Genomic DNA, 57671 nt, shown 5'->3' on the forward strand with positions numbered 1-57671 from the left:
CAACTATCGGCAGGGTAACGTCGGCGCGTATCTGAATGTGGCCGTATCGCGCGCCATGGGTAAAGGCATCGAGACCGGACAGTTCAACTTCGGTGACGACGAACTCGCCTACATCGCCAATCACTGGGTGCATCTGGATCACGACCAGCAAGTCACGGCGTCCGCAGGCGTGTCGTACCAATGGGGCAAGACGCTCTTCTCGACCGACGCCCTCTTCGGCTCGGGCCTACGCAGCGGCTTCGTGAACAGCGAGCATTTGCCGGCCTACTTCCAGGTCAACCTCGGCATCGGTCAGCAAATCAACGTGCCGGGGCTTGGGCGCTTCGATGCGAAGCTGTCCATCATCAACCTGTTCGACCGCGTGTACGAATTGCGTGACGGTACCGGCATCGGCGTCGGGGCGCCGCAATTCGGTCCGCGACGCACGTTCTATCTCGCGATGTCCAAGCCGTTCTGATGCCGCATGCACCGCCGTCCGGGGCTCAGGGCTCGGGTAGCGGTGCATGTTGACATCGTCCGACGCCGTCAGGTCTTGCCTTCGGCAGCCTGACGGCGGAACGCCGTGGTCGTTTGGCCCGCGTAACCCCAGTTATCGGTATCGACTTCCTCGATCACGATATGCGTGAGATGCGGCGGCTTGTTCAGCACGCGCTCCAGCGTCTCGGTCACTTCCCGAATGACTTGCGCCTTTTGCTCGACGGTGTTGCCTTCCCGCGTGATTCGGATACTGACGAATGGCATGACGGACTCCTGTGAGGGTTTTGACATTCCTGTCGACGCGGCCAGTCCGACGAGTGCAGACACCGGTCGCGCCAAATACATCAACGACCGGCGGCGTAGCCACCGTCCACCGGCAGAATCGTGCCGGTGACGTAGTCGTTGTCCACGAGATAGCGCACCGCCTGTGCCACGTCTTCCACCTCGGCGATGCGGCCCAGCGGGTGCATCTGGCCGAGCGCGTCGTGCGTCTCCGGGGCATGCATCGGCGTATTGACGACGCCCGGCGCGACGGCATTCACCGTCACGCCGAACGGCGCCAGTTCCAGCGCCAGCGCCTTCGTCGCCTGATTCATGCCGCCCTTGAGGACAGCGGCCAGCAGCGCCGGCACGCCCGAACTGGCCTGGATCGCGATCGATGCCGTCACGTTCACGATCCGGCCGCTGCGGCGCCCGGTCATATGACGCGCAGCCGCCTGCGAGAAGTACAGCGTACCCTTCAGGTTGGTCGCGATCTGCGTCTCGATCTCCTCGGGCGTGAAGTCCACGAACGGCTTGGCCGCGAAGATGCCCGCATTGTTGATCAGCACGTCCACGTGCCCATAGACTTCGATCGCCTTCTTGAAGGCTGTTTCGGCGGCGACCGGATCGGCGACATCGCCCGCGACCGGCAGGAACCGCTCGCCAGCGGCCAGCAACGCGGCCGTTTGCTCGAGACGTGCGCCGCTGCGCCCCGTCCCCACGACGTTGTACCCGTCGCGCAGGAACGCTTGCGCCAGACCCAGTCCGATACCGCTCGTGGCGCCCGTGATGATGACCGTACGATTCGACTTGCTCATGATGTATGTCCTTGATTTGATCGATGTATCGATGCACGAGTGCACGAACCACCGAGGTGCCCTGAGAGATTCAGGTGATTTCTCCCGCCGGGGCATCGGCGTATCCGTAAACCCCGCTGGTTGGACACCACTCTATTGATGATTCGAGACGCGAAAAACACATGCGATTACACTTGTCTTTTTACATCGTGTAATGAATCGGAGCGGACCAGCGCATGCAACGCCAATTCGACGACGTGCTGCTCGGCAGCATCGAACTCTTCTGTCTGGCGGCCGAAGCCGGCAGTTTTACGGCTGCGGCCAATCAGGCCGGGGTCACCCCGGCAGCCGTGAGCCGGTCGGTGGCGCGACTGGAGCAGCGCCTGGGTGTACGGCTGTTCGTACGTTCCACGCGCAGCATTCGCCTGACGGAAGGCGGCAGCGCCTATTTTGACGAATGCCGCACGGCGCTGAGCCTGCTGGCCGAGGCGGAGCGCCGGGTCTCCGGTGCGCAATCGCAGCCTTCGGGCACCTTGCGCATCAGCGTGCCGACGACCTACGGGCATTACCGTCTGCTGCCGCTTCTGCCTGCTTTCCGGGCGCAATATCCGCTCATCAAGCTGGAGATTCAGATCAGCAATCAGAATGTCGATCTGCATGAAGCCCGCTTCGACTTCGCCGTGCGCTTTCGTGCGCAACCCGAATCGCGCATGGTGGCCCGCCATCTTGAAGACGCCGCGCTGGTCGTCATCGCTCATCCCGACTATCTGAGGCAGGCGGGCACGCCCCGAACGCTGGACGATCTCAAGGACCACGAATGCATCGAGTTCGATCTCCCGAGTACCGGTCGACCGATCCAGTGGCTGTTCCGCGACGCCGGCGCCGACGTCGAATATCACGCGCACGGCAACTTCCGCTGTGCCGACGACGTGCTCGGCGGTGTGGCGCTCGCCAAGGCCGGTGGCGGCATCTTCCAGACGTACCGTTTCATCGTCGAGGAGGATTTGGCGGCGGGAAGGCTAGTAGAGGTCCTCTCTGCCTACTCGGGACGTTCCCGTCCGGTGAGCCTGATGTTCCCGCATGGCAAGACGCTGCCCTCGCGTGCCCGCGTTTTTATCGATTTTCTGATGACGGCGCTTGCACATTCATCCGCCTCGCGTAAGAGTGACGTACGCGCCGCAGCCATACCCGCCGCGCCACGACACGACTAGACTCGCAGTACCCGCTGGCAATCATCGACATGCGCAACGTGCCCGATGACCAGCGCCACGCGTCGCGACTGGCTGCCGCGTTCGTGATCCGCGAAATACAGAGGCTTTTGTGACTCCCCCGTCTTCATCCGTTTCCCCCAGCGCCGGTTACACCGAGCGGAATCATCGCTACTGGCAGCGTAATCTGGCGATCTGCGTCTTTGGCTCGTTCACGACGCTCGCCGGTCTGAGCATGCTGCTGCCGTTCCTGCCGCTGTACGTCAAACAACTCGGCGTCGCGCCGGAATCGGCCGTGATCCAATGGTCCGGCGTCGCGTTCAGTGCGACGTTTCTCGGCACCGCCGTCACCGCGCCGATCTGGGGACATCTCGCCGACCGCTTCGGACGTCGACCGATGCTCATTCGTGCGGCTGTCGGCATGGTGATCGTGACGTCGCTAATCGGCATTGCACACAACGTCTACCAACTCGTCGCCCTGCGATTGCTGACGGGCCTGATCGGCGGCTACGCTTCCGCGTCGACGGTCATGATCGGCACGCAGGCGCCGCGCGATCGCGCCGGATGGGCGCTGGGCGTGCTGTCCACCGGTGCGCTCGCCGGGAATCTGACCGGCCCGCTGATCGGCGGCCTGCTACCGCCATTGCTGGGCATTCGCGGCACGTTCTTCGCCTGCGCGGGCATGATCTCGGTCACCGCGCTGCTTACCATCTTCGGCGTACGCGAAGACTTCGACCGCACACGCGACAGCAAGCGTCGCACCGAAGCGACGACGCAAACGCGCATGCCGCGCGCGCGTGTGGGCATCATCGCTGCCATTCTCTTTACCGGGATGATGGTGTTGCTCGCGAATATGTCCATCGAGCCGATCATCACCGTCTACATCGGTCAATTGGGCGTCGACGGGGCGCATCTCACGCGCGTGGCCGGTGTGGTGATGGCGAGCTCGGCGCTCGGCAGCATGCTCACTGCGGCAAAGCTCGGTGCATTGGCCGACCGGATCGGCAGTTGGCGTGTGATCGTTGGCTGCCTGATCGCGACGGCGCTGGTGATGGTGCCGCAAGCGTTCGTGACCGAATGGTGGCAACTGGCGGCACTGCGGGTATTGATGGGGATGACGCTGGCAGGTCTGCTGCCCGCCATCGGCAAGCTGGCCCGTCATGCGGTCGACGAACGCAGCACCGGCAAGTTGCTCGGCTACCTTCAGTCGGCGCAGTTCGGCGGTCAGGTGATCGGCCCCATCCTCGGTGGCCAGATCGCGGTGCTCTTCGGACTGCCTGCGGTGTTCTTCATGACGGCCATCCTGTTGCTGCTTTGCAGCGTGCTCGCGAACCGGGCGCGCTCGGTCAGCGCCCGACTGGCGCAGCAACCCGCCTGACGACACTCATCGGCTCGGGCGGCTCGGGCGGCTCGGGTTACGCGCGGGGGCCATGGCGGCCAACGCGTCCTCCAGAAAGGCCATCAGCGCTTGCAGTCGTGCGGTCCGCCCGCGGCGCGTGGGCACCAGCAACGTGACGGGGGCGCTCTCGAAGTCCCAATCGGCGAGCACGCGCACAAGGCGTCCGGCAGCGACGGCTTCCCGGGTGTCCCACTCCGAGCGCAACACCAGCCCCAGTCCCTGCTCGGCCCATTCGCGCGCGACACTGCCGTCGTTGGTCGTGCAGGCAGGCACCACGCGCACGCTGTCACGGGTGGTTTGACGTCCGGGCGTCGCCGTCGACTTCGCTGACGACTTCACCGCCGCCTTCGCGGGTCGCCGGAATCGCCATAACGTCACGTCTTCGTCGTTCTCCCGAATGCATATGCACCGGTGCTGCAATAGCGCTTGCGGGTCCGGCGGCACCCCATGGCGTTGCAGATACGCCGGACTGGCACACAGCCATCGATCGTTAGGCGCCAGCGGCCGTGCGATCCAAGACGAGTCTCTGACGGTTCCCACGTGGATGACGGCGTCCGAATCATGCTTGTCGGGCCACGGCGTCTCGCGCAGGTCGAATTGCAAGGTCAGTTCCGGATGCAGCAGGCCGAAGCGCGCCAGCACCGGCGCCACATGATGCCGCCCGTAACCGAACGGCGCTGAAATCCGCAACGTCCCGGTCAATCGCTTGTCTTCATGACGGAACGATTCAGGAAGCGCTTCCAGTTGCGCGAGCAGCGCCGAGCCTTCACGGGCGAGCCGCTCTCCTTCGGCCGTCAGGCTCAGTTGGCGCGACGTGCGCGTGGCGAGCGCCAGCCCCAGCGTTGCTTCGAGCTTGCGCAAACGCGTCGAAAGCGCCGGTGGGGTCACGTTGAGCATGCGCGCCGCCGCACTGAGCGACGCCGACTGCGACAGCGCCTCGATCAGGCGCAGGTCTTCGAGCTGGATCATTAACCTGAGATTAATGTTGGATGTGCCGTCATTTAACCACGGCACACCCTATCCTTCCTACACTGCGTCATGTCACTGCACCCTATTCACCATCCCGCCTATGAAGACAGAGGCCGACATGTCCAACATATCCCCCAAGAACGACGCCAACTGGCCGCGCGCCGTGCTCTTCGATCTGCTGACCGCGTTACTCGACTCGTGGACGGTGTGGAATCGCGCCGCCGGTAGCGAGACCGCTGGCCGCACCTGGCGCGCCGAGTACCTGCGCCGCACTTACGGCTGTGGTGCCTACGTCAGTTATGAACAGCTCGTGCGCGAAGCGGCCGAACACGTCGGCCTGCCGCCGTCGGCTCCGCAAGCGCTGGAAGCCGAGTGGATCACGCTGCCCGCCTGGGACGGCGCGCGCGAGTTGCTTCAGGCGCTGCGTCCGCACTGCAAGCTGGCCGTCGTCACGAACTGTTCGAAGACGCTCGGCCATCAGGCGGCGTCGCTGCTCGCTACCGACGGTTTCGAGTGGGATGTCGTGGTGACGTCTGAAGAAGCCGGGTTCTACAAGCCGGATCCGCGCCCCTATCGCATGGCGCTCGACAAGCTGGGTGTCGATCCCAGTGACGCCGCGTTCGTCGCAGGCTCCGGTTACGACCTGTTCGGTACGTCGGCGGTCGGTCTGCGCACGTTCTGGCACAACCGTGTCGGCCTGTCTCGCCCCGATGGCGCGCCTGCACCGGACAGCGAAGCGCCGACGCTCGCACCGGCGCTCGACTGGCTGCGTCATTTTCACTCCCACGCGTAATACCCACGTCAGACTCCCTCACGAGCTCCAGCGACATGACCTCGACGCCTAATTTCACGCCTGCCACGCCTGTCCCGCTCGCCGCCTTGCAGGCGCTCGACACTCCCGCCGCCATCATCGATGTGCCGCGCATGCAGCACAACATCCAGCGCATGCAGTCGCGCATGGACACGCTGGGCGTGCGCTTCCGGCCTCACGTCAAGACCAGCAAGTGCGTGGAAGTGGCTCACGCGCAAATCGCCGCAGGCGCGGCGGGCATCACCGTATCCACGCTCAAGGAAGCTGCGCGCTTCTTCGACGACGGCGTGACGGACATCCTCTACGCGGTCGGCATGGTGGCCAGCAAACTGCCCGCTGCGCTGGCATTGCGGCGGCGCGGCTGCGACCTGAAGATCATCACCGACAGCGTAGCGTCGGCCCAGGCCATCGTCGCGTTCGGCGCAGAGTTCGGTGAGACGTTCGAAGTCTGGATCGAGATCGATACCGACGGGCACCGCTCGGGGATCCGCCCCGACGAAGACGCGCTGCTCGACGTTGCCCATGTTCTGCAAGACGGCGGCGCCACGCTCGGCGGCGTGATGACCCACGCAGGTTCCAGCTACGACTTCGACACGCCGGAAGCGCTCGCCGCCATCGCGGAACAGGAGCGTGCCGGTTGCGTGCTGGCAGCAACACGTTTGCGCGAGGCCGGGCTGCCGTGCCCGGTCGTGAGCGTCGGCTCGACGCCGACGGCACTCGCTGCCCGCCATCTCGAAGGTGTGACCGAAGTCCGTGCCGGGGTATATGTGTTCTTCGATCTCGTCATGCACAACGTGGGCGTTTGCACGACGGACGAACTGGCACTGAGCGTGCTGACCACGGTCATCGGGCATCAGGCCGACAAGGGCTGGGCCATCGTCGACGCCGGCTGGATGGCCATGAGTCGCGACCGTGGTACACAAAAGCAGAAGCGCGATTTCGGCTACGGTCAGGTGTGCCGCATCGACGGCAGCGTCGTGCCGGGCTATGTGCTGAGCGGCGCCAATCAGGAACATGGCATCCTCTCGCGCGAAGGCGAACCTGATCCCGATATCGTCGCGCGCTTTCCCATCGGCACGCTGTTGCGCATCCTGCCGAATCACGCGTGTGCGACGGGGGCGCAGTTCCCCGAGTACCACGCGATCGATCCGGCGCACGATCTCGCAACGTGGCCGCGGCTGCACGGCTGGTAAGCCAAAGCCTCAAAGGGCGGCATAGGCGAGCCGACAAACCGGCGTAGGCCTGTGGCGCGGATCGGCTATTTCTCCAACGGCCCCGAAGGCAGCCTCGTCAGCAGTCATGTAGCAGCAGCAACGCAACGGCTGGGCATCCTGCTCGCCTATCGTCCCGGCGTGATTGCCGCGCCGCTCGCCGCCCCGGTTGCCGAAGGCCTCAACGCCCGTGCGCTCGACCTCGGCTTCCTCGGCGATTCGGGCTTCCTGTTCCTCGCGGCGAAAGGGGCGCCGGTCAAACTGATCGCCGTCTCGCGTCAGAACCCGGACACGATTGCGCTGCTCGTGCCGAAGGATTCGCCGGTGAAGTCGATTCAGGACCTCAAGGGCAAGAAGGTTGCCTACTGGCCCGGCGCCTGGAGTCAGCAACTGACGCTGCGTGCACTGGAAAAAACGGGCTTGCCCACAGATTATGTGCAGTTCGTCAAGCTCATGCCGATCGATGCCGCCGTGGCGTTGCCCAATGGCGCCATCGACGCGTTCCCGGTCTGGGAGCCGTACATCTCGCAGCAGGTCGTGCACAACGGCGCGCGTCGGATCATCACGGCGCGCAATCTCATGCCCGGTCTGAGCAGCGTTGCCGCGTATGCGCCGTCGGTGGGCGCGAAACGTGAGGCCATCGCCGACTTCCTCGTGCGTCAGCAAAAGGCACGCGCCTGGGTGGAGAGCCACAAAGACGTCTACGCCGATCAGTGGGCGAAGAAGGCAGGCCTGGACCGTGACGTCGCACGTCACTGGATCGGTCAGGCGGGCATGACCATCGACGCCGTCGACAAGCAGGCCGTGGCCGACTATCAGGGCACGAGCGACTTCCTGACGCAGACCGGCGCGCTTCCGAACCGGTTCGACGTCAGCAAGATCGTCGACACGTCGTTCACGCAAGTGCTGGAAGCCAAGGGACAGCCGACGCGGCAAAGCGCGTCGCGTTGATCCGCAATGCCCTGGCAGCCGGACGGAAAAGCGCAGATTCGAATCATTCGTGAGTCGTTCTGGCGTCCTCCGTCCGGCCGTCGCATCAGCTTGCCGGTTTTGGCACCACGTTCAACGCCGAGCCGGCCCTGAACCAAGCCATTTGCACATCGCTGTAGCTGTGCCGCAGCGATATCGTCTCTTGAGTCCCGTCGGCGTGATGCAGCACGCACGGCACTTCCTTTCCGGGCGCCAACACCGCCAGACCGACGAGATCGATCCGGTCGTCAGCCCGCACGCGTTCATAGTCATCGGGATTCGTGAAGGTCAGCGCCAACAGCCCCTGCTTTTTCAGGTTGGTCTCATGGATGCGTGCGAAGCTCCGCGCAATGACCGCCATGCCCCCGAGCAAACGCGGTGACAGCGCCGCGTGCTCCCGACTGCTGCCCTCGCCGTAGTTGAAGTCTCCGACGACGACCCACGGCACGCCCGCTGCACGATACGCGCGAGCCGCTTGCGCCGGGGTCACGTCGTCCTCGCCATGAAGCCAGTCCGTGGTGCGTCCCGTCGCGCCGGTGAACGCGTTAGTGCCGCCCGAGAGCAGGTTGTCGCTGAAGCGCTCCAGATGCCCGCGCAGCTTCAGCCACGGCCCGGCCGGTGAGATGTGATCCGTCGTCGTTTTGCCACGCGTCTTGATCAATAGCGGCATGCCCTTCGGGTCGTTGCCATTCCATGCCGGCCACGGTCGCAACACCTGAATTCGTTCACTATTCGGATCGACGCTGACGCCCACCGCACGACCATCGTCAGGCGGTGCGATGTAGTGTGTCGCGCCACGCGTGAAGCCCTTCGGCGGCACTTCGGGCGCGACCGCAGGCGGCGCGAGCCGGAACGTTCCCCCGTCAGGTGCTGTGAGCATGTCGTGCTGCGGATCGAAAGAGAGACGTCCGGCAAGCGCCCACGCCGTCACGATCTCCGGGCTGGCAATCAGGTTCATCGTGTTGGGCGAGCCATCGTTGCGACGGGGGAAGTTCCGGTTGTAAGACGTCACGATGGTGTTCGGCACACCGGTGGCCGCCGCGTCGCGACGCCATTGTCCGATGCATGGCCCACAGGCATTGGCGAGCACGGTGCCGCCGATGGACGACAAGGCCGCAAGCTGACCATCGCGCTCGATCGTGGCGCGGACCTGCTCCGAGCCCGGCGTCACCATGAACGGCACCGACGCCTTCAGTCCGTAGGCCTGCGCCTGCCGGGCGATATCGGCAGCACGGCTCATGTCCTCGTACGACGAATTGGTACAACTGCCGATGAGCGCGGCCGAAATCGTGTCGGACCGGACGTCACCGTCATCGTCCGTGCGCGATTCGTCCATCGCCTTGAGTTGCGCGGCCAACTGCGCCACCGTGCGTGCGCGGTCCGGCGAGTGCGGGCCCACGACATGCGGGGCCAGCGTCGACAGATCGATGCGAATCACCCGGTCGTAATACGCTTCCGGGTCGGCCTCCACTTCGGGGTCCGGCGCCAGCAGACTCAGGTTCGCCTCGATCACAGGCACCAGATCGCCGCGACCGGTCGCACGCAGGTAGTCGAGCATGCGAGCGTCGGCCGGAAACATCGACGTCGTCGCGCCCAGCTCGGCGCCCATATTGGTGATGGTCGCCTTGCCCGTCGCGCTGATCGTCCGGGCGCCCGGGCCAATGTATTCGACGATGGCGTTGGTGCCGCCTGACACCGTCAACTCGCCGGCAACGCGCAGAATCACGTCCTTGGGCGCCGTCCAGCCACTGAGCGAGCCCGTCAGATAGACGGCGATGCGCTTCGGATAAAGCACTTCCCACGGCAACCCGGCCAAAGCCTCGACAGCATCGGCACCGCCCACACCAACCGCGCAGGCCCCAAGACCACCAGCGTTGGGCGTATGCGAGTCCGTCCCGATGAGTAGCGCGCCGGGATACGCGTAGTTCTCCAGCACGACCTGATGAATGATGCCGGCGCCCGGCTCCCAGAATCCGAGGCCATATTTCGCCGCCGCACTGCGCAGGAACGCGTAGACCTCGCGGTTCTCGTCGACAGAGGCCTGAAGATCCGCACGCCCTTCGACGCGCGCCTGAATCAGATGGTCGCAATGAATGCTCGCGGGAACCGCGACCCGATCGCGTCCTGTCTGCATGAACTGAAGCATGCCGGTCTGACCGAGGACATCCTGAAACATGACACGGTCGACGTCGAGCGCGAGATAGCTCGTGCCCGGCACCAGCGATTGCGTGTGCGGATCGCGCAGGTGCCCGAGCAGCACCGACTCGGAAAGGGTCAGCGGATGCCCAAGACGGCGACGCACGATGGCGAGCGTGTCGGCCATGGTCGCATAACGGCGCGCGAGCGCCTCGGGGGAGAGGAATTGAGACATCGATCACTCCTTGTTTAAGGCATTTGTGGGGTGGATGGGTGCGATCGCAGGACGCATTCTGGCGTCGGTCTCATTCCCGGTAAAATGAATTTATCTGTCCGATTACTCAATTTTTCTTATGAAAATCGACATTCTTGGCGTGCAGGCTTTCGTCGCCATCGCGGATCGCGGCGGCTTCCAGAGCGCCGCAGACGCGCTCGCGGTGACGCAGACGGCAATCACACAGCGCCTGCGCAAGCTCGAAGATTATCTGGGGGTCATGCTGTTCGAGCGCACGACACGGTCGGTCTCGCTCACGCAGATTGGACGCGACTTCCTGCCGCAGGCGCGGCGCTTGCTCGACGAGTTGTCCGACGCGCTCACCGAGATTCGCGAGAGCGGTCAGGCCGCGCGCGGCGACGTGTCGATCGCCTGCGTGCCCACGGCAGGCGTGCAGTTTCTGCCCAGCATCTTGCAGACGTATGCCCAGCAATTCCCGCATAACCGCGTGCGCGTGCTCGATCACTCGTCGTCAGCCGTGACGCACGCCGTGCTGCACCGCGAAGCCGAGTTCGGCATTCACATCGCCGGTTCGCGTCACGCGGATCTCATCGGGTTGCCTGTCGCACAGGATCAGTTCGTGCTGATCTGTCACGCATCGCATCCACTCGCCCGACGGCGGCGGGTGCCGTGGCGCAGCCTCGCGCCCTATCCGCTGATCTTCGCCGGACAGGTCAATGCCAACCGCGCATTACTCGATGGCGCATTGGGCGATGTCGATCTGCAACCGCACTTCGAAGTGCAGCGCAGTTCGACGGCCGTGGGGATGGTGGCCGAGGGCGTCGCTGCGGCGGTGGTGCCGCGCCTCGCACTGCAAAGGGGCGCGTATCCGGAGATCCGAGTCGTTGATCTGGTCGAGCCGGTCGTGGCGCGCACGTTGGTGCTCGTCACACGGCGCGGCGCGCAACTCTCGCCCGCCGCGCAAGCGCTCTACGATCTGATCGCGTCGCGGGCGACGAGCGTCGCCTGACGGGGAGACAGGCGCGACGTGCTTACTGCGGCGACGGCACGATGCCGTTCGTCGCCATCCACGTCAGGTTGCCGCCCATTCGCGGATCCTTGTACGGTCCGTCGGCGTGCATCGCATCGAAACGCCCGGGATCAGGGGAGCGCCGGCGGTAGAACTCGACCCAGCCGCTCGACGCCTTGGGCGTTGCCGTCTCCTGCACGACGCCCGCCTGCGCGTTGAACCACGCCGGATCGCGGTAGCCGTCTGCCACACGTGCCGCGAGACGTTCCAGCGCGCCCGGGCGATAGGCATACCAGTCGTCTCCGCGAAGACGCGCCAACTCGGCCATCAGCACCAGTGGCGCCGTGGCGTAGTCGTGGTAATGCAGCGCCCGGCGCTTGCGCGCCATCTCCATGTCACGTGCTCCATGCGACCGAGCATCGCCCCGCTGGCGGCCCATGCGTCGAGCCACGTCAGCGCGCAGCGGGCGGCGGTCTCATCGCCCTCTTTCGCGTAGACATCGGCCATCCTGGCAACATGCGCCGAAAAGTCGTTGAGCGGTTTCACCGCCGCAGCGTTCTGCGCCTTGAGCTTCGGGTCGATGACTGAACTGGCGGCGTCCGAGTAATACCCCATCGCGCGAATGTCCGGGCTGCCCGGCGGCGGTGCCGGACATTCGCCCTGCGCCGCGACAGCATCGGGGTGGATCATGGTGAGCAACGTGAGGGTGAGAAACGTCCGGGCGACGAAACTCGTGAGGAAAGTGAAACGAAATCGATGACGCAGGGTGGGCATGTCGCTCATTTATCCCTGGGATGCCTGACTCAGCATCCATTCGCGAAATTGTCGCAAGGCCGACCGCTGTTGCAGCCGCTCTCGCGGGTAACACAGGTAATGGCCGTGACGCGGCACATCGACGCCGGCCTCCACGGGGACCACGAGACGCCCGGCCTCCATCGCGTCGCGCGTGAGAAACGCCGGCACCATCCCCACGCCCATGCCCGCCTCGGCCGCCTGTAGCAATACCGAATACTGTTCGAAGCGCGGCCCGGGGCGCTGTGCATGCGGCGCCACGTCGTAACACGCCGCCCATGTGCCCCAGACTTCCTCGGCCTGGTTGTGCACCAGCCTCGGCGCGCGCGCAATGTCCTCCACGCTCGTCAACGGATACCGCGCGAGAAACGACGGCGCGCACACCGGCACGAAGCGACGACCGTCCAGATACTCGCTCACGACACCTTCCCAGGCGCCATCGCCATAGCGTACGGCGGCGTCCAGCGTGAACGGGAACGCGTCGCCATGCGCCAGGTGACGGCTGAAGCTCAGCGTCACGCCCGGCGTGCTGGCCAGAAAATCCGGTAACCGGGGAATCAGCCATTTGGTCGTGAACGTCGGCACGCTGGCAATCGTCAGCAAATCGCTCTCGCCGCGCGATGTCATGAGCTCAAGCGAAGCGTTCCCGATCTCGCGCAGCGGCTCGGCCACCCGGTCATGATAGCGGCGTCCGGCCTCGGTCAACACCAGATGACGGCCCTCGCGCACAAATAACGCTGTGCCCACCAGTTCCTCCAGAGACGCGATCTGGCGGCTCACCGCGCTCGGCGTCAGACCCAACTCACGGGCGGCACGAGAAAAATTCAAGTGTCTTGCCGCACTGGTGAAGGCAAGCAATTCGGCGACGTTCGGATAGCAATGGCGCATGAGTAAAGGCTCGAAAGCCGTGGCTGGCGTGGGCGCGTGCGAGTTCTTGTGCGATGGCAGACGCGTTTTGCGATCCGCCAACTGTTCCGTTTTCGCACAGCACGATGCCCGATTTGTGTGTTTTCTTCATGACGATGACATTTCAGCGCACGAAACTCTCGCCCAACGTCGATCCGGCTGTCTGCTGCGCCATCCCATGGTGTTCGTTCTGCGGCAAGGGATAGCCAGCGTTCCGGTCGACCGAAGCGAATTCGTAACCGTATGCCGTTCAGGTTTCCCCGATGTCCGACGTCCACGCCGACCGCCTTGCCCAAACTGTGCCACCCCGGCACAGTCCAGCCCCTGCCGAGACCGGGGCCGACGGGCATTCGCAGTCACAGCCGAAGACGAGCATCCTCGTGTGGATCGTGCGAGCCGTTGCCGCGCTGTTTCTGATCTATCTGGGCTTGCCCGTGCTCCTGCTGCTCGTCGGCGCTTTCGGGCAGACGTGGACGAACACCGTGTTGCCGACCGGCATCACCGGACACTGGTTCGTCGATCTGGCCGGCGATCCGTCTTTCCGACGCGCGTTCTCCACGAGCCTCATCGTGGCGCTCGCCTGCTGCGTGTTGACCGCACTCGTCGGCCTGCCGCTCGCCTACACGCTTCATCACCGGTCGCGTAGCGGGCGCGGCGCCATCGCGCGTCTGGTCACGCTGCTGCCGGTCGCCGTACCCGCGCTCACACTGGGCTTCGGCTACATCGCCGTGTTCAGCGGCGACACGCTGCCCTGGCTCGGTTCGCTCTGGCTGCTCGTGTTGGCCCACGCCGTGCTCACGCTGCCGTACCTCACGCAGACACTGCTCGCCGACCTGCGTCATCTCGACATCGCCAAACTCGAAGACTGCGCCGCCACGCTGGGCGCCTCGCCGCTGCGCCAGTTCCTGACCATCGCCGTGCCGAACCTCACGCACAGCCTCGTGGCGGGGCTCGTGATGGTCGCGGCGCTGTCCATCGGCGAATTCCAGATTTCCAATCTCATCGCGGGTTTCCGCTATCGCAACTATCCGGTGGTGCTGCTCCAGGCGTTCTACGGCGCGACCGGTTTCGCCTGCGCCGCCACCGTCGTGCTGCTCGTGCTTGCGCTCGCCGCGACCGGCCTGTCGATCGTTGCGGCATCCCGTCAGAAGGTCAGTTCATGAGCCTCATTCTCGAAAACGTCAGCTTCCGGTACGCCGGCGCCAGCCACGGTCTGGACGATGTCAGCCTGAAAGCCCGCCAGGGCGAATTGCTTGCCGTGATGGGCCGCAGCGGCTCCGGCAAATCGACGGTGCTGCGCCTCGTCGCCGGCTTGCTCGACGGCTATCGCGGTCGCATCGCCATCGGTGGAGACGATCTCGGCGGCGTGCCGGTCTGGCGTCGTCACGTCGGCATGGTGTTCCAGCAGTACGCGCTGTTCCCGCATCTGAGCGTGATCGATAACGTCGCCTATGGGCTGCGCATGCAAGGGGTGAAAACGGCGCAGCGCCAGCGTGCGGCGCTCGACATGCTGAGCCGCGTCGGACTGGCTGAATTCGCTGCGCGTCGCCCGACGTCGCTTTCCGGTGGACAACAGCAACGCGTGGCATTGGCGCGCGCACTGGCCGTCTCGCCGCGCGTGCTGCTGCTCGACGAACCGCTCGCCGCGCTCGACGCCGGTATCCGTCAGCAATTGCGCGACGAAATACGCGCGTTGCAGCAAGCCAGCGGCGCAACGACGCTCATCGTCACGCACGATCGCGACGAAGCCCTGAGTCTCGCCGACCGTGTCGCCGTCATCGATAACGGCCGCCTGTTGCAGATCGATACGCCACAGCGTCTTTACGACGCCCCAGCCTGCGCCACGGTCGCAAGCTTTACTGGCCTGTCAACGGTTCTGCCGGCGCGCGTGGCGCGTCCAGGCATGGTCGACACCGGCTTTGCCGAGCTGCACGTGGACACCAGCGCGTGGCGTCCGGGTGCAGCCGTCTCGCTGCTGGTTCGGCCCGAGCATATCGAGTGCGATCCGCCCGTGAGCACCCTGAACCGCCTGAACGGACATCCGTGCGCGGTGCGCTTCTTCGGCGCGACGTGCCGCTTCGATTTCCTGCCCGAAGGCGCCACGACGCCGTTGCTCGGTGAGAGCCGCAAGCCGGCCTCGTTCGCCATCGCGCTGGACCCGGCGCATCTGCGTGTCCTGCCGCCTGTCGTCAACTGAGACGACACACATGACGCCCGCAGAAATGCCCCGCAATACGAATTCCTTACCTGATGCCCCACACGGAGCCATGTCGATGATTCACCCCCTTCCTTCCCTGCGCACGCGCGCCCTGCCCGCACTGGCCACGCTCGCGGCATCATTCGCCCTGCTGACGGCTGCGGCCCCCTCGGCCTTTGCGCAAAGCGGCGCACAGGCGACGGCGGCTGCCCCGCTCTACCCGGGCGAAGCCGAGCTGTACGCCAAGGCTGCCGAAGAAGGTCTCGTCGTCTCGTTCGACACCGGGCCGGAGTGGGCAAACTGGAAGGCGCTGTTCGCCGAGTTCCGCAAGCGCTATCCGAAGGTCGAAATCACGTATAACGACATCGGCTCGGCTGCGACCGTCACTGCGCTCGACAAGTCGCGTCGCCGCCCGCAGGCCGACACGGCCTACTACTTCGCAGGCTCGGCACTCGACGCCGTGCAAAAGGATGTCGTCGCTCCGTTCAAACCGATCAACTTCGACACGCTGCCGAAGGTCTTCCGCGACAACGACGGCCGCTGGTTCACGATCCACTCGCTCAACATCGCGTTCCTCGTGAACACGAAGCTGGTCAAGCACGTGCCGCAGTCGTGGGCCGATCTGCTCAAGCCCGAGTACAAGAACGCCGTGGTGTATCTGGACCCGCGCTCGACCGGCCAGGGACAGGTCGCCGTGTTCGCCGCCGCATATGCTTTCGGCGGCAACGTCGACAACCCGAAGCCGGGTGCGGACTTCTTCGGCAAGCTGCGCGACGCCGGCAACGTGATGCGTGTCGAAGGCACGACGCCGTACGCCAAGTTCGTCAAGGGTGAGATTCCGATTCTCATCGGCTACGAGAACGACGGTCTGAAAGCCAAGTACACCGACGGCATGGGCGACGCCGCGCAAGTCGTGATTCCGAAGGAAGCCACGGTGTCGGCGCCGTATGCGATCAGTCTGGTCAAGAACGGCCCGAATCCGGAAGCCGCCAAGCTGTGGCTCAACCTCATCATGAGCCCGGTCGGTCAGTCGCTGTTCGCCCAAGGCTATGTGCGCCCCGCGGTGCCGGGCACGCCGTTCACGGCGGAAATGCGCGCCCGCATGCCGGATGCCCCGCAGGTCCACCCGCTCGACGTCGCCCGCGCTGCCGCGCAGAAGGCGGAAGTCGACCGTCTGTGGTCGGCCGCCGCGCTCGCCAAGTGAGTTCGCGCAACATGACATCAGCGCGCACCGTCGGGACCGCAGAGACCGCCGGGACCCTCGCGTCCGGAGAGCCTCATCGGCCCCAGCCGCACGCCGGCCTGCCGCGTGGCAAGGACACGCCGCGCGGCTGGGTGCGCCGCTTCGGCGGCCTGCCCGCCGCCGTGCTGCTCGTGCTCGGCTTCGGCTTGCCGCTCGCGGCGCTGGTCGTGGCGGCCTTCGAGGGACATGGCGCGGCGTTCTCGGCCATTGCGCTCGATCCGCTGGTACGCGACGCCCTCGTCAACTCGATGGGTCTCGCCATCGGCGCGGGCACCGTCTCGCTGATCGTCGGTGCGTTGCTCGCCGTCACGTTGGCGCGTCAAACGCCGCGCCGCCGACGCCTCTGGCTCGCGGCGATGGGCGTGCCGCTCGCCTTCTCGGGTCTGGTCATCGCCTACGGCTTCATTCTGGCGTTCGGCCGTTCGGGGTTCGTCACGATGACGCTCGCCTCGCTCGGCGCAGACCCGGTGCGTTTCGGCGCGCTGATCTACACCGCACCGGGGCTCGTCGCCGCGTACGCGTACTACCTGATCCCGCGGGTGGCGTTGATGGTCTATCCCGCCGTCGCCAATCTGGATCGTCGCCCCATCGAAGCCGCGCTCACGCTGGGGGCGACACCGCTGCGCGCGATCATCGACGTGGCGTTGCGCGAACTGTGGCCGACGCTCGCCGCCGCGTGGTGCCTGGTCACCTCAATTGCCCTCGGCACCTACGGCACGGCGCTCGCGCTGGCCGGTACGCAAATCAACATCCTGCCGTTGCTCATGTTCCTGAAGATGTCGGACGGGCAAACGAATTTCCCTCAAGCTGCCGCGCTGTCCCTCGTCTTGATGGCCGTGTGCAGCGGTGTGCTCGCTCTCGGAGAGTGTCTTGTACGGCGTCATCCTCAATGAGTGGTCGGCTGCGGCCCGCCACGCCCTCGATCAACTGGCCGCCCGGCAGGCGGGCCCGTCGCGTCACGTGACACCCGTAGGCCTCATCGGTCCGCGCGAAGCCACGCCCGCGCAACTCTACGCCGCGCAGTGCATCGGCGAAGCGCTGGCAGCCGCCGGTGTCGCATTGGTGTGCGGCGGCAAGGGGGGTGTCATGGAAGCCGCCTCCGCCGGCGCGTCCGCAGCCGGTGGCATCGTGATCGGCCTGCTGCCCGAGGATCACGCCAGCGACGCCAACCCGCATCTGAGCGTGGCCCTGCCGACCGGGCTCGGCATCACGCGCAACGCCCTGATCGCCCGTGCGTCCATCTGCCTTGTCGCCGTAGGCGGCGGGCTCGGCACGCTCTCGGAGATCGCGCTGGGGCTTCAGTGGCGCAAGCCGGTTTTCACCGTCCTCGATGCACCGGCCGTGCCGGGCACCGAGAGCTTCGACGATATCGACGCCCTGATCGTGGCCGTGGCCACGTGGTTGAGCGTCACCGGACTGCCCGGAGGTGACACCCCCGGGTAAGTAACGCCGGCAGTTCAAGACAACCGACCCACACCGGGGAACTGCCGGCGCGTTTTCGTGATGTTCCTGCAATATAAATTTAGGACCACTAATATTATGAAACGTATTCTTCTCGCTGCACTCGGCCTCGGCGGTATGGCCGGCATCATGGCTCCCGTCTACGCCCAAAGCAGCGTGACCCTGTACGGTATCGTCGATGCCGGCGTGGGTTATGCCAGCGGTCAGCGCACGGCCAACTCCAAGGGTGGCGTGGGCGCACCGATCAACTACACCAACGGTTCGGTCTGGGGCTTCGCCAGTGGCACCTGGTCGGGCGATCGCTGGGGTCTGAAGGGTTCGGAAGATCTGGGCGGCGGCAACTCGGCCATCTTCCAGGTGGAAAACGGCTTCAACATCGGTAACGGCACGATGGGCCAGGGCAGCCGTCTGTTCGGTCGCCAATCGTGGGTGGGTCTGCAAAGCGCTACGCTCGGCAAGCTCACGCTGGGTCGTCAGTACGATCCGATCGTCGACTTCGTGGGCCCGATCAGCGCCGGTACGTTCGTGACCGGCATGGGCGCGCACCCGGGCGACATCGACCAGCAGGATAACCAGTCGCGCGTGAACAACTCGGTGAAGTGGACCAGCCCGACGTACGGCGGCTTCCAGTTCGGCGCGATCTACGGCTTCGGCGGTCAGCCGGGTAGCGTGAAGAACCAGAACACCTGGGGTTTCGGCGGTTCGTACGCCAGCGGCCCGGTCGCTTTCGGCGTCGGTTACCTGCAAGCCCAGAACTCGTACAGCGCATCGGGCACGTGGACCGGTTCGTACGACGGTACGTTCGCGTCGTCGATCAACGAAGGCTTCGCCTCGGCCGCCAGCCAGCGCATCATCTCGGCCGCCGGTAGCTACACCTTCGGCGCCACGCAGGTCGGTATCCAGTACGGCAACGTGCAGTACACGCCGGGCGCGCTGTCGACGTTCGCGAGCACCTTCACGTTCAACACGATCGGCGCGACCGTGGCGTATCAGGTCACCCCGGCCCTGCGTCTGGCCGGCGCGTACAACTACACGCAAGGCAGCGACGTGAAGGGTTCGGGCGGTCCGAAGTACCACACGGTGAACTTCGCGTCGTACTACGCACTGTCGAAGCGCACGTCGCTGTACGGTCTGGTCGGTTATCAGAAGGCGTCGGGCAGCACGCTCGACACGTTCGGCAATGTTGTCTCGGCGACGGCTTCGGTCGGCGACGTGGGCAACGGCATCTCCTCCGCCACGGCGACGCAGACGTTCGTGCGCGTGGGTGTCCGTCAGACGTTCTAAGCGTCTGAACGGATTGCAGTCGTAGCACCGTTGTACGGGTAGGGTCACGTTGGACTGTCCCCCGCCGCCCCACGGCGGGGGACTTGAGTCTCACCTCGGGGACTTCGCGAGAACCGGATCGGCACGCATCGTTGTGGACATGGTGTGGCGTTGCATGACGGACCGGCTCACCCTTGGGCACGCTTTCGCACACCCCTCGCACGGCCTTGCCTCAAGCCGTGCTGTGCGCCGGCGTGCCGCTTTTTTTCTCGTCTCCGGCAGACGATTGGCTTATCCTTCAGGCTTTCCACCGCACACTCGTGACCGGAGAGGCCAGCAAGGTGCCACGTCAAACCGCCCAGCCGACTGTCGAAACGCTCGCCGAACAGGGGCCCGCGCCCCGCTACTTGCAGCTCAAGCAGTTCATCTGCCGTCAGATCGACACCGGCGCCTGGCCGCCGCACCACCGCGTGCCGTCGGAAAATGAGCTCGTCGAGCAGTCCGGCGTGAGTCGCATGACGGTCAACCGTGCGCTGCGCGAACTCACGGCCGAAGGCCGGCTCGTGCGTATGCAGGGCGTCGGCACGTTCGTGGCCGAGCCGAAGTCGCACTCGCCGCTGCTCGCCGTGAACAATATCGCCGACGAGATCTCCGAGCACGGGCATCGCCATCGTGCCGAAGTGAAGCTGCTGCGCGAAGAACTGGCCGGCCCCGAGCGGGCGCTCTCGATGGGGTTACAGGAGCGCGAGAAGCTGTTCCATTCGGTGATCGTCCATTATCAGGACAACATCCCGGTGCAGATCGAAGACCGCTTCGTCAATCCGGCACTCGCGCCGAACTACCTCGAACAGGACTTCACCAAGCGCACGCCCAACGCCTATCTTCAGCGCACCTCGCCGCTCACGTCGGGCGAACACGTCGTGGAGGCCGTGACGGCCACCCCGGACGAAGCGCAGATGCTGCAAATTCAGCGCACCGAGCCATGCCTGCTGATTCGTCGGCGCACATGGTCGGGCAAACGGGTCGTCTCGGTCGCCCGTCTGCTGCATCCCGGTTCGCGTCACCGCCTCGAAGGCCGCTTCGGCGACGCCGAGTGATCGCCGGTCCGCGCGGCTCGCACTGCTGAGCCAGCCGCGCATTCTTCCGTTAGCGCCACAAACCTTCCCCGTCATCGCTGTCACCCGCCGGGTTCGTGAAAACCCTAGTTCACGATTAGTTGTATATACAATACTGTACAAGCCATCATCCGCTCAGAACCAAGGGAATCACTGTGAGCCAATTCACCCGATATCGCGACGTCACCATCCGCGCCCCGCGCGGCACGCAGCTCAATGCCAAAAGCTGGTTGACCGAAGCGCCGCTGCGCATGCTGATGAACAACCTCGACCCGGACGTCGCCGAGAATCCGAACGCGCTCGTGGTCTACGGCGGCATCGGACGCGCCGCGCGCAACTGGGAATGCTTCGACAAGATCGTCGAAACCCTCAAGACGCTGGACGACGACGAAACGCTGCTCGTCCAGTCGGGCAAGCCGGTCGGCGTGTTCAAGACCCACGCCGACGCCCCGCGCGTGCTCATCGCCAATTCGAACCTCGTGCCGCACTGGGCCACGTGGGAACACTTCAACGAACTCGACGCCAAGGGTCTGGCCATGTACGGCCAGATGACCGCCGGTTCGTGGATCTACATCGGCAGTCAGGGCATCGTGCAAGGCACCTACGAGACGTTCGTGGAAGCCGGCCGTCAACACTACGGCGGCAACCTGAAGGGACGCTGGGTGCTCACCGCCGGACTGGGCGGCATGGGCGGCGCGCAGCCGCTGGCCGCCACGCTGGCCGGCGCTTGCTCGCTGAACATCGAATGCCAGCAGACGAGCATCGACTTCCGTCTGCGCACGCGCTACGTCGACGAGCAGGCCAAGGATCTCGACGACGCGCTGGCCCGCATCGCCAAATACACCGCCGACGGTCAGGCCGTCTCCATCGCGCTGTGCGGCAACGCCGCCGAGATTCTGCCGGAGCTGGTGCGTCGCGGCGTGCGTCCGGACATGGTCACCGACCAGACCAGCGCGCACGATCCGCTCAACGGCTATCTGCCGATCGGCTGGACGTGGGACGAATACCGCGAGCGCGCCCGCTCGAAGCCCGCCGAAGTCGTGAAGGCCGCCAAGCAATCGATGGCCGTGCACGTAAAAGCCATGCTGGACTTCAAGGCGATGGGCGTGCCGACGTTCGACTACGGCAACAACATCCGCCAGATGGCCAAGGAAGAAGGCGTGCAGAACGCGTTCGACTTCCCCGGCTTCGTGCCCGCGTATATTCGCCCGCTGTTCTGCCGTGGCGTGGGTCCGTTCCGCTGGGCCGCGCTCTCGGGCGATCCGCAAGACATTTACAAGACCGACGCCAAGGTCAAGGAACTGATCCCGGACGACGCGCATCTGCATCGCTGGCTCGACATGGCACGTGAGCGCATCAGCTTCCAGGGGCTGCCGGCGCGCATCTGCTGGGTCGGCCTCGGCCTGCGGGCAAAGCTCGGACTGGCGTTCAACGAAATGGTACGCTCGGGAGAACTCTCGGCGCCGGTCGTGATCGGCCGCGACCATCTGGACTCCGGCTCGGTCGCCAGCCCCAATCGCGAAACGGAAGCCATGCGCGACGGCTCGGACGCCGTCTCCGACTGGCCGCTGCTCAATGCGCTGCTCAATACCGCCAGCGGCGCGACGTGGGTGTCGCTGCATCACGGCGGCGGCGTCGGCATGGGCTTCTCGCAACACTCCGGCGTGGTGATCGTGTGCGACGGCACCGATGCCGCTGCGGCGCGTATCGCCCGCGTGCTGAACAACGATCCGGCCACGGGTGTGATGCGTCACGCCGACGCCGGCTACGACATCGCTGTCGACTGCGCCCGTGAGCACGGCCTGAACCTGCCGATGCTGAACACGGCGAAGTAATCCCGTCGGGCATCGCCACCCAATTCAGAAGCAAAACAAAGACAAGACACCCCCGACTATGTCGAATCAAGGAATTCCGTCCATGGCACAACTGTTCGTGACGCCCGGCGCCCTCACCCTGGCCCAACTTCGCGACGTCTATCAGCACCCGACCACTCTCACGCTCGACGAGAAGGCTTATGCGGCCATCGACAAGAGCGTGGCCTGCGTCGAAGGGATCGTGGCCGAAGGCCGCACCGCCTATGGCATCAACACCGGCTTCGGTCTGCTCGCCTCGACGCGCATCGCTCACGAAGACCTCGAAAACCTGCAACGCTCGCTGGTACTGTCGCACGCCGCCGGGGTGGGTGCGCCGCTCGACGACGCCCTCGTGCGTCTGATCATGGTGCTCAAGATCAACAGCCTGGCGCGCGGGTTCTCGGGCATTCGCCGCAAGGTCATCGACGCCCTCGTCACGCTGGTCAACGCCGAGGTCTACCCGCGCATCCCCCTGAAGGGCTCGGTCGGCGCATCGGGGGACCTCGCCCCGCTCGCCCACATGTCGCTGCTGTTGCTGGGCGAAGGTCAGGCGCGCTATCGCGGTCAATGGATGAACGCCCGCGAAGCGCTGGCGGTCGCCGGTCTCGAACCGCTGACCCTTGCCGCCAAGGAAGGGCTGGCACTGCTGAACGGCACGCAAGTCTCGACGGCTTACGCACTGCGCGGTCTGTTCGAAGCGGAAGACATGTATGCCGCCGCCAGCGTGTGCGGCGCGATGACGGTCGAGGCGATGCTCGGTTCGCGCGCGCCTTTCGACGCGCGCATCCACGCGGCACGCGGTCAGCGCGGTCAGATCGACGCCGCAGCCGTCTTCCGTCATCTGCTGGGCGAGACGAGCGAAGTGGGCCAGTCGCATGCGAACTGCGAGAAGGTGCAGGACCCGTATTCGCTGCGTTGCCAGCCGCAGGTCATGGGCGCCTGCCTCACGCAGATCCGTCAGGCGGCCGAGGTGCTCGCCGTCGAAGCCAATGCCGTGTCGGACAATCCGCTCGTCTTCTGGGAACAGGGCGACGTGATCTCCGGCGGCAACTTCCACGCTGAACCGGTCGCGATGGCGGCCGACAATCTCGCGCTGGCGCTGGCGGAAATCGGCGCGCTGAGCGAGCGTCGCATCTCCCTGATGATGGACAAGCACATGTCGCAATTGCCCGCGTTTCTGGTGGCCAACGGCGGCGTGAACTCCGGTTTCATGATTGCGCAAGTGACGGCCGCCGCCCTCGCGTCCGACAATAAAGCCTTGGCACATCCGGCCAGCGTTGATAGTCTCCCGACCTCGGCCAACCAGGAAGACCACGTCTCGATGGCCCCGAACGCCGGTAAGCGGCTTTGGGAGATGGCCGATAACGTCAAGGGCATCATCGCGATCGAATGGCTGAGCGCCGCTCAGGGCCTGGATTTCCGCGAAGGTGTGAAGTCCACCCCGGCCCTCGAACGCGCACGCGCCCTGCTGCGCCAATCGGTTCCGTTCTACGATAAGGATCGCTATTTCGCCCCGGACATCGAGGGGGCGAGCGAACTCATTGCACAACGACAACTGAGCGCACTCGTGCCCGCCGGTACGTTGCCGAGCCTCTGAGTCGCCGAGCCAGTCGTTTGATTCCCGCCCTGCCGGGGCGAAACGAACAGTGATTCGCGCTCCGGCGTTGTGGCGTACCGGGTTGCCCCCTCGTATGCCGGCCCTTTCAGTTCGCTGACGGGGCCGGTCGACGTACCACCCGATTTCCCTTGCCGCCCGTGTCTGCGGGCCGGCCTACTAGGTCTTCAGGAGACAGCTTGAAAAACCTGCAACGCAATCTGAGCGCGCGGCACATCCGCTTTCTGGCGCTGGGCTCTGCCATCGGCACCGGTCTGTTCTATGGGTCGGCTTCGGCCATCCAGCTCGCCGGTCCGGCCGTCATTCTGGCGTACATCCTCGGCGGCGCAGCCGTCTATATGGTGATGCGCGCCCTTGGAGAGATGGCCGTGCGTCAGCCGGTAACCGGATCGTTCGGGCGCTACGCCCGTGACAACCTCGGGCCGCTGGCGGGATTCCTCACGGGCTGGACTTACATTCTCGAGATGGTCATCGTCTGTCTGGCGGACGTGACGGCGTTCGGCATCTACATGGGGTTCTGGTTCCCGGACGTTCCCCAATGGATCTGGGTGCTCGGCATCGTGATGCTGATCTGCGGCCTGAATCTGTGCAACGTGAAGGTCTACGGCGAGATGGAGTTCTGGCTGGCGCTGGTCAAGATTCTCGCCATCGTCGCCATGATCGTCGGTGGCGGCGTAATTCTTCTGACCGGCGTGCAGATGCACAGCGAACATGCCCCGGCAGTGAGCAATCTGTGGGCGCACGGCGGCTTCCTGCCGAATGGCTGGGGCGGACTGGTGGCGTCGCTCGCGGTTGTGATGTTCGCGTATGGCGGCATCGAGATCATCGGCATCACGGGCGGCGAAGCGAAGAATCCCGAGACCGTGATTCCGCGCGCGATCAACGCTGTGCCGGCCCGCATTCTGCTGTTCTACGTGCTGACGATGTGCGTGCTCATGGCGATCTTCCCGTGGACCGGTATCGGCAGTCAGGGCAGCCCGTTCGTGCAGATCTTCTCGGGACTCGGTATCAAGTCGGCGGCGGCGATTCTCAACGTGATCGTGATTTCCGCGGCCATCTCGGCCATCAACAGCAACATCTTCGGCGCGGGCCGCATGATGTTCGGCATGGCCGAACATGGTCAGGCGCCGGCGATCTTCTCGGCGACGTCGCGTCACGGGGTGCCGTGGGTCACGGTGCTGGTGATGACGGCCGCGCTGCTCGGCGGCGTGGTGCTCAATTACCTGATCCCGGAAGGCGTGTTCCTCATCATCGCGTCGATTGCGACGTTCGCCACGGTCTGGGTGTGGCTGATGATTCTGCTCTCGCAGGTCGCGATGCGTCGCCGTCTGTCGGCCGCGGAAGTCGCTGCGCTGAAGTTCAAGGTGCCGCTGTGGCCTGTCGCACCGGCACTGGCCATCGCCTTTATGGTGTTCGTGATCGGGGTGCTCGGCTATACGGAAGACACGCGCGTCGCGCTCTATGTCGGCGCCGGCTGGATCGCACTGATGTCGGCGGCGTATCAATTCGGCGTCAAACCCAAGGAAGCGCAACTGCGCAACCAAATGCGTCTGGAATAAGACCCACATGAAACGTACCTACTGGAAGCACTGCCACGTTGCGACCCTGCGCGACGGCCGCTACAACACCATCGAAGACGCCGTGATCGTCACGCACGGCAAGCAGATCGAATGGGTCGGCCCGCGCGGCGAGCGCCCGGCTTCCGGCGCGGATGAATGCATCGATCTGAACGGGGCCTGGGTCACACCCGGTCTGATCGATTGCCATACGCACCTGGTGTTCGGCGGCAACCGCAGTCTGGAGTTCGAGCAACGCCTGCAAGGCGTGAGTTACGCCGAGATCTCGGCAGCGGGGGGCGGCATCAAGCACACGGTGCGGCACACCCGCGATGCGACCGAAGACGCCCTCTTCGCCTCGGCCCGCAAGCGTCTGCTCGCCTTGATGCGCGACGGGGTGACCACCGTCGAGATCAAGTCCGGCTACGGGCTCGATCTGAACAGCGAGCGCAAGATGCTGCGCGTGGCGCGCCGGCTCGGGGAAGCCCTGCCGGTGACCGTAAAGACGACGTGTCTGGCGGCGCACACCGTGCCGTCCGAATTCGCGGGCAAGGCCGACGAGTATGTGAACTACGTCTGCTCGGAGATTCTGCCGACACTGGCCGAGGAACGTCTGGTCGACGCCGTGGATGCCTTCTGCGAGACCATCGCGTTCTCGCCCGCACAGGTCATGCGCGTGCTGCTGCGCGCACAGAAGCTGAAGTTGCCCGTGAAGCTGCACGCCGAACAACTCTCGCCGCTGGGCGGGTCGAGCATGGCAGCAGAGTTGGGGGCGTTATCGGCAGATCACCTCGAGTACATGACGGCCGAGGATGCCGCCGCGATGGGCCGTGCCGGCACGGTCGCGGTGCTGCTGCCCGGGGCGTTCCACATGTTGCAGGAGACGCGGCGTCCGCCGGTGGATCTGCTGCGTCGTCACGGCGTGGATATCGCGGTGGCGTCGGATCTGAACCCGGGGACATCGCCCGCGTTATCGCTGCGTCTGATGCTCAACATGGCCTGCACGCTGTTCGGGCTGACGCCCGAGGAGGCGTTGGCGGGGGTGACGCGCAACGCCGCCAAGGCGCTCGGCATGCTCGACACCCACGGCACGATCGAAGCCGGGAAGACGGCGGATTTCGTTGCCTGGGAGATCGAGCGACCGGCAGAGCTGGCTTACTGGCTGGGCGGTGAGTTGCCTTCGCGCACGGTACGCCACGGCGAGTTGCGTGATCTTGCATCCGTCTGATCCGGCCAACAGGAGATATTTTCATGGTGACTTCATTGAAGCCGGTGTCCGCCACTACGTCGGACGGGCCGGTATGGCAGGGACGCACGGACGCCGGTGAGCGAGGCGACACCCGCCGTCTGTTCAACGTGGTGCGTGAGGTCGATGCGCACGTCGAACGCCCCGAGAGCGGCGCGCCCGTGCTGCTGGGCTTTGCCTGCGATGCAGGCGTGAAGCGTAATCAGGGGCGCGTCGGCGCGTCGGATGGCCCGCAAGCCATTCGTCGCGCGCTGGCGAATCTTCCGGCCCACGACATCGCGTGTTTGTACGACGCGGGCGACGTCACGTGCGAAGGCGATGCGCTCGAAGCCGCGCAACAAGCGCTCGCCGATGCCGTACGCCGTCAGCTCGACGCTGGCGCGAAGCCGGTCGTGCTCGGCGGCGGGCATGAGATCGCGTGGGGAACGTGGCAAGGTCTGCGGGCGCATCTCGACGCACAGGACGACCGCTCCCGCGTATTGATCCTGAATCTCGATGCACACTTCGATCTGCGCACGGCGCGCCCGGGCACGTCGGGCACCCCATTCGACCAGATCGCCCACGCGTGCGAAGCGGCGGGGTTGCCGTTCGATTACGCCTGCCTCGGCGTGAGCCGTCTGAGCAATACGGCATCGTTGTTCGAGCGTGCGGATGCGTTGAACGTCACGTACGTCGAAGACACGGAGATGCAGGACCGGCATCTCGAAGCGCGTCTGGCGCAGATCGATGCGCTGATGGCTGACGTCTCGCACGTCTACCTGACGATCGATCTCGACGTGCTGCCCGCGCCCGTCATGCCGGGTGTCTCGGCACCGGCCGCTTATGGCGTGCCGATGCCGGTCGTCGAAGCCATCGTCACGCACGTGCACCGCTCGGGCAAGCTTCGCGTTGCCGATCTCGCCGAGTACAACCCGCGTTTCGACGCTCAAGGGACCGGGGCGCGTGTGGCAGCGCGTCTCGCTTATCGGTTGCTGTAACACCGGCGACATCATCGGGCCCGAGAGGGAGGTCATACCTTCCGGGGCTTTTCCCGGCCTTGTGCTGCCTGACCCGCCTCCCACGCCAGCAGTCAGACGGACCGAGGCCCCATTCCGCCTCTCAGACATAGACCCAACTCGATTCGGAACGGGGCCTCGGTCCGTCCCTCTCTATCCCCTCAGTTTCTCTTTCCCACTATCTTTACCTTCGCGTCGATTTCATCTGTCGAGACGAACTTCGTTCGCTCGTGCGCGTTTTTTCTCCGAAATTCCCATGGCCTAATACAAAGTATTAGTTTTACTTAACTTCGTTTTGTTTTAGCGCCTTCCATCCCTACAATCGCCAGAAATTCTTATACCGATTCACCGCCGCGCTTCAGGAAAGCCGTTCTCACCCCCCTGATACGCGTGCGCCGGACTGGAGACATGGCGATGAAAAAGCGCGCAGACCTCGACGTCAGATCGTTGCGGATCTTCGAAGCCGTAGCCTCGGCTGGCAGCCTCTCGGGCGCCGCCGAGACGCTCGGCGTCACGCAATCCGCCATCTCGCAAGCCATCGCCCAGATCGAACAAACGGTCGGCACACGTGTGCTCGACCGCTCGCGCCGCCCGCTCAAGCTCACCCCGGCCGGACTCGCGCTCTCGCGTCACGCCCGCCAGATCGTGGACGACATGGACCGGCTCATCGCTCAGGTGCAAGATGCCGACGTCGCCAGCCGCGCCGCCGTGAGGGTCGGCATGATCGATTCGTTCGCAGCAACGGTCGGGCCGTCCATCGTGCGGCAGATGTCCGGGAGCACCAGCGAACTGCTGCTCTGGTCAGGCCTCGCCAACGGCCATGCGCAGGCCCTGCTCGCCCGTCAGCTGGACCTGATCGTCACGAGCGACCCCATGCACGACATGGAGCGTCTGGTGCGCCGTCCGATTTTCACGGAGCCGTTCATCGTCGTGGTGCCGAAGTCTCGCGAGGCCGATCTCGCGCAGGCCGACCTGAGCGAACTGATCCGCTCGATGCCACTGATTCGCTTCTCGGGACGCTCTCACTTCGGCGCCGTGATCGAGCGCCATTTGCGCCGCACCGGTCACTCGCCACGCATGCACCTCGAAATCGACACGTCGGACGTTGTGATGTCGATGGTCGCCGCCGAGGTCGGATTCACGATCGCTACGCCGCTCTGCCTCTTGCAGGGCCGCGCATCGCTGCCCCAGGTCGCCGCGCTGCCCCTGCCCGGCCCCGCGCTCTCGCGCACGATCTACCAGGTCTCGCGTGAAGGCGAGGTCTCCGAGATGGCGTCGCAATGCTTTCTGGCCGGTCGCCTCGCACTTGCGCAGGAGGCCTTCCCGGACCTACGCCGCGTGATGCCCTGGCTGGGCGAGCGCCTGGCGTTGTGCTGATCCACCGCCCGCGGCGCCGGGCCAGATGACCTTCACCTGAAGCGCGCCCATCGTGCAAATCGAGTATTCAACGCGAATAACACAGCCTAAAAAGGAGACACGCATGAACCTTTCACGACGCAAATTCCTCCATACCAGCGCCGCCCTGTCGGCAGCCGCCGCCGCAGGAGGCATGACGCTGCCGGGCATGGCCCGCGCGGCAGAAGCCACCACCGTCCAGTACGGCGGCTCGGCATGGCTCGGTCACTATCCGGCCTATCTCGCCATGAAGTCGGGCGCCCTTGCCGCCGCCGGCATCGACCAGCAATGGCAGGCGTTCGGCACGTCGTCGGCCCGCATGAGCGCTGTGCTCTCAGGCGGCATCGACATCGCCTGCACCGGCATCGTGTCGGCCCTCGCGCTGATGGCTCGCGGCTCGAAGCACTTCTCCATCGTGGCGGTGCCCGAGAGTTTCGGGAAGGTGGAAGGCCTGTTCGTGCGTGACGGCGTGAACTCGCTGCAAGACCTCAAGGGCAAGAAGCTCGGTGTGACGTTCGCGTCGAGCGCGCATTTGCTGGTGCTGGATCTGCTGGGTAGCGCCGGACTCTCCAACGATGTGACGGTGCTCAACGTCCCCGCCCCCGAAATTCCGGGCGCGATCCAGTCGGGTCAGATCGACGCCGCCGCAGCCTGGACGCCGCAGTTCAACCGCATTCGCGCCATGACGGGCATGAAGCTGCTGGCCGACGACACGCAGTTCTCGCTCTACAAGAAGTACAACGTGACCCCGGGTCCGGACGTGCTGATCGTGCGCAACGCGTGGGCCGAGAAGAATGGCGACGCCGTGCGCAAGTACCTGAAGGTGTATTTCGATGCCTGCCAGACACTGCGCGACAAGCCCGACGACGCCGCCCGCTCGCTGATCGGCCTGACCGGCATGTCGGCGCTCGACCAGATCGAGACGATCAAGGGCGCCGAATGGTACAGCCTCGCGCAACAGACGCAACTGCTCAAGTCGCCGGGCAGCTACGTCGACGGTCTGCAACGACTGGCCGAAATGCTCGTGACCTACAAGCAGATCGACAAGGCGCCTGCGGTGCGTCAGTGGATCAACACGTCGTATCTGTAAGCATTCGCGCGCCGGTGCGCTGGCATGGCGTACCGGCAAACGCCTGAGGAGTCTGATTGTGAATCATCGTCAACCGTCCCGCGCCACGTTGCTGGGTGTGGGGTTTGCGTCCGTAGTCGTGTTCCTGCTGGCATGGGAAGCGGCCTGCCGCACCGGGATCGTCGATCCCCTGTTCCTGCCGCCGCCGTCGGCCGTCGCGGAACGCATCGTCGCCATGATGGCCGACGGCTCGCTGCTCTCGAACGTGCTGGCGTCCACCCGGCGGGTGATGACGGGCTTCATCGCAGCCACTGTCGTTGCCATTCCGCTCGGCATCGTGCTGGGTACGTCGAGCTACGCGCGCGCCGCGTTCGACCCGATCCTGTCGTTCCTGCGACCGCTGCCGTCGATGAGCTGGATTCCGCTCTCCCTGCTGTGGTTCGGCATCTCCGAGACGCAGAAGTACAGCATCGTGTTCATGGGCACGTTCGCCCCTGCGCTGGTCTATGTGATCGAAGCCACGCGTAACGTCGACCCGCTGCTGATCCGCGCCGCGAAGAATCTGGGCGCGAGCAACTGGCAGGTGATGCGTGAGGTGATTCTGCCCGCGAGCCTGCCGCAGATCCTCTCCGGTCTGAAGATCATTCTGGGGCTGTCGTGGACATGCGTGATCTCGGCCGAACTGGTCGCCGCCCGCGAAGGACTCGGCTTTCTCATCATGAACGGCAAGGAGTTCTTCCAGACGGAAGTCGTCGTGCTCGGCATGGTGATGATCAGCGTCACGGTGCTGGTGACGGATATCGTATTTCGCGCCATCGAGCGCAAGGTGTTGAGGTGGCAAGCATGAACGATCGTATCGATTCCCAGGCCGGTGCACAGACCTCTCAGGCGGCATCGGGCGGCACGTCCAGAGGCGAGTCGGACACGATGATCGCCATCGACGGCGTGTCGAAGCGTTACGGCGACTTCCAGGCCCTTGAGCGCGTGGACATGAACATCGCACGCGGCGAATTCGTGGTGCTGCTCGGCGCGTCCGGATGCGGCAAGTCGACGCTGCTCAACCTGATCACCGGTTTCGACGCGCCGACCACTGGCCAGATCCGCGTAAATGGCCGCGAGGTCAAAGGCATCGACCCGCATTGCGGCATGGTGTTCCAGCAGTACGCGTTGTTCCCCTGGCTGAGCGTGCTCGATAACGTCGCCTTTGGTCTGAAGATGAAAGGGATCGACAAGGCCACGCGCTACGCCACGGCACGCCGCTATATCGAGATGGTCGGCCTGAAGGGCTTCGAAGATCGCTATCCGAAGGCGCTCTCCGGCGGCATGCGTCAGCGCGTGTCGATTGCGCGCGTGCTCGCCAACGATCCGGACGTCATTCTGCTCGACGAGCCGTTTGCTGCGCTCGACGCCATGACGCGTCAGGTGTTGCAGGAAGAATTGCTCCAGATCTATCAGAAGAGCGGCAAGACGATCGTGTTCATCACGCACTCGATCGACGAGGCGCTGATGCTGTCGACGCGCATGGTCATCATGAGCGCGCGGCCGGGTCGCGTGGCCTGCGATCTACCCAATGATCTCCCGATGCCGCGCGACGCACAGGTGCAGCTTTCGCCGCGCTACAACGAACTCAAATCGCAAATCTGGAACACCGTGCAAACCGAAGTGATGCGCAGTCTCGAGAGTCAGGCGGCATAACAACGCGAGACGCCGGACTCCGGCGCCACTGACGACGTCGCTCCCCAAGCCACCTTCGGCAAGCCCCCGCATTTCTATTGTCATGTCCAATCAAGTCACTTCCTCTCACCACGTGCGGGATACGTTCCCCGCTTATCAGGCGGGCGCCGGCTGGAACGCCCTGCTGCCGGCACGCGCGCCGCATACGCAGGCGCCGGCCGGGCACAGCTTCGACGTCATCGTCATCGGTGCGGGCTTCACCGGGCTGGCGGCGGCGCGTCGCGTCGCGGAGCTTCGGCCGGACGCTTCAGTGCTGGTCGTCGACGCCACCACCGTCGGTAACGGTTCCGCCGGGCGCAACTCGGGCTTCCTCATCAACCTGCCGCACAACACCGGCATGGGCGGACACGGTAGCCCGGTCGAGGTCGCGCGCAAGCAGATCCGTCTGTACGACATCGGGCTGAAGTGGCTTCACGAGCTGGTGACGACACACGGCATCGATTGCGGCTGGAATCCCGTCGGCAAATACCACGCGGCCGCAACGCCCGATGGCGAACAACGGCTGCGCGACACACTGGCGCAATATCGCGACTGGGGGGTGACCTACCGCGAACTGTCGCGCGACGCCTTGCGCAGTGAAATCGGCACCGAGTATTACGGGTACGGCTATCACTCCGACAACAATGTCTTCGTGCAACCTGCTGCCCTCGTGCGCGGACTGGCGGACAGTCTGCCGGCGAATGTCCGGTTGTGGGAAAACGAGCCGGTCGTGGCCCTCGAAGGCACCGGGCCATTCACGGTAACGACGGCATCTGCGCAGTTGCGTGCCGGTCAGGTCATCGTGGCGAACAACGGGTTCGCCCGCAAGCTGGGGTTGGCGCGCGATCGCGTCTTCACCATCTACACGTACGCCGCGATGACACCCGCCCTGTCTGCCGACGAACTGGCCAAGCTCGGTCCGGCACGCGAATGGGGCGTGATTCCGGCGAACCGGCTCGGCACCACCTTGCGCAAGACGCTCGGCGGCCGCTTCATCGTGCGCAGTGCATATTCCTACGAGAAGGAGCGCCCGATGGCCGACGTCGACGCGATGCTCACCGACGCTTATCAGCGGCGCTATCCCCAGATGGCATCGCACAAGTTCGAGCATGTCTGGGGCGGTGTGACGGCGCTCACCCGTAACGGGGCACTTTACTTCGGCGAGGTGCGCAAAGGACTGTTCACGTCGCTCGGGTGCAATGGCGCGGGCGTGCTCAAGGGCAGCATGTTCGGCAAGCTGCTCGGCGAGATGGCCTGTGGCCACCATTCGCCCGAGCTGGCCGACGCGCTGGGCTTCGAGCGCCCCACGTGGCTGCCTCCGGAACCGATCCGGCGCGTGGCGATCGTCTCCGCGATCCAGTATCAGAAGCATCGGGCGGGGCTGGAGCGCTGAGGCTGACCGGCGCTTTTGGCATGCATCGGTATTGCTGTCACACGTGATGAAACGCTGGACACCGGCTGTCCAGCGTCAGCCCCGGCGAATTGCTACACTGGCTCCCGAGCGGCATTTGCCGCGTTTTTCCCGATAAAGGCAGCCTGATGTACATCGTCGAACTGACATATCTGCAACCTGTAAGCGCCGTTGACGTCCAGCTCGAAGCGCATCGCGCGTTTCTTTCGACGCAATACGAACGCGAAGTCTTCATTGCGTCCGGCCCGAAGGATCCGCGCGATGGCGGCATCATCATCGTCTCCGGCAAGGTGTCGCGCGAGGAGCTCGACGCGATCATCGCGCAAGACCCGTTCCACATTCACGGGCTCGCCAGTTACCGCGTCATCACCTTCAATCCCGTCAAGTTCCTTCCGCAAGTCGCCGGTCTGCTCTGAGCGGGTAATACGGCCCGCGCATCACCAGAAAGGCGATGTGCGGGGCGCTTCATTTCTGATGAAAAGCGATCAGTAAGCCGCAATTCGCTAGCTCTCTTGCCTAAAACGATGAAGCAGAAGATCAGCCCGGCTAACTCCGAAGGTGACCGGGCCCGAACCCTTGCCCTGCTCCGCGCACTTGCCCCCGACGAGGGATACAACCTCACGGCACTGCCGAGCGTTCGTATTCTTCGTTCCGATCGGAAGCTCTCACGCACGCCGGTGCTGTACGACCCGGGCATCGTGATCGTCTGTCAGGGCAGAAAGCGCGGCTACTTCGGCGACCGGCTTTATCAGTACGACGAGGATCATTATCTGGCCGTGTCGGTCCCCGTCCCGTTCAGTATGGAGACGGACGCGACACGCGACCGGCCACTGCTGGCGCTCTATCTGCATCTCGACTTCACGATGGCCGCCGAATTGGCCGCGCAGATCGACCGCGAAGGCACGGCTCGGCACGAAGCGCCGCCGCAGAGCATGATGTCCACACCGATGGATGCCCCGATGCGGGGTTCCGTGCTGCGCTTTCTCGAGGCCATGAGCTCGCCGCTCGAAGCCGCCGTGCTCGGACAAGGTCTGCTGCGCGAAATCTACTTCCGGGTACTGACCGGCGCGCAAGGCGGCGCCATGCGTGAAGCGCTGGCGATGCGCGGGCAATTCGGCCGCATCGGCCGGTCGCTGCGTCTGATCCATGCCCGATATGCCGACCCGCTCGACGTCACGCAACTTGCCGAAGAAGCTGGCATGAGCGTTCCGAGCTTTCACAGTCATTTCAAGGCCATCACGCACGTCTCGCCCATGCAGTACGTGAAGTCGACGCGACTGCATCAGGCGCGCTTGCTGATGGTGCGTCAGGACCTGACGGCGGAAGCCGCCAGCCACGCCGTGGGCTACACCAGCGCGTCGCAATTCAGCCGGGAGTTCAAGCGCCTCTTCGGCGCGACGCCCGCCGCCGAAACCCGACGCATGCGCGAGAGCTTCGCCATTCCTGCCGCGTTTGCCGATGCGATTTACGTGTCGTCGCATTGATGACGAAAGCCATGGCTCTCGCCGGTCAACGACGGTGTCCACGGCGTCTGTTTCCACGAATGCGGGGGGCTAACAGAACAACAGAACTAAAGAAAACGGGCTGAATCCTGCTTCGGTGCAGAACTCAGCCCGCAGTCTGCCGGCAGTCAGCATGAAGCCGCTCGGCGCCGCCCGGCGATGCCGGGCGTTTTCGGGGATGTCCAGTCTTGCTGGCCCGGCAATTAGCCGTCATGCGCCTTTGTACAGCGTCATGTTCAGGTAGTCGATCTCACCCGACGTGGCTGCGCTTTGCAGTTCTTTCTTGACTTGTGCCGTGGTGAGCGACGGGCCGTTGTCGGGCATCCAGTGAGCGGCCGAGACGGCGTTACCGGTGCTCGTCAGGACTTGATCGGTGCCAGCGGCGTAAGCAGCGCCAGCGGTGCCGAGGGTAGCGAGCGAAACAGCGATCAGAAGGGCTTTCATGGTGAGACTCCAGAGAATTTAAGGGTAAGTAACGTTCGAGCGCTTCAGGTTCGGTGCTGGCATCTGCCTGGCTGCCGTGCGCCTGTTGCGCCGCCGTTGAAACCATTAGACTCCCCGGACGTATCTGCCATTTGTCTGACGAGGCGCTTATTGCAATCGTAAGTACCCGCGACAACGTCAGACAAACTTCGATACAAATGCCCGGTCGATACCTCGCTGATGCTTCGCTGATTCGTCGCTAACTCGTCGATTAAGCCTTGAGCGAAAGCCGTGCTTCCAGGCCGCCGCCCTCGCGATTGCGCAACGTCAGCGTGGCATCCATCGCCTGCGCCAGTTGCCGCGCAATCGCCAGCCCCAGGCCCGTGCCGCCCGTGTGACGGTTGCGCGACGTCTCCAGTCGTACGAACGGTGCAAAGACCCCTTCCAGCATGTCTTCGGGAATCCCCGGGCCGCGATCCGCCACGATCACGTCAATGCCATCGGTGCGCTGAGTCACCACGAGATGCGCAACGTTGCCGTACTTGAGCGCGTTATCGACGAGGTTACCCACAATGCGGCGCAAGGCCTGTGGACGCGTCACGATCGGGTGACCGATCTGCCCTTCCAGCGTGACCGGAGAGCCGGCGTCCACGTAATCGCACACGAGGCTGTCGAGCAACGCGTCGAGGTCGACCTTGCGCGGCGCTTCCGACGCACCGTGCAAGGTTCGCGCATAGGTCACGCCTTCCTTGACGAGCGACTCCATCTCCTTCAGATCCTGTTGCAGACGCACCGCCGCCGTCTCGTCGTCCATCGTGTCGACGCGCAGCCGCATGCGGGTAATCGGCGTCTGCAAATCGTGGGAGATGGCCGCAAGGATCTGCATGCGCTCGGTCATGTAACCGCTGATACGCTCCTGCATCGCGTTGAACGCACGTGCCGCGCGCGCGACTTCAGACGGTCCGTCTTCCTTCAAACGCTCAGCGCGCAAATCCGGTCCCAGCGCATCGGCCGCTTTCGCGAGCGCGTTCAGCGGACGCGTCGCCAATCGCACCGCCAGCCAGCAGCACGCCGCGATCAGCACCAGTTGCAGGCCGAGCATGGCGGGCAACCAGCCGGACAGCGGCAGATTCGGCGTGGGAAACACGTCGATGGTGAGCGGCGATCCGTCACTCAGTCGCAAATGCGCCTGAAGACGGTCGGTGTCGCCCGGCACGCTATCGACCGTCACCGGATACGACACCCCGATGGATTCCTCGATCACGCGCGCCACCTGCATCGCTGCGCCTTCATCGGGCTTGCCGCCGGGCACGCCCGTGCCGAGTTCGAAGCGGTAGCTGCGCCGCGCCAGACGCGGCAGCCACTGCGCCCGTTCGGCCGCCGGCAGGTGGTCGAGCAACGCGACCGAACTCGCCACCTCGCTCTCGATGTAGACGCTCATCATGTTTGACGTCACCCGGTTGCGCTCGGTCATGGTGAGCCAGAACGAGAGCGTCTGCGAGAGTGCGAGGCCGATGAAGAGGATGAGCGCGAGCCGTGCAAACAACGAGCGCGGCCAATGCCAGTTCAGGGTGCCGGGCGCCGGGACCGGCGGCGAAGGGGTTGTCATTCGGGAGCGGAGACCACGGTGACCGCTGCGCAAAATACATAGCCTTCGTTGCGCAACGTCTTGATATAACGAGGCTCACGCGCGCCATCGCCCAGGCGCTGGCGCAAACGGCTGATGAGCAGGTCGATGGACCGATCGAAGGCGTCGGCCTGCCTGCCCTGCGTGAGGTTGAGCAACTGGTCGCGCGTAAGCACGCGTTGTGGATGATCGAGCAGTACGCGCAGCAGCCTGTACTCCGCACCGCTGAGCGCCACCTGTGTGCCATCGGTGTCGAGCAGATGACGGGCCGTGGTGTCGAGCTGCCAGTCGCCGAATGCGAGTACTTCGGCCGTCTCGGTGATCTGCATCCCCGGCGGCAACATGCGCGTGCGGCGCAATACCGATTTGATACGCGCCAGCAACTCGCGCACGGCAAAGGGCTTGGCGAGGTAGTCGTCGGCCCCCATCTCCAGCCCGACGATCCGGTCGGTTTCTTCGCTGCGCGCGGTCAGCATGAGCACCGGCACCGCCTTGAACTTGCCCGCCCGAAGCTCGCGGCACAGCACGAGGCCGTCGTCGCCGGGCAGCATCAGGTCGAGCACGATGAGGTCGGGGGCGCCGTCGGCCAGCACGGCACGCATCTCGCGTCCGTTGGCCGCCGTGCTCACGCGCATGCCGTTTTTCTCGAGATACTCGGCGAGCAATTCCCGAATCCCACGATCGTCGTCGACGATCAGCACATGATCGATTTTTTCCATGCGGACGATTATAGCGACGCGCGTTGCGGCATACGGCCCTTGCCATCCCCGGACAAGGGGGGATCCTTGCGACGCCGGGCACGCTCCGTTTCGGGCAGCACGCGGCGGCTCGCCGGGGCGAGATCGCACTGCAACGGGTGCACGGCCTCCACGCTCAGGCCGCCCGCCAGAAATGCCAGCACGCTGAGCAGGCGTTTCATGCGTCCCCCACGACGGAGAGCTTCTGCCCGTCGGCCACCGAAGCCTCCAGCGCGTAGGGGTCGACACCTTCCAGACAACCGATGTTCGCGCGCCACATGCCGGGCATGGTGCGCGAGGCATGGAACGGGTAGATGCCGCAATGCTTGCAGAAGTAATGCTTCGCCACCCGTGTATTGAACTGATAGCAAGTCAGGTCTTCCGCGCCTGAAAGGATCCGCAGACTGGCTTCGGGAAAGGCGGGCGTCATGAGCGCGCCCTTGCGGCGGCACAGGCTGCAATTGCAGCGGGCGGCCGGCTCGATGGGCGTGACGACCTCAAAACGGACGGCCCCGCAGTGGCAGGAACCCTGAAACACCTCAGACGGCTGCTGGGACGACATGGGGGACGATATTGGGGACGACATGGATCAACTCCAGGTGGGTCCGCACCGGCGGCGCGGTCGATGACCGCTTTATAGCCTAATCGTTTCGCCCGTTTGTATCACTGTGTATCTGGACCCGGCTCCGATACACGACATTGCCGAAATGCGGCTTTTTGCACACATGACAGATACGCCCGGGCAGTGAAATACGGCTACCGGCTCACCTGAACCCACGTAGCCCGATTCACCCAACTAACTCATTACACAGCCCAGGAGAAAACTGCCATGTTGACCATGCTCAGAAGCGCCTTCGTCGCCCTCGCCCTCACGGGTCTCGCCGCTTGCGCCCCATCGCAGGCGCGTCCCCTCGCGGGCGGAACCGCCCCTGAATTCACCGGCATCGATAACTGGCTCAACAGTCAGCCGCTCACCATGCAGCAACTGCGCGGCAAGGTCGTGCTGGTCGACTTCTGGACGTACTCGTGCATCAACTGCATCCATACGCTGCCGTACGTGAAGCAATGGCACGAGAAGTACAAGGATCAGGGATTGGTCGTGGTCGGCGTGCACACGCCGGAGTATGCCTACGAGCGTGATACGAAGAACGTGCAAGCCGCGATCCGTCGTTTCGGCATTACCTATCCGGTCGCACAGGACAACCGCTACGCCACGTGGAAGGCTTACGACAACCTGTACTGGCCGGCGTTCTACCTCGTCGACAAGTCCGGCAAGATCGTCTACACGCACTTCGGCGAAGGCGATTACGACAAGACGGAAGGGGCTATCAAGGCGCAGTTGGCCGCGCCGCAGCCGTAACGAGAGACAGCGGGAACCAGGATCACGGGAATCGCCGGGAATCGCCGGAAAAAGGCGATTCCCGTCTTCACGCTGAACGCCCGTCAGCTTGCCGCAGCTTCATGCTGCGCGCATAGCGCGTCAAAATTCTGGGCGAGATCGGCCAGCGAGATCGCGCCGAGCCGGGCGATCAGGATGGCTTCGGCTTCGCGCAACGCGCCGTCGAGCGCCGCATTCACCGCGCGCTCGACGGCACATTCCGGGTTGTCGCTTTCCACACCGATGGCGAAGATGTTCGGCCCGCCGACAGCGCGGTGAATGTCGAGCAACGTGACCTGACGCAGATCGCACGCGATCGTCCAGCCGCCGCCGTGGCCCTTGTCAGAACGCACGTAGCCAGCGTCGCGCAGGCCAGCCATCGTCCTGCGGACCACCACCGGGTTCGTTCTCAGCATCTGCGCCAGTTGCTCGGAGGTGAACGGCGCATCGTGCCGCGCCATGTGCAGCAGCACGTGCAGCATTCGAGACAGTCGGCTATCGCTTCTCATTGTTTCCTTTCATCGCTGATTCTGGTCACCCCCTCGAACGTCGAGCGCCTGACGCGCAAACCAGGCGTGGATCAGACCAGTCTGGAAGAAACGCACGGGCAAGTCGAAACCGCCTTCGCGGAGGATGTCGTCCATCGCCACGGGCGGCACCACCGCCACCTGAGAGCCGTAGATGCCTTGCGCACGCTCACGGGCCTCCGGCGCCACCGACATCATCTCGAACCATACCTCAAGCAAGCGGCTTCCGGCGACGGACGTCATGTCGCACGCCAGATCCGCGCTCGCGAGATAGCCACCGGGGCGCAGCCGCCCGGCAATTTCCCGGAAAAAGGCGCGGCGCTCGGCCGGGTCCGTCACGAACTGGGAGACGAGAATCGACGTCGCGGCATCGAACGGTGCGCTCTCCGGCAGCGAATCGAGAAATCCCTCATGGAAGCGACAGCGCGACGCAATCCCCTGCGCCTCGGCCTTGGCCCGAAAGACGTCCAGCATCGGCCCGGACGGTTCCACCGCCGTGAAACGCCAGTCCGGATGACGCTCGGCGAGGTAGAGAATCTCTGCCCCCGTGCCGGCACCGACGCTGAGTACGTGCGCATCGGCCGGCAACGGCGCGAAGACATTGTCGAGCACCAGTTGCATCGCGTCGCGCAGGGGCGCCATGGCGCGCCACGTCTGGTCGTACGTGGCGGCGTGCTGGTCGAACATCGCGATGGTGTCTCGTTGCATGGCTCAACTCCCGAGGATGGATCGGCATAATTCGTAACTTTTGATGTTTCATAATGCCATGCAACGCCCCTCGGGGGCAAGTCCCGCGGCCGGGATGGCTTGAAGGTTTGCCAACACCGGAATCGGGCCGCCCCCGCTGAAAATGAGGAGCCGCCCTAAATATTGGCGTCTGAAGGTCGTTAATGCTGTTGATCGCCCCACTTTCCTTACCGGGGCTTACAAGGACAACCGACGACACGCCCCCCCCGATGACGTCTATCAACACAGCCACGAACCTCCTCGCGCTCACGACCGGCGACATTGCCTCGCGTGCGGCTAACGCCTCGAACACCGCGAATGCCACCGGTACCGGCAACGTGCCTGCGACTGGCGCAGTGACCGGCACCGTCGACTCGACTCGCGTCACGCTTACGCAGGCACCGCCCGTCGCCAACTGGCCGACGTACGCTCAGCCCGTCGCCAACGGTGCCGTGCTGAACTGGCAGCAAGTGCCGTCGGACGCCATCTCGCTCCTGATGTCCGGTAACATGTCGACGACTTCGCTCGGCAATCGGATCGACCAGCTCGGTTCGACGCTGCTCTCCGCGATCGCCAAGGGCGCGACGTCGTTCTCGCAAAGCGTTTTTCGCTCGACGTCGGCCGCCCCGGCAACCGATGCCGATCTCGCGGTGCAGCAATCGAAGCTCCAAGGCGGCGCCGACAACCAGTTCGCGCTGTCGATCACCACGGCCAGCGGCGCGCAGGTCACCGTGAAGCTAGGCAGCAGCGATGACGGACTATCGGTCGAGTTCGAGGTGACGAAGGGCACGCTTACCGATGCCGAACGCGACCAACTCGGCAAACTCGGCGATGCGTTCCAGAGCGCCGTCAACGGTCTCGCGAAGCAACCGCCGGTCATCGACTTCAGCGGGCTGACCGGCTTCGATACGTCGGTCCTGAGGTCCGTGGATCTCTCCGCCACGCTCGGCGCGAATACCGGCACGCCACAGACCATCACGTTCCACGCCGACGCATCGCTGCGGTCGATGCACGTCGACGGCCCGAGCGGCAAGTTCGACGTCAACGTCGACCTGAAGAATCTCCAGGCCATCGGCAGCCCGACTGCCCAGAAAGCCGCGCTCGCCGCATGGCTCGACCGTTTCGATACCGCACAGAGCCGGGGTAACGGCGACGCCTCGCTCATGAGCATGTTCAAAGCCGCGTTCACGGGCCTGAACAGCAACTACCCGCCGGCCGCCGCGTTGCCGCGCATCCCGCTGAACAACGCCGACAAGTCCGTGCTGAGCGGGCTGGCAGACTTCAACGCCTCGATTTCGCAGACGCCGAAGTCGCCGAATCCGATGCGGCCGTCCGAGATCGATTCGTTTAACTATCAGATCTCGCAAAGCACGCAGATCGGCGGCACCGACATGCTCAATCGCACCATCGGGCAGCAGACGCAGGCGACGCTGAGCGCGAGCTATCACCGTTCGCTGTGGGCCGGCGTGCCGCTGAATCTGACCAGTGATCCGAAGTCGCAGAACTATGAGTACGTGAAGGTCGAGGACACGGCCAGGAGCGCCGTGGATGTGGGGTACCGCAACGGCCTGCTTGCCTACGCGCAAGCGAACCGCTCGGCCAGTCAGACGACGCAGGTGCAGCGCTATGAGATGGCGAAACTCGTGAGCGACGTCACGACGCCGGTGTCCGCATCGAGCAGCAGCGATCTGCTGACGCTGCTCCAGTCGATCATGCAGAACGACGCCGCCCGTGCGACAAAGCCCTCGGCCAGTCAAACGGCCGACGACGATGCGGCGCTCGACGCCGTGCGCAAGCGCACCTCGCTCGAAGTCGACCCGACGCGCCTCAAGGCGGCCGCAAAGTAAGCACGACGGGACCCGTTCGCCCCCGCGACCGCCTCATGGCGTCACGGGGGCGAGTTGTCTCGCGAACCCCGAAGATCGCGCCGCTTTCGTCAGCCCAGCGCGATCCTACAAATCGCCCCAGCGCGTCAGCTCCCCTGCCCCCGGGCCTGCACGGCCGCACCACCATCACGTTGGCGGTACCAGAGCGCGTACACGACCGATAACGCCACCACGAACGGCACGCCGTAGATCAGCGTCATGCGGAACTCGTCGGTGAAATAGGTCGTGACGAGTGTCGCCAGCATCAGCAGCGCCCCCGCCAGACTGGCGTACGGATAGCCCCACATGCGAAAACCCAGCGACTTCGCGTCGTGCGCCCGGCGGAAGTACAGATGCGTGACGAAGATCATCAGCCACGTGAACATCGCACCGAACATCGACACGGACATCATCAGCGTGAACGACGCTTGCGGCGCCATCACATTGAGCGCGACCGCGAGCGCAATGCCGATGCTCGAGAGCATCAGCGCGGCGACAGGCACCCCATTGCGGCTGACCTCGCCAAAGCGGCGCGGCGCATACCCCGCACGTGAGAGCGAGAACATCATGCGGGTGGTGATGTACAACTGACTGTTCATCGCAGAGAGCGCGGCGACCAGAATCACCAGGTTGATGACGCCGGCCGCCCCCGGGATATGCGTGGCCGCCATCACCTTGACGAACGGACTGCCGTCTTCCCCGGCCGCGCTCCACGGCACGATCGCCAGCGTCAATGCCAGTGTCAGCAGATAGAAGAACACTAGCCGGAACATCGTCGCGCGAAACGCACGGGTGATCGCGCGTTGCGGATCCTGCGCTTCCCCCGCCGCCACGGCGATCATCTCAATGCTCAGGTAGCTGAAGATCGACACGATCACGGCCACCCACATGCCCCACGCCCCTTTCGGGAAGAACCCGCCATGCGACGTGTAATTCGCCAACCCGATACTGCTCCCCTCAGGCGCACGGAAGACGATGTACGCGCCGAGGATCAGGAACCCGACGATGGCCACGATCTTGAGCATCGAAAACGCATATTCGACCGCACCGAACACCTTGACGCTGGCCGCGTTGATCGCTATCAGGCCCGCCGAGAAGCCAACGATCCAGTACCAGCCCGGCACGGCCGGAAACCAGTATTTCATGTAGACGGCAATGGCCGTAACCTCGGTGCCGACGGCAAATACGATCGACGACCAGTAGCCGTAGCGCACCAGAAACCCGGCCAGCGGCCCGATGTAATGCTCGGCGTAAGCGCCAAACGATCCCGACGTGGGATGCGCGACCGTCATCTCCGCCAGGCACCCCATCAGCAACAGCGCGATGGCACCGCCGATGGCATAGCTCAACAGCACACTCGGCCCGGCGAAGCCAATGGCAAACGCGCTGCCCAGAAAGAGGCCCGTGCCGATGGCCCCGCCAATCGCAATCATCGATAACTGCCCGCTGCTCAAGCCGCGGTGCAGTCCTTTTTCTCGCTCAACAATGCTGTCGAAGCCCGGTTGTGTCGTACTCAAGATCGTCTCCTGTGAATCTCGTGAATCAGGGGGATGGAAAATTAATGAGGCATGGCGGATCAGAAGGTGTGCTCGATACCGACACCGATGCCCCGGTAATGCACTCCTGGCGGCGCACTTCCACCGTTAGCGCCGAAATTCGGACGCGGGGAAAAGCCGTAGCTGCCCCACGTCCGGTTGATGACCTGGTAGTAGGCGACGTACACGTCAGTCCGTCGGGAAAAGTCGTAGCGGTAGCCGAGATTGAGTTGCGTCGCGCCCAGATCGTCGGTGTTGCAGGTAGACCCGCCCACGCGCGAGCACGCGCCGTTCGTCGCGACACCGCCGCCGAGCCAGACGGAGTGCCGCCCCCCGCCGAAGAAGTGCTGAACCATCGCGTAGAAGGCGTCGCGACGGTAACGATTGAGATTGCCGGCGGTGCCGTCGTCGGTGCGATACGTCAACCGGTCCCAGCCCGCGACCCACTTCGTGTGCGCGTACGTGAAGACGATGAGCACCTTGTGGGCGTCGTCGGTCGAGCCCGTGGCCTTCGATCCGGCGTTGGACGGATTGGCGCTCGCCGGTGCCCCCAGCCATGCCAGGCCGAAGTAGTCTTTGTGAAGCTCATAGGCATAGCGAAAGCGCAGCGGGCCGTTCACGTACTCCAGTCCGGCGCCGAAGACCTGCGGCGAAATTTCACCTGCGGGCGTCGTCACCCGGCCGTTGGAAAGCGAGTACGAGAACCGCAATTGCAGCCCCGCCCACTCCGGTGTCCAGTACTGGAGCGCGTTGCCCTGACGGCGGTTGAACGTGGCATCGGCCGCATTGTTGACACGCCCCGACTGCGTGGTCGTGTTCGGCACGTTGAAGCCCGGATTGCTCAGAATCGTGCTCAGGTCACCGGTATACGGATTGCGCACCGGCGAGCCGACGGAGAGCGTCGACCATTGATACGGCGTATCCCAGTTGCCCAGAAATGCCGTGCCGAACGGCCCCTTGAGTCCGACGTTCGAGTTGCGCCCTCCGATGGCCCCTGTCGTCTTGCCGTCGATGGAGACCGGTGTTTCGATCTGCCAGATCGCGGCATAGCCATCGCCCAGGTCCTCCTTGCCGCGCATGCCGAAGTAGGAAATGCTTGACAGCATGCGGGTGCCGCTCATCTCGGCGGCGTTGATCGCCCCCGAGGGCGCCTGCGTCGGGCGCACCGCCGACGCAGGCGCCTGACGCGCACTCACGCTGACCCAGTCGGTCATCGGCGTGAGGTGCCCATAGATCTGTACTTGTGCCTGCGCCAGCTCGCAGGCCCCCATGCCGAGCGCCATCGCCAGCACCGTACCCGGCATGCGCGCCCCGGCGCGTGCCGGGCCCCGCGAAGTGCTGTGCCCGCGATGAGGCCACGCCCGGCCTATCCCCCGATACCGCAACGCGCCGCGCATCGTGCTTCAACCCGGCAACGTGAAGCCGCAAGCGGCCAACTGCGCATGCAGCCGCTCGTGCTGATCGCCTGCCAGCGGCGAGAGCGGCGGGCGCAACTGCGCCCACGCCGGGTCGTCGCGATACGACGCCAGCACCGCCTTGAGCGCCGGAATCATCGGGAACGACTGCACGATGCTGCGCACGGCGTCCGCTTTCGCCTGAAGCTCGGCACCGGCCTCGCTCGCCCATTCGCGGCACAGGCGTCCGATGATCTCCGGATGGATGTTGACGGTCGCCGAAATGCAGCCCTTCGCGCCCCGGGCCGAGGCTCGCGACACCAGCGACTCCGAGGCCGGGAAGATGCCGAAGCCGGGGAACGCATCGAGCATCGCACTCAGGTTCTGCCAGTCGCCGGAGCTGTCCTTGATGCCCACGACGGTCTGCGGGAAGTCGCGAATCAGCCGTTCGATGACCGGTAGCGTGATGGGCACGCCCGAGAGCGCAGGGATGTGATACAGGTACAGCCGCAAACGCGCGTCGCCCACTTGCTCGATCACACGTGCGTAGTAGCCGTAAAGCCCGTCGTGCGACAGACCTTTGTAGAAGAACGGCGGCAGCATCAGCACGCCGGCGCAACCGCGCTCGACGGCATGACGCGTCAACGCCACGGTTTCCGGCAGCGCGCAGCAACCGGTACCGGGCAGCATGCGCCGCGTGTCGAGACCGTTGTCGACGAGCAGATCGAGCAACGCCATGCGCTCGGTAAGTCCGAGCGAGTTCGCTTCGCTGTTCGTACCAAACGGTGCGAGACCGACGCCGTGCGACAGCAACCATGCGCAATGCGCGAGAAAACGGGGGGCATCCGGCGTCAGATCCGTATGAAACGGCGTGACGACGGGCGCAAACGCCCCGGTCAATTCGTGATCGACCATGACAGTTCCTGGAAGGGAGAAAGAGATGTACGGTGCTGCCGTCGCCGGGCCTCAGTGAACGAGGCTCAGCGGGTCAGGCAGGCACGGACCGCCTCAGGGCGACGGGTTGAGTTCGTGCAGGAATTGCAGGATTTCGCGACCCAGCGAGTCGTCGCCGGTGTCGAGATGGGCCACGACCGAGGTGTGGTTATGGTCGCGCACCTGAACGAAGCGCGAGGCGCGTCCGTCCCGTTGCGACAGCCGATGACAGAACTCCAGCGCGTACGTATCGAGATGGGGATTCTCGAATTCCGCGACGACCGTCATCACCGGCACCGGCATCGCTTCGACGTGCGCCATCGGGGCGTCGGTCTCGAAGCGCGCCGGATCGTCGCCGTAATACGCCACGACGCCGGGCGCGTTCGGATTGTCAGGCAGTACGTCGGCCCGCAAGCGCGCGCTGATCAGTACCGCGCCTGCCACCTCCGGCATGATAGGTCTTACACGCGGATCGCTCAGATAGCTCGCCACGTGCGAGCCGCCGGCCGAATGGCCGATCAGCAGCATGCGCGACAGGTCGACTGCCCCCTCGCCCACGTGCTCGCCCAGATGCTCGCGCAACCAGCGCATGGCCAGTGCGACATCCTGCGCACCGCCGGGGAACGATGCCTCGGGCGCCAGCCGATACTCCACGTTCACCGCGACACAGCCCTGACGCGCGAAGTACCGCGGTACGTTGCCGTAGATCTGCGCGTTCGCGTTCATGTCGCCTCGCACGAACCCACCACCGTGCACGAACACCACGACGGGAGCCGGACGGTGTCCCTGCGCCGCGCCGCGTGTCGGGCAGTAGACGTCGAGCCGATGCCGCGCATGCGGACCATAGGCCAGATCGCGCTCGACGGCGAAACCATCGGTCGACGCCTGCGCCAGCAGCGGCGTGTAGGTGTCGAGCACCGCACGGCGGCCGGCGGCAATGTCGTGCGTCCACTGCGGCCCGAGCGCGCGCATGCGGGCACGCGCGGACGCCCAGCCCGCGTTGCTGGCATCACTGGCGACGAACGTCTGCCCGTCCATCAATAGACCCCCATCAGTTGCGAGAGCTGCGCGATGTAACCGGCGTAGCGCGGGTGTTGCTTGATCGTCTGCGGTGAGCGCGGACGCGGCAGGTCGATGACCACCTCCTGCTCGACCTTACCCGGTCGCGCCGACATCACGATCACGCGGTCCGACAGAAACACCGCTTCCTCGATGCTGTGCGTGACGAGCAGTACCGTCTGGCGATGCTCCTGCCAGATGCGCAGCAGTTCGACGTTCAGGTTGTCGCGCGTGAGGGCGTCGAGCGCACCGAACGGCTCGTCCATGAGCAGCACTTTGGGTTCGAGCGCGAGGATCTGGCCGATGGACGCACGCTGACGCATGCCGCCGGACAGCTCATGCGGATGGTGATCCGCGAACTGCGCCAGCCCCAGCATTTCCAGCAGCGCAGACACGCGCGGCTCGCTCTTTTCCTTCGGAATCTTGCGAAGACTGGTGCCGAGCATCAGGTTCTGCCGTACGGTAAGCCACGGCAGCATGTTGCTCGTCTGGAAGACGACGCCGATCTCCGGGACCGGGCGCGACACGCGCTGCCCGCCCACACGGACCTCGCCGCCGTCGTGCGGCACGAGCCCCGCCACGATGCGCAGCAACGTGCTCTTGCCGCAGCCGCTCGCGCCGAGAATCGACACGAACTCCTGATCTGCGATGGACAGGGATACGTCGTCGAGAATCCTCACGGGCGCGGCTTTGCGTTGCTTCGCGGCGAACGTCTTGTCGACGTGGCGCACTTCGATCATGGCCTCGGCCGGACGTGTAACGGCGGCGGGCTCCGTCGGGCGGGACGTCGGCAGCGACGTCACACTGCCCGTCTTGATGTGCTGAATGCCGCTCATACGTTGATTCCCCGCCACCAGACGAAGCGCGCCAGGCGCTCGATGCCCCAGTACAGCACCACGGCGAGCAACGTCACCATGAGAATCGCTGCGAACATGACGTCGGTGCGTGCCGCCGCCGACGCGAACACGATCAGGTGCCCCAACCCCTCCTCCGAGCCGATGAACTCGCCAACGATGGCGCCGATCACGGCGAGCGGCATGGCGATCTTCAACCCGTCGGCGAATGCGGGCAGCGCCGCCGGCAGATACAACCGCCAGAAGGTGTCCCACGGGCTCGCGCCCAGCGCCCGGAAGTGCTCATCCAGATTGCGTGCGACGGACGCCAGTCCACCCATCGTCGCGACCACGACGGGGAAGAAGGCGAACAGGAACGTCGACGCCAGCTTCGACGCGAAGCCATACCCGAACCACACGATCATGAGCGGTGCGAGCGCGATCTTCGGCATGCTCTGCAAAGCGGTAACGAGCGGATACAACGTGCGACGGGCGAAGGCGCTGTAGCTGATGACCACACCGATCACGAGCCCACCCGCGACTGCCGCAACAAAGCCGGTCAGCACTTCGACGGTCGTCACCCATGTGTCGGCAAGCATCTGCGGATGCACTTCCCATGCGGCGCGAAAGATGGCCGACGGCGGCGGCATCAGGTACGACTGCACCTTGAAGTACGTTACGGCCAATTCCCACAGGGCGAGCAATACGCCCCAGAACACGATCGTCTGTGCGATGCGTTTCATTCGAATGTCTCCTCCGGAATACCGGTGACCGACGCGAAGCCAGTCACGCAGCCAAGCAGCTAAACGGCTGAACGATGGCGTGGCCGACGGCCTACGCCTTGCCGCCCGACTTCTCCTTGACCATGCCCGGCGGGGGCGGCACGACGAAGCGCTCGAACCGGAACCGGTCGAAGCTCTCGATGTTGCGCTCCCAGACTTTCGCCTCATACGGATGCTCGGCGTCGATCTGCGTCATCTCGCAATACAGCTCGACGTTGTTGCCGTCCGGATCCTTGAACACGAGGAAGTAGTTCGCGCCGGGGCCGTGACGACCGATGCCGCGCACGATTTCGACGTTGTGCTCGCGCAGAATGTCCACGGCCTTCTCCATCTCCTCGACGCTGTCGACCAGATACGAGAAGTGCTCCATGCCGGGGCGGCTGTAACGCGGCAAATCGTCGATGTCGGGCGAGTTGGCGGGAATCTGCGAAAGCGCCAGATCGTGGTGATCGCTGCCGGCGCGCAGAAACACCATCTGATCGTCGATCCAGTCGGAGACGGTCAGACCGAGCACTTCGGTATAGAACTTCGCCGACTTCTGAATATCGCGCACGACCAGCACCAGATGGCCGAGACGCTTCGGATTGAGTTTGGGTTTGGGGCTTGTCATCTCCACTCCTTGCATTGCCGTCGTTCACACCGCAGCGGGCGTCACTCGACGAACTGATTGGTATAGATGTCGGTCGCTTTGAGCGCGGGCGCGAGGTTGAAGGCATCGCGCACGAACTTCGCGGTGGCCTCCATGCGTGGCACCGGCAGCCAGCCTGGCTTATGTGAGTTCGGTCCCTTCGTCTCGCGATCGGTCTCGAGCGTGCCGATCTGGCGAATCTGTTCGACCATCACCTGCTTGTCGAGCATCGGGTACTGCGAGACGATCACGGCAGCCGACTCCTCCGGGTGCTCGCGCATCCACGCATAGCCGCGGTAAGTGGCCTGCACGAAGCGACGCACCACGTCAGGCTTCTGCTCGATCATTTTTTCCGTCGTGACGATGCCGTTGCCGACCATGTCGAGACCGAAATCGCGATAACGCAACGAACCGATCTCACGGCCCTGCTTCGCGGCAAGCGACTTGAGCACGGGCAGATTGGCGCCTTCCCAGCATTCGGTCAGATCGACACGTCCTTGCAGGAACGACGGATTGATGGTCGACGGATCGAGGCGCAGCAGCTTGACCGACGTCGGCGGCAGACCGTTGGCCTTGAGCCAGGCGGGCACGATGTTCTGCAACGGCGACGCACCGCCGCCGCCCATCGACATGCCCTTCAGGTCGGCCGGCTTCGCAATGGTCCGCCCGGGCTTGACGAGGTAGCAGATCGCCCCCGGCCAGACAGCGTTGATCGAGCCGACCATCTTCGTCTTGCCGCCCTGCGCACGGTTGAGCATCACGCTGATCGGATCGCCGTAGCCGAACTCGAACAGCCCCTGATCGACTTCATTGACGGTGCGCTGACCACCGTGGCCGACGATGGCCGAGACGTCGAGTCCCGCCTCGCGGTAAAAGCCCTTGTTGATCGCGACGATCACGCCGCCGGTACTGCCCTGCGGCAGCCATGAGAGGTTGAACTTCACTTTTGTCGGTGCGGCCTGAGCGGTCTGCGCGACTTGAGCAACGACGGGGGTCGCCCACATCGCACCTGCACCGACAGCGCCGAGCGTTCCGGCACATACGAGCGCCGTCCACCAGCGCCGGGTCAACTGCCACTGCTGCATTGCTGCCTCCTCCTGGCCGCCATATGAGCGGCCTTTGTTATTTGCGCTGTGCCACGACACGGTTCTCGATGGCGCCAATGCCTTCGATCCCCGCCACCATCACGTCACCCGCCTTGAGGTACACGCCGCGTCCCATGCCCACGCCGGTCGGCGTGCCCGTGGCAATCAGGTCGCCGGGCTTGAGCGTCAGGATCTCGGACAGGTAGGCGATCTGCTCCGCGATGTTGAAGATCATTCCCGCCGTCGTGTCGTTCTGCATCGTTTCGCCGTTGACCGACAGCGTCATGCGCAGATTCTGGGGATCGCGAATGACGTCGCGCGGCACAAACCACGGCCCCAGAGGAGCAAAGGTATCGAAACTCTTGCCGCGAAACCAGTCGTGCGTGAACGGATAGTCGGTGCGACGGTTGAGGTCGCGCGCGCTCACGTCGTTGATGACGGTGTAGCCCGCGATCCACTCGTGCGCCTGCGCCACCGGCACGTGACGGCCCGGACGTCCGATCACCACCGCCAGTTCGACTTCCCAGTCGACACGCTCGGCATGCGGCGGCAGCACAACGTCGGTATCGGTGGCGGTCACGCTCGTCTCCGCCTTCATGAACATGTACGGTGAGCTTTCGCTGCGCGGCGCGAGCTTGGTGCCCATCTCCGCCGCGTGCTCGTAGAAGTTGGATGCCGTGGCAAAGATGCGGCCCGGCTGGTACGGCACGCACAGACGGAACGTGTCGGTCGCCAACGCACCGACCTTGGCCGGGACACCGGCGTCGATGGCGCGGCGCACGGCCGTGCAAACCGCATCGCCGCGAACGTACCAGTCCGAGAGCAGCGCCGTCAGATCCTGCGACGCGCTCAGGCCGTCCTCCAGCGCCACGTCCATCTGACGCAGCACGGCCTCCAGGTCATACAGCCGCCCGTGCTGCACCAGCGCCGTACGACGTGCCCCGAGCGTGCCCGTTGCCAGCGATTCATAAGTTGCGATTCCAAACCAGCTCACACCTTCCTCCTTGTCTTCCTTCGTGAAGCCGACGTCGTTTTCACCGATCGGCTGTCTTTTTGATTGCTATGTTGAAACACAATACATAGCATATGTATACATAGCAACTGATTTGTATTTTATTTTTCAATCCAACGCATCGAGGCGATTAAGACCCATGACCGACGCTCCGCTCCTCCTCAATCTCATCCCGCTCGAACCGCTCGCGCGGGCGCAATTGCTTGCCGCAGGACTGCGTCTGCACGATCTCGACGTGCGCACCACGCGCCTCGAATCGAGCGACATCACGCCCGGCGTGCGGCTCGTGCTGACCAACGGCACGACGGGCTTCACGGCGGCGCAAATGGACGCCATGCCACACGTCGAGCTCATCTGCGCCTTCGGTGCGGGCTTCGAGAACATCGACGTCGCCGCCGCCACCGCACGCGGGATCGCGGTTGCGCACGCCCCCAACACCAACGGCGAGACGGTGGCCGATCACGCGCTGGCGCTGATGCTCGCGGCAGCCCGCGGGCTCGTGACGCTCGATCGCGCCGTGAAGGCCGGCGGCTGGGCCAGACATCGTGCGCCGCGTCCGACCCTGCACGCTGCGCGACTCGGCGTCGTCGGCCTCGGCAACATCGGACAAGGCATCGCAACGCGCGCCGAAGGCTTCGGCATGTCGATCGGCTATCACACGCGTACGCCGCGCACCGGTTGCCGATGGCAGCACTACGACAATGTCGACGCGCTGGCCGCTGCCAGCGACTTCCTCGTGCTCGCCTGTCCGGGCGGCCCGGCTACGCATCACCTCGTGAATGCCGACGTGCTCGCGCAACTCGGCGCCAACGGCTTTCTGGTGAACGTGGCGCGCGGCAGCGTCGTCGATACCGTGGCGCTCATCGAAGCGCTGTGCGACGGCGTCATCGCAGGCGCCGCGCTCGACGTCTACGAGAACGAACCGGAGGTACCTTCCGCGCTGCGCATGCTGGAGAACGTCGTGCTGACACCGCACATCTCCGGCCGCTCGCCGGCGGCGTTGCAAGCGCAGATCGACTTGTTGCTGGCCAACGTGCGCGCCCATCTCTCTGGCAAACCGCTACCGGCCGCCGTCAACAGCGTCACGGGACATCGCAAAGCGAACGGATAAAAAAGAAGCGGGCAACCGGGAGACCATCGGAGGTTGCCCGCTTCAACACTTCACGCTTTGGAGGCCCTGTGAAGTCGTTCGCGGCAGCGGCACGACATTACCTGTCGTGCCGCACTGGCGTAATGCATTGACGCAGTGCCTATGAAGGCCGGTCAGCCACGTCTCATCGCGCCGGCCAGGGCTTTGCCGGTGCGCCCATGACCGGCTCCCCCAGCAAGGGGCTCGACAGTGCGTAGGCGCCGTTCTCGGTGAAGGCCCACATGATGTTGCGGTCGTACTCGGTGTACATCGCGAAGACGCCCTTGCCCAGCGTGTAGACCGGCAGTTCCGTCTCGTCGGCCAACCCCGGCACGAAGTACCCGGCAATGCGCGGCTTCGCCGGATCCTTCACGTCGAAAATCTGTACGCCGGCGTTGTAGTACGAGTAAGGCACGATGCCCTGACGCCAGGTCCCCGGCTGTCCGATCGAGTTCGAACGCTTCGGGCCGTAATTGCCGCCACGCTGGCAGAAGCTCGTGAACGGCGCGCCTTCCGGGATTTCCGGCTCGGGCAGCTTCGTCGTGACCTTCATCCTGGCGGGATTGCGCGCATCGACCACGAAGATGTCCTTGAACGGCTCGTAGCAGTCGCGGTTCATCGGATAGCCGCTGGTGAGCACATAGCCCGTGCGCTCGTACTGGCTGACGTCGGCGTTGTCGTACTCCGTGCCTGCGAAGCTGGGCGGCGTGTTCACGTTGCCCACGACCTTCGGGTGCGCCGGATCCGACAGGTCGAACGACCACAGCCCCAGACCGCCCATGGCGCCGAAGCCCACCTTGCCGCCCTGCTCCAGCGGCTTGGGCAGGAAGATCGGCATGCGCGAACCCATCCACGACGTACGGTTGCCCGCGCGTGCGTTTTGCAGATACGCCTGCTCATGCTCGGCGTTGCCGAGAATCTGTCCCGGGACCGAAATCTGCGAGACGAACTTCGGATTGGCCGGGTCCGACATGTCCCACACCTGATAGCCCGGCGAGTAGAGATAGTTCGGGTACTCGGTGAGCGCGTAGCTGTCGTCCGGTGCGGACGAGAGAATCATGTACTTGCCGCCATAGAACTCCGGCGAGTCCAGCGAACCGGAACCCTGCTGCTGGCCGACGGGAGCATCCGGATGCTTGTAGTCGGTCGTGCGCGTGGCAATCAGCTTCCAGTCGGACGGCAGCGGTCCGTCCATCACGAAGACCTTGAAGCCCTTGAGCGAGTTGTAGTTGCGTTGCGCTGCGACCTTGTCAGGCTGCTTCGACTTGTCCTGCATCAGCCCGTAGCGGCCGATTTCGAACGAGGCGACAAGGATCGGCTTGCCCAGCTTCTTGTTCCACACGATGGTGGCGCCGCCGAGATAGTCCTGCACGTTGTTGGCATCGAACTTTTCGCTCGATCCCTTCGGCCCCCATACGCCGCCTTTCGAATACACGACCTTGCCGTTCGCCGGATCGGTCACGTCCATGATGCGCAGATAGTCGCGGTCATGGATGTAGAGATAGCGCTTGCCGTTGAAGTCGGCGATGTTGTTCCACGCGTGGAACGGCGAATCCACGCCCGGGTAGAACGCCAGCACCTTCACGTTTTTCGCATAGCTCTTCTTGTCCCATGACGTCAGCTCGCCGGGAAAGCGCTGGCCCGTGTGAACTTCAGGCGTGGCCCTCGGCCAGATGAACTTGCCCGTCGCGGGGTCCATGCCGTAATCGACGCCGGCTTTGAGCGGCTTCGGTTCGCGATCCGGCGTGAGACGCAGCCAGCCCGCCAGATACGGATCCTTGACGTTGGGCGTGCCCGGTGTGCCACCCGGCTGTGCCTCGGCAGCCTGTGCCGGTTGTGCGGACGGCGTACTCTCGGGTGCCGACGCGTGGGCCGCGAGCGTCATCGTCAGCGCGGCGAGCACGGCCGTCGCTGTCAAGGACACACCGAGTGATTTCGTGCGAAACATGTCTTCCTCCTTCGTCTCAAAAGTCTTCTTGCCAGCGCCCCGATGTCGGACCCGACACACGGGCACTGGCGGCTTGATGCAGGCAACCGGAATGCGTCCGGTCAGAACGCGTGACGAATCCCGAACTGCACGCCCGACGGGTTTTGCGAGCCGGTCGGCGTGACCTGGAACGTCACGGGGTAATGAACGAGCGTGTCGTTGCTGTGCTGGACACGGGCGTACGTCGCGTAAAGCGTAGTGCGCTTTGACAGGCCGTACATGTAGCCGACGACGAAACCGTTGGCGTTCGAAAGCGCCTTGTTGTCGTCGTCCTGACGATGGACAAAGCTCGCGTAGAAACGATGGCGATCGGTGAGTGCATACCGCACGCCCGCCTGAATATCCCAGCCGCGCACGTTGAAGGCGACATACGGGGGATAGGCGTAATAGCCGTTGTACGTGTGATAGATCAGGGTCGGCTCCACGCTGCCGAACTTGTACGTCGCCGCGAAGTAGTTATCGCGCGATGAACGGATCTGGCTCGACGAGTAGATGTCTCGCGTGTATTGCAGCTCACTGACCGCGCCGAGGAAGATGTTGCCGCTGCGGTATTCGAGTGCCGCCGAATAGAAGCGGCCCGAGCGTGTGCCGTCGCCCACACCGGTCGTTGCCATGAAGCGGGCGTTCAGGCCGTACCACGACGGCGTTTTGTACTGAATGGAGTTGTCCACGCGGTACGACGCGTAGAAGAACTCCATGTTGTTGACCATACTGAAGTCCGCCGCCCAGCTCGGGTCAGCGTACCCGGCGATCCAGTACGAGGGCGTGAACTGACGTCCCAGCGACAGATCCCCCCACGGTCCCTTGATACCGACGAACGACTGACGCGCCTGCGCCGATTGCGAACCGTTGTTGGCCGAGAACATCGGCTCATAAGTGAAGAACGCGCGGTTGCCGCCGCCGAGTTCTTCATAACCGCTCAAGTTGAAGCGAGAGTTGTTCAGCCCGCCACTGGACACTCTCGTGACCTTGCCGCCGTTCGCGCCCGAGCCCCACAACTGCTCGAGATTCAGGTCCACGAACCCCGAAAGCGTCACACCCCCGGAAGATTGCGCATACGCACCGCCCTGCATTGCACCCAGCAGCAATGCACACAACACTCGCTTCTTCATGCTGTCTCCTGATAGTTCTCGTTTTATTTGCGGCGCTCCCTTCTCTGCTACCGGGATGTCTGCCGCCCGCCCGTTGTATGTATACAATCTTTCGAACGATTATACATATCAAAGAAATTGAATTTCTACTGCTATTTGCTTATACAAACGGGCTATTTTTTTATAGCGGGTTACCCCTGATACCCGATGCGTAGCGAGTCGAGGCCGCCGCCAGCGTCACGCTGCCGGCGGGGTTTTGGGAAATACCGAGGGATGCTTCGTTCGGGTGTACCCGATCAGAGACCGGTGCGATCGGCTTGCAGCCCTTCGTGGCGCAGCTTCGGAGCGTCGTCCGTGCGTGTGCCGTCTTTCGACGCGCCGCCCCAGCCGTGGGCCGTCACGTCGAAGATCACGCCGTTCGGATCGAAGAACTTCACTTCATAGAAGATGTTGCTTTTCACCGGCACTTCGCCCATGTAGTAACGGCCGCCGGCCGCTTCGATCCTCGCGCGCGTGGCCTCGACGTCCTCCACCCAGATACCGATGTGGTGCAGACCGACGTACTCACGGCCGCGATCGCCTGCGGCCTCGTCGTTCTTGTAGTTGAGCAGCGCAAGGTTGATGACGCCGTCGGAGAGATACACGCCGCGTGCCAGCGACGAGTCGGTCTCCCCCACTTTCTTGAAGTCGAACGCCTGCATGTAGAACTCGGCCGCCTTCCAGGGATCGGGCACGGAAAGGGCGATGTGACGCAGTTTGGCCATGGTGAATGTCTCCTTCCAGTTAGGTTTCAAGCGAAGTTTCAAGCGAATCTCAAACGAGATAACAAGCCCTGCACGAGATGTCGGGCAGATGGCTTATGTATACTATCTCAGTGATTTGCATTCAAAAACGTATTTTTGAATGCATTGAAGTGTCCCAATCTTTGTGGAAACCGACCAAACCACGCCCCACGTGGCGTCAGCACTGCATCGTGCGGAAAAATACTCGTATAATCCGCATGTATACAATCCAATCAAAACGACGCATCCACGGAGCGAATAGATCAGCATGGCCGAAACCATTGCCGCAAGAATCTGCCGGGTGTTGACGGGCGAGATCATCGACGGAAGCCTGCCGCCGGGGCAAAAGCTGGAAGAAGTCGTGCTGGCCGAGCGTTTCAAGGCGTCGCGCACGCCGATCCGCGAAGCGCTTCGCGAGCTCAATGCGCGAGGACTCATCGAACTGACGCCGCACAAGGGCGGTGTCGTGGCGAGCATCAGCGTCGACGATCTGTCCGACATGCTCGAAGCGATGTGCGAACTCGATGCCCTGTGTTGCCGTCTGAGCGCGCAGCGCATGAGCGCCATGCAGAAGAAGCAGCTCGAAATGATTCACGTCCAGAGCAAGCAATGCATGGATGCTGGCGACGAGGCAGGCTATCTGGCGCTCAACCGCGAATTCCATCAGTTACTGAGCGCAGGCACCCAGAACAAGACGTTGATGGCGCTCATCGACAGCCATCGGGAACGGCTCGCCCCTTTCCGTGCCGCGCAATCCGATGTCGAAGAGCGTTTCACGGTGTCGTTCGATGAGCACGAGCGTGTCGTCGAAGCCGTGCTCGCCGCTGATGCCGAAGCCGCTTACAACGCCATGCGCAGTCACACCGCACGCCTGAGCATTCACGTGCTCGAACGTTTGCAACACAGCCGCAAGCCTGGCTGACACACCTACCGAGCGGTGACGCGTCGCAGCGCGTCGCCACGAGAAACGATCCGGCCCATGCCCGCCCCGCGCGCATGGGCCGTTTTGTATGGGTCGATTTGGTCACGAAGCTCCAATTTTTCGATTGGTAGCGTTCGGGCGAGTCCCCGCGACGCCAGCCGCACCGCGGCCTCGCGACCCGAAGTCACTCATCGTAGGCACCCGTGCGTCGTTGAACGCCTCTCATTCCCTTCCTACGCTCCACCGGTGAAACCAGCAGTGGCCGCCACGCCGTGCGCGACCGCCGCGACGTTTCCGCTCGCGGCTGACGGGCCGCTGCCTGACCGTTCGACTCAGGGCCGGTATCGCGCCCGGTCGGCGGCATTCAACCAAGTCTTTCGTGGAGAATCCCATGTCGCAAAT

The 57671-nt window shown here is 64.3% G+C and carries 57 protein-coding genes (2 of these 57 running past the window's edge); 31 read left to right on the top strand and 26 right to left on the bottom strand.

The features are described from left to right. Positions 1–457: the end of a TonB-dependent receptor gene (locus PCA20602_RS04975; RefSeq protein WP_246182033.1), read on the top strand. 1793 nt of this gene lie to the left of the window's left edge; the window shows 457 of its 2250 coding nt (coding positions 1794–2250); the start codon falls outside the window, past its left edge; its stop codon occupies positions 455–457. A gap of 68 nt (positions 458–525) precedes the next feature. Here the strand turns inward: PCA20602_RS04975 and PCA20602_RS04980 are convergent, their stop codons facing one another. Then, positions 526–741, bottom strand: a complete 216-nt coding sequence (locus tag PCA20602_RS04980; protein WP_150720248.1) for a tautomerase family protein — start codon at positions 739–741, stop codon at positions 526–528. 80 nt (positions 742–821) lie between these two features. Next, a complete protein-coding gene (locus PCA20602_RS04985) occupies positions 822–1556 on the bottom strand; it encodes an SDR family NAD(P)-dependent oxidoreductase (RefSeq protein ID WP_150720249.1) in 735 nt (244 codons plus the stop codon). A 215-nt stretch (positions 1557–1771) separates the two neighbouring features. Between PCA20602_RS04985 and PCA20602_RS04990 the strand changes: the two genes are divergently transcribed. Together PCA20602_RS04990 and PCA20602_RS04995 are read left to right on the top strand one after the other, a co-directional pair. After that, positions 1772–2746 (top strand): LysR family transcriptional regulator, encoded by a 975-nt coding sequence (locus PCA20602_RS04990; RefSeq protein ID WP_150720250.1) that lies wholly within the window; start codon positions 1772–1774, stop codon positions 2744–2746. 109 nt (positions 2747–2855) lie between these two features. Then, complete coding sequence (locus PCA20602_RS04995; protein ID WP_150720251.1) at positions 2856–4121, top strand: MFS transporter; 1266 nt, start codon at positions 2856–2858, stop codon at positions 4119–4121. Positions 4122–4127: 6 nt separating this feature from the next. On the opposite strand, the gene PCA20602_RS05000 is transcribed toward PCA20602_RS04995, so the two are convergent. Then, positions 4128–5111 carry a LysR family transcriptional regulator gene (locus tag PCA20602_RS05000; protein WP_150720559.1) on the bottom strand — a complete coding sequence of 328 codons (984 nt, stop codon included), beginning with the start codon at positions 5109–5111 and terminating at the stop codon, positions 4128–4130. A gap of 118 nt (positions 5112–5229) precedes the next feature. On the opposite strand from PCA20602_RS05000, the gene PCA20602_RS05005 reads away from it, so the two are divergent. Genes PCA20602_RS05005 through PCA20602_RS05015 form a run of 3 tightly spaced genes read left to right on the top strand, consistent with a single transcriptional unit; the run spans position 5230 to position 8084 of the window. Further along, entirely contained in the window at positions 5230–5904 is a 675-nt protein-coding gene (locus tag PCA20602_RS05005; protein ID WP_150720252.1) for an HAD family hydrolase, read from the top strand. Positions 5905–5939: 35 nt separating this feature from the next. Then, on the top strand, positions 5940–7115 hold the full coding sequence (locus tag PCA20602_RS05010) for a DSD1 family PLP-dependent enzyme (protein WP_150720253.1): 1176 nt from the start codon (positions 5940–5942) through the stop codon (positions 7113–7115). Positions 7116–7166: 51 nt separating this feature from the next. Then, a complete protein-coding gene (locus tag PCA20602_RS05015; protein ID WP_246182034.1) occupies positions 7167–8084 on the top strand; it encodes an aliphatic sulfonate ABC transporter substrate-binding protein in 918 nt (305 codons plus the stop codon). Between the two features lie 85 nt (positions 8085–8169). Here PCA20602_RS05015 and PCA20602_RS05020 read toward each other — a convergent pair whose 3' ends face one another. Continuing rightward, entirely contained in the window at positions 8170–10473 is a 2304-nt protein-coding gene (locus tag PCA20602_RS05020) for an aconitate hydratase (RefSeq protein WP_150720255.1), read from the bottom strand. Positions 10474–10591: 118 nt separating this feature from the next. Between PCA20602_RS05020 and PCA20602_RS05025 the strand changes: the two genes are divergently transcribed. Further along, positions 10592–11482 (top strand): LysR family transcriptional regulator, encoded by an 891-nt coding sequence (locus PCA20602_RS05025; protein WP_150720256.1) that lies wholly within the window; start codon positions 10592–10594, stop codon positions 11480–11482. 22 nt (positions 11483–11504) lie between these two features. Here PCA20602_RS05025 and PCA20602_RS26335 read toward each other — a convergent pair whose 3' ends face one another. From PCA20602_RS26335 to PCA20602_RS05035, 3 genes are read right to left on the bottom strand one after another with little or no spacing between them, the layout of a single operon-like run. Next, positions 11505–11870 (bottom strand): alginate lyase family protein, encoded by a 366-nt coding sequence (locus PCA20602_RS26335; protein ID WP_246182035.1) that lies wholly within the window; start codon positions 11868–11870, stop codon positions 11505–11507. Then, positions 11810–12265: an alginate lyase family protein gene (locus PCA20602_RS26340; RefSeq protein ID WP_246182036.1), complete on the bottom strand. Its 456-nt coding sequence runs from the start codon at positions 12263–12265 to the stop codon at positions 11810–11812. Before PCA20602_RS26340 ends, PCA20602_RS26335 begins: the two co-directional genes overlap by 61 nt. Beyond that, positions 12266–13162 (bottom strand): LysR substrate-binding domain-containing protein, encoded by an 897-nt coding sequence (locus PCA20602_RS05035; protein WP_150720560.1) that lies wholly within the window; start codon positions 13160–13162, stop codon positions 12266–12268. It abuts the gene before it with no gap. A 281-nt stretch (positions 13163–13443) separates the two neighbouring features. Here PCA20602_RS05035 and PCA20602_RS05040 point away from each other — a divergent pair, with 281 nt between their 5' ends. The 19 genes from PCA20602_RS05040 (at position 13444) to PCA20602_RS05130 (ending at position 34796) form a co-directional block, all read left to right on the top strand. Next, a complete protein-coding gene (locus tag PCA20602_RS05040; RefSeq protein WP_083253966.1) occupies positions 13444–14343 on the top strand; it encodes an ABC transporter permease in 900 nt (299 codons plus the stop codon). Next, entirely contained in the window at positions 14340–15377 is a 1038-nt protein-coding gene (locus PCA20602_RS05045; RefSeq protein WP_150720257.1) for an ABC transporter ATP-binding protein, read from the top strand. Before PCA20602_RS05040 ends, PCA20602_RS05045 begins: the two co-directional genes overlap by 4 nt. A gap of 76 nt (positions 15378–15453) precedes the next feature. Continuing rightward, positions 15454–16581, top strand: a complete 1128-nt coding sequence (locus tag PCA20602_RS05050) for an extracellular solute-binding protein (RefSeq protein ID WP_150720258.1) — start codon at positions 15454–15456, stop codon at positions 16579–16581. Between the two features lie 11 nt (positions 16582–16592). Next, positions 16593–17513, top strand: a complete 921-nt coding sequence (locus tag PCA20602_RS05055) for an ABC transporter permease (protein WP_150720259.1) — start codon at positions 16593–16595, stop codon at positions 17511–17513. Continuing rightward, positions 17491–18063: a TIGR00725 family protein gene (locus tag PCA20602_RS05060; protein ID WP_246182037.1), complete on the top strand. Its 573-nt coding sequence runs from the start codon at positions 17491–17493 to the stop codon at positions 18061–18063. The genes PCA20602_RS05055 and PCA20602_RS05060 overlap by 23 nt, the downstream gene beginning before the upstream one ends. Positions 18064–18159: 96 nt before the next feature. Continuing rightward, positions 18160–19365: a porin gene (locus PCA20602_RS05065; protein ID WP_150720260.1), complete on the top strand. Its 1206-nt coding sequence runs from the start codon at positions 18160–18162 to the stop codon at positions 19363–19365. Positions 19366–19685: 320 nt separating this feature from the next. Then, on the top strand, positions 19686–20441 hold the full coding sequence (gene hutC / locus PCA20602_RS05070) for a histidine utilization transcriptional repressor HutC (protein ID WP_069342995.1): 756 nt from the start codon (positions 19686–19688) through the stop codon (positions 20439–20441). Positions 20442–20614: 173 nt separating this feature from the next. Next, entirely contained in the window at positions 20615–22294 is a 1680-nt protein-coding gene (gene hutU, locus PCA20602_RS05075) for a urocanate hydratase (RefSeq protein ID WP_150720261.1), read from the top strand. Positions 22295–22376: 82 nt separating this feature from the next. Beyond that, positions 22377–23909 (top strand): histidine ammonia-lyase, encoded by a 1533-nt coding sequence (hutH, locus tag PCA20602_RS05080; RefSeq protein WP_150720262.1) that lies wholly within the window; start codon positions 22377–22379, stop codon positions 23907–23909. 197 nt (positions 23910–24106) lie between these two features. Then, positions 24107–25486: an amino acid permease gene (locus PCA20602_RS05085; RefSeq protein ID WP_150720263.1), complete on the top strand. Its 1380-nt coding sequence runs from the start codon at positions 24107–24109 to the stop codon at positions 25484–25486. Between the two features lie 7 nt (positions 25487–25493). Beyond that, positions 25494–26711 (top strand): imidazolonepropionase, encoded by a 1218-nt coding sequence (gene hutI, locus PCA20602_RS05090; RefSeq protein WP_069342947.1) that lies wholly within the window; start codon positions 25494–25496, stop codon positions 26709–26711. 23 nt (positions 26712–26734) lie between these two features. Beyond that, positions 26735–27706 (top strand): formimidoylglutamase, encoded by a 972-nt coding sequence (gene hutG, locus PCA20602_RS05095; RefSeq protein ID WP_150720264.1) that lies wholly within the window; start codon positions 26735–26737, stop codon positions 27704–27706. A 432-nt stretch (positions 27707–28138) separates the two neighbouring features. After that, a complete protein-coding gene (locus PCA20602_RS05100) occupies positions 28139–29101 on the top strand; it encodes a LysR family transcriptional regulator (protein WP_150720265.1) in 963 nt (320 codons plus the stop codon). Positions 29102–29204: 103 nt separating this feature from the next. Next, a complete protein-coding gene (locus tag PCA20602_RS05105) occupies positions 29205–30209 on the top strand; it encodes an ABC transporter substrate-binding protein (RefSeq protein ID WP_150720266.1) in 1005 nt (334 codons plus the stop codon). Between the two features lie 58 nt (positions 30210–30267). Continuing rightward, positions 30268–31035, top strand: a complete 768-nt coding sequence (locus PCA20602_RS05110) for an ABC transporter permease (RefSeq protein ID WP_069342951.1) — start codon at positions 30268–30270, stop codon at positions 31033–31035. An 80-nt stretch (positions 31036–31115) separates the two neighbouring features. Then, a complete protein-coding gene (locus tag PCA20602_RS05115) occupies positions 31116–31883 on the top strand; it encodes an ABC transporter ATP-binding protein (RefSeq protein WP_069342996.1) in 768 nt (255 codons plus the stop codon). Between the two features lie 82 nt (positions 31884–31965). Then, a complete protein-coding gene (locus tag PCA20602_RS05120) occupies positions 31966–33294 on the top strand; it encodes an NAD(P)/FAD-dependent oxidoreductase (RefSeq protein ID WP_150720267.1) in 1329 nt (442 codons plus the stop codon). Between the two features lie 146 nt (positions 33295–33440). Further along, a complete protein-coding gene (locus tag PCA20602_RS05125; RefSeq protein ID WP_150720268.1) occupies positions 33441–33728 on the top strand; it encodes a YciI family protein in 288 nt (95 codons plus the stop codon). 108 nt (positions 33729–33836) lie between these two features. After that, positions 33837–34796 (top strand): AraC family transcriptional regulator, encoded by a 960-nt coding sequence (locus PCA20602_RS05130; RefSeq protein ID WP_150720269.1) that lies wholly within the window; start codon positions 33837–33839, stop codon positions 34794–34796. A gap of 228 nt (positions 34797–35024) precedes the next feature. Here the strand turns inward: PCA20602_RS05130 and PCA20602_RS05135 are convergent, their stop codons facing one another. The 5 genes from PCA20602_RS05135 to PCA20602_RS05155 form a co-directional block, all read right to left on the bottom strand. Further along, on the bottom strand, positions 35025–35258 hold the full coding sequence (locus PCA20602_RS05135; RefSeq protein ID WP_069342958.1) for a hypothetical protein: 234 nt from the start codon (positions 35256–35258) through the stop codon (positions 35025–35027). 250 nt (positions 35259–35508) lie between these two features. Then, positions 35509–36846: an ATP-binding protein gene (locus tag PCA20602_RS05140; RefSeq protein WP_150720270.1), complete on the bottom strand. Its 1338-nt coding sequence runs from the start codon at positions 36844–36846 to the stop codon at positions 35509–35511. After that, on the bottom strand, positions 36843–37583 hold the full coding sequence (locus PCA20602_RS05145) for a response regulator (RefSeq protein ID WP_069342960.1): 741 nt from the start codon (positions 37581–37583) through the stop codon (positions 36843–36845). The genes PCA20602_RS05140 and PCA20602_RS05145 overlap by 4 nt, the downstream gene beginning before the upstream one ends. 8 nt (positions 37584–37591) lie before the next feature. After that, positions 37592–37783, bottom strand: coding sequence for a hypothetical protein (locus PCA20602_RS05150; protein ID WP_150720271.1), 192 nt, complete (start codon positions 37781–37783; stop codon positions 37592–37594). Then, on the bottom strand, positions 37780–38163 hold the full coding sequence (locus tag PCA20602_RS05155) for a GFA family protein (RefSeq protein WP_150720562.1): 384 nt from the start codon (positions 38161–38163) through the stop codon (positions 37780–37782). The genes PCA20602_RS05150 and PCA20602_RS05155 overlap by 4 nt, the downstream gene beginning before the upstream one ends. 267 nt (positions 38164–38430) lie before the next feature. On the opposite strand from PCA20602_RS05155, the gene PCA20602_RS05160 reads away from it, so the two are divergent. After that, positions 38431–38961 (top strand): thioredoxin family protein, encoded by a 531-nt coding sequence (locus PCA20602_RS05160; protein WP_150720272.1) that lies wholly within the window; start codon positions 38431–38433, stop codon positions 38959–38961. An 83-nt stretch (positions 38962–39044) separates the two neighbouring features. On the opposite strand, the gene PCA20602_RS05165 is transcribed toward PCA20602_RS05160, so the two are convergent. Next, entirely contained in the window at positions 39045–39488 is a 444-nt protein-coding gene (locus PCA20602_RS05165) for an Rrf2 family transcriptional regulator (protein ID WP_069342964.1), read from the bottom strand. Positions 39489–39497: 9 nt separating this feature from the next. Continuing rightward, positions 39498–40214 (bottom strand): class I SAM-dependent methyltransferase, encoded by a 717-nt coding sequence (locus PCA20602_RS05170; protein ID WP_150720273.1) that lies wholly within the window; start codon positions 40212–40214, stop codon positions 39498–39500. Positions 40215–40462: 248 nt separating this feature from the next. On the opposite strand from PCA20602_RS05170, the gene PCA20602_RS05175 reads away from it, so the two are divergent. After that, positions 40463–42079 (top strand): hypothetical protein, encoded by a 1617-nt coding sequence (locus PCA20602_RS05175; protein ID WP_150720274.1) that lies wholly within the window; start codon positions 40463–40465, stop codon positions 42077–42079. A 125-nt stretch (positions 42080–42204) separates the two neighbouring features. On the opposite strand, the gene PCA20602_RS05180 is transcribed toward PCA20602_RS05175, so the two are convergent. The 9 genes from PCA20602_RS05180 to PCA20602_RS05220 all read right to left on the bottom strand — a co-directional run bounded on the left by PCA20602_RS05180 (position 42205) and on the right by PCA20602_RS05220 (position 51340). Then, entirely contained in the window at positions 42205–43614 is a 1410-nt protein-coding gene (locus tag PCA20602_RS05180; protein ID WP_150720275.1) for an amino acid permease, read from the bottom strand. A gap of 59 nt (positions 43615–43673) precedes the next feature. Then, positions 43674–44936, bottom strand: coding sequence for a porin (locus tag PCA20602_RS05185; protein WP_174980817.1), 1263 nt, complete (start codon positions 44934–44936; stop codon positions 43674–43676). A gap of 99 nt (positions 44937–45035) precedes the next feature. Next, on the bottom strand, positions 45036–45941 hold the full coding sequence (locus PCA20602_RS05190; protein ID WP_150720277.1) for a dihydrodipicolinate synthase family protein: 906 nt from the start codon (positions 45939–45941) through the stop codon (positions 45036–45038). A 93-nt stretch (positions 45942–46034) separates the two neighbouring features. Continuing rightward, complete coding sequence (locus PCA20602_RS05195) at positions 46035–46997, bottom strand: alpha/beta hydrolase (RefSeq protein ID WP_150720278.1); 963 nt, start codon at positions 46995–46997, stop codon at positions 46035–46037. Beyond that, positions 46997–47854, bottom strand: coding sequence for an ABC transporter ATP-binding protein (locus PCA20602_RS05200; protein ID WP_150720279.1), 858 nt, complete (start codon positions 47852–47854; stop codon positions 46997–46999). The genes PCA20602_RS05195 and PCA20602_RS05200 overlap by 1 nt, the downstream gene beginning before the upstream one ends. Beyond that, on the bottom strand, positions 47851–48594 hold the full coding sequence (locus PCA20602_RS05205) for an ABC transporter permease (protein WP_069342435.1): 744 nt from the start codon (positions 48592–48594) through the stop codon (positions 47851–47853). Before PCA20602_RS05205 ends, PCA20602_RS05200 begins: the two co-directional genes overlap by 4 nt. Before the next feature lie 91 nt (positions 48595–48685). Beyond that, complete coding sequence (locus PCA20602_RS05210) at positions 48686–49243, bottom strand: VOC family protein (RefSeq protein ID WP_069342434.1); 558 nt, start codon at positions 49241–49243, stop codon at positions 48686–48688. A 41-nt stretch (positions 49244–49284) separates the two neighbouring features. Next, complete coding sequence (locus PCA20602_RS05215; protein ID WP_150720280.1) at positions 49285–50346, bottom strand: ABC transporter substrate-binding protein; 1062 nt, start codon at positions 50344–50346, stop codon at positions 49285–49287. A gap of 37 nt (positions 50347–50383) precedes the next feature. Further along, on the bottom strand, positions 50384–51340 hold the full coding sequence (locus tag PCA20602_RS05220) for a fumarylacetoacetate hydrolase family protein (protein WP_150720281.1): 957 nt from the start codon (positions 51338–51340) through the stop codon (positions 50384–50386). A 157-nt stretch (positions 51341–51497) separates the two neighbouring features. Between PCA20602_RS05220 and PCA20602_RS05225 the strand changes: the two genes are divergently transcribed. Beyond that, positions 51498–52469, top strand: a complete 972-nt coding sequence (locus PCA20602_RS05225) for a 2-hydroxyacid dehydrogenase (RefSeq protein ID WP_150720282.1) — start codon at positions 51498–51500, stop codon at positions 52467–52469. Between the two features lie 163 nt (positions 52470–52632). Here the strand turns inward: PCA20602_RS05225 and PCA20602_RS05230 are convergent, their stop codons facing one another. The 3 genes from PCA20602_RS05230 to PCA20602_RS05240 form a co-directional block, all read right to left on the bottom strand. Beyond that, on the bottom strand, positions 52633–54435 hold the full coding sequence (locus PCA20602_RS05230) for an LVIVD repeat-containing protein (protein WP_150720283.1): 1803 nt from the start codon (positions 54433–54435) through the stop codon (positions 52633–52635). 101 nt (positions 54436–54536) lie between these two features. Then, entirely contained in the window at positions 54537–55586 is a 1050-nt protein-coding gene (locus PCA20602_RS05235) for a porin (protein WP_150720284.1), read from the bottom strand. Positions 55587–55861: 275 nt separating this feature from the next. Then, on the bottom strand, positions 55862–56329 hold the full coding sequence (locus PCA20602_RS05240; protein ID WP_150720285.1) for a VOC family protein: 468 nt from the start codon (positions 56327–56329) through the stop codon (positions 55862–55864). A 286-nt stretch (positions 56330–56615) separates the two neighbouring features. Between PCA20602_RS05240 and PCA20602_RS05245 the strand changes: the two genes are divergently transcribed. Both PCA20602_RS05245 and PCA20602_RS05250 read left to right on the top strand, forming a co-directional pair. After that, positions 56616–57269, top strand: a complete 654-nt coding sequence (locus PCA20602_RS05245; RefSeq protein ID WP_069342427.1) for a GntR family transcriptional regulator — start codon at positions 56616–56618, stop codon at positions 57267–57269. A 391-nt stretch (positions 57270–57660) separates the two neighbouring features. Further along, positions 57661–57671 carry the start of an inclusion body family protein gene (locus PCA20602_RS05250; RefSeq protein ID WP_069342426.1) on the top strand. It continues 493 nt past the right edge of the window, so the window shows 11 of its 504 coding nt (coding positions 1–11); its start codon is at positions 57661–57663; its stop codon lies off the right edge, out of view.

It is taken from the genome of Pandoraea capi (assembly GCF_902459735.1).
Lineage (GTDB): Bacteria > Pseudomonadota > Gammaproteobacteria > Burkholderiales > Burkholderiaceae > Pandoraea > Pandoraea capi.

Coding starts and splice junctions, on each gene's coding strand:
- PCA20602_RS04980 (WP_150720248.1), bottom strand. CDS start 741: ATGCCATTCGTCAGTATCCGAATCACGCGGGAAGGCAACACCGTCGAG.
- PCA20602_RS04985 (WP_150720249.1), bottom strand. CDS start 1,556: ATGAGCAAGTCGAATCGTACGGTCATCATCACGGGCGCCACGAGCGGT.
- PCA20602_RS04990 (WP_150720250.1), top strand. CDS start 1,772: ATGCAACGCCAATTCGACGACGTGCTGCTCGGCAGCATCGAACTCTTC.
- PCA20602_RS05000 (WP_150720559.1), bottom strand. CDS start 5,111: ATGATCCAGCTCGAAGACCTGCGCCTGATCGAGGCGCTGTCGCAGTCG.
- PCA20602_RS05005 (WP_150720252.1), top strand. CDS start 5,230: ATGTCCAACATATCCCCCAAGAACGACGCCAACTGGCCGCGCGCCGTG.
- PCA20602_RS05010 (WP_150720253.1), top strand. CDS start 5,940: ATGACCTCGACGCCTAATTTCACGCCTGCCACGCCTGTCCCGCTCGCC.
- PCA20602_RS05020 (WP_150720255.1), bottom strand. CDS start 10,473: ATGTCTCAATTCCTCTCCCCCGAGGCGCTCGCGCGCCGTTATGCGACC.
- PCA20602_RS05025 (WP_150720256.1), top strand. CDS start 10,592: ATGAAAATCGACATTCTTGGCGTGCAGGCTTTCGTCGCCATCGCGGAT.
- PCA20602_RS26335 (WP_246182035.1), bottom strand. CDS start 11,870: ATGGCGCGCAAGCGCCGGGCGCTGCATTACCACGACTACGCCACGGCG.
- PCA20602_RS26340 (WP_246182036.1), bottom strand. CDS start 12,265: ATGAGCGACATGCCCACCCTGCGTCATCGATTTCGTTTCACTTTCCTC.
- PCA20602_RS05035 (WP_150720560.1), bottom strand. CDS start 13,162: ATGCGCCATTGCTATCCGAACGTCGCCGAATTGCTTGCCTTCACCAGT.
- PCA20602_RS05040 (WP_083253966.1), top strand. CDS start 13,444: ATGTCCGACGTCCACGCCGACCGCCTTGCCCAAACTGTGCCACCCCGG.
- PCA20602_RS05045 (WP_150720257.1), top strand. CDS start 14,340: ATGAGCCTCATTCTCGAAAACGTCAGCTTCCGGTACGCCGGCGCCAGC.
- PCA20602_RS05050 (WP_150720258.1), top strand. CDS start 15,454: ATGATTCACCCCCTTCCTTCCCTGCGCACGCGCGCCCTGCCCGCACTG.
- PCA20602_RS05055 (WP_150720259.1), top strand. CDS start 16,593: ATGACATCAGCGCGCACCGTCGGGACCGCAGAGACCGCCGGGACCCTC.
- PCA20602_RS05065 (WP_150720260.1), top strand. CDS start 18,160: ATGAAACGTATTCTTCTCGCTGCACTCGGCCTCGGCGGTATGGCCGGC.
- hutH (WP_150720262.1), top strand. CDS start 22,377: ATGGCACAACTGTTCGTGACGCCCGGCGCCCTCACCCTGGCCCAACTT.
- hutI (WP_069342947.1), top strand. CDS start 25,494: ATGAAACGTACCTACTGGAAGCACTGCCACGTTGCGACCCTGCGCGAC.
- hutG (WP_150720264.1), top strand. CDS start 26,735: ATGGTGACTTCATTGAAGCCGGTGTCCGCCACTACGTCGGACGGGCCG.
- PCA20602_RS05100 (WP_150720265.1), top strand. CDS start 28,139: ATGAAAAAGCGCGCAGACCTCGACGTCAGATCGTTGCGGATCTTCGAA.
- PCA20602_RS05105 (WP_150720266.1), top strand. CDS start 29,205: ATGAACCTTTCACGACGCAAATTCCTCCATACCAGCGCCGCCCTGTCG.
- PCA20602_RS05115 (WP_069342996.1), top strand. CDS start 31,116: ATGATCGCCATCGACGGCGTGTCGAAGCGTTACGGCGACTTCCAGGCC.
- PCA20602_RS05120 (WP_150720267.1), top strand. CDS start 31,966: ATGTCCAATCAAGTCACTTCCTCTCACCACGTGCGGGATACGTTCCCC.
- PCA20602_RS05125 (WP_150720268.1), top strand. CDS start 33,441: ATGTACATCGTCGAACTGACATATCTGCAACCTGTAAGCGCCGTTGAC.
- PCA20602_RS05130 (WP_150720269.1), top strand. CDS start 33,837: ATGAAGCAGAAGATCAGCCCGGCTAACTCCGAAGGTGACCGGGCCCGA.
- PCA20602_RS05135 (WP_069342958.1), bottom strand. CDS start 35,258: ATGAAAGCCCTTCTGATCGCTGTTTCGCTCGCTACCCTCGGCACCGCT.
- PCA20602_RS05140 (WP_150720270.1), bottom strand. CDS start 36,846: ATGACAACCCCTTCGCCGCCGGTCCCGGCGCCCGGCACCCTGAACTGG.
- PCA20602_RS05145 (WP_069342960.1), bottom strand. CDS start 37,583: ATGGAAAAAATCGATCATGTGCTGATCGTCGACGACGATCGTGGGATT.
- PCA20602_RS05150 (WP_150720271.1), bottom strand. CDS start 37,783: ATGAAACGCCTGCTCAGCGTGCTGGCATTTCTGGCGGGCGGCCTGAGC.
- PCA20602_RS05155 (WP_150720562.1), bottom strand. CDS start 38,163: ATGTCGTCCCAGCAGCCGTCTGAGGTGTTTCAGGGTTCCTGCCACTGC.
- PCA20602_RS05160 (WP_150720272.1), top strand. CDS start 38,431: ATGTTGACCATGCTCAGAAGCGCCTTCGTCGCCCTCGCCCTCACGGGT.
- PCA20602_RS05165 (WP_069342964.1), bottom strand. CDS start 39,488: ATGAGAAGCGATAGCCGACTGTCTCGAATGCTGCACGTGCTGCTGCAC.
- PCA20602_RS05170 (WP_150720273.1), bottom strand. CDS start 40,214: ATGCAACGAGACACCATCGCGATGTTCGACCAGCACGCCGCCACGTAC.
- PCA20602_RS05175 (WP_150720274.1), top strand. CDS start 40,463: ATGACGTCTATCAACACAGCCACGAACCTCCTCGCGCTCACGACCGGC.
- PCA20602_RS05185 (WP_174980817.1), bottom strand. CDS start 44,936: ATGCCGGGTACGGTGCTGGCGATGGCGCTCGGCATGGGGGCCTGCGAG.
- PCA20602_RS05190 (WP_150720277.1), bottom strand. CDS start 45,941: ATGGTCGATCACGAATTGACCGGGGCGTTTGCGCCCGTCGTCACGCCG.
- PCA20602_RS05195 (WP_150720278.1), bottom strand. CDS start 46,997: ATGGACGGGCAGACGTTCGTCGCCAGTGATGCCAGCAACGCGGGCTGG.
- PCA20602_RS05200 (WP_150720279.1), bottom strand. CDS start 47,854: ATGAGCGGCATTCAGCACATCAAGACGGGCAGTGTGACGTCGCTGCCG.
- PCA20602_RS05205 (WP_069342435.1), bottom strand. CDS start 48,594: ATGAAACGCATCGCACAGACGATCGTGTTCTGGGGCGTATTGCTCGCC.
- PCA20602_RS05210 (WP_069342434.1), bottom strand. CDS start 49,243: ATGACAAGCCCCAAACCCAAACTCAATCCGAAGCGTCTCGGCCATCTG.
- PCA20602_RS05215 (WP_150720280.1), bottom strand. CDS start 50,346: ATGCAGCAGTGGCAGTTGACCCGGCGCTGGTGGACGGCGCTCGTATGT.
- PCA20602_RS05225 (WP_150720282.1), top strand. CDS start 51,498: ATGACCGACGCTCCGCTCCTCCTCAATCTCATCCCGCTCGAACCGCTC.
- PCA20602_RS05230 (WP_150720283.1), bottom strand. CDS start 54,435: ATGTTTCGCACGAAATCACTCGGTGTGTCCTTGACAGCGACGGCCGTG.
- PCA20602_RS05235 (WP_150720284.1), bottom strand. CDS start 55,586: ATGAAGAAGCGAGTGTTGTGTGCATTGCTGCTGGGTGCAATGCAGGGC.
- PCA20602_RS05240 (WP_150720285.1), bottom strand. CDS start 56,329: ATGGCCAAACTGCGTCACATCGCCCTTTCCGTGCCCGATCCCTGGAAG.
- PCA20602_RS05245 (WP_069342427.1), top strand. CDS start 56,616: ATGGCCGAAACCATTGCCGCAAGAATCTGCCGGGTGTTGACGGGCGAG.